The 57671-nt window shown below is 69.2% G+C and carries 52 protein-coding genes and 3 pseudogenes; 30 read left to right on the forward strand and 25 right to left on the reverse strand.

Annotation, left to right across the window (positions count from 1 at the left end; translation table 11 throughout):
• Window positions 1-90: 90 nt before the first annotated feature.
• From AB0O82_RS24200 to AB0O82_RS24215, 4 genes are read right to left on the reverse strand one after another with little or no spacing between them, the layout of a single operon-like run.
• The gene (locus tag AB0O82_RS24200; protein ID WP_363586030.1) at window positions 91-717 is read right to left on the reverse strand and encodes a carboxymuconolactone decarboxylase family protein; all 627 of its coding nucleotides are present in this window, start codon (window positions 715-717) and stop codon (window positions 91-93) included.
• Window positions 714-1490 carry an alpha/beta hydrolase gene (locus AB0O82_RS24205; protein ID WP_363586031.1) on the reverse strand — a complete coding sequence of 259 codons (777 nt, stop codon included), beginning with the start codon at window positions 1488-1490 and terminating at the stop codon, window positions 714-716. Before AB0O82_RS24205 ends, AB0O82_RS24200 begins: the two co-directional genes overlap by 4 nt.
• 4 nt (window positions 1491-1494) lie before the next feature.
• Window positions 1495-2127, reverse strand: a complete 633-nt coding sequence (locus AB0O82_RS24210; RefSeq protein ID WP_363586032.1) for a TetR/AcrR family transcriptional regulator — start codon at window positions 2125-2127, stop codon at window positions 1495-1497.
• A complete protein-coding gene (locus AB0O82_RS24215) occupies window positions 2124-3110 on the reverse strand; it encodes an aldo/keto reductase (protein WP_363586033.1) in 987 nt (328 codons plus the stop codon). The genes AB0O82_RS24210 and AB0O82_RS24215 overlap by 4 nt, the downstream gene beginning before the upstream one ends.
• 722 nt (window positions 3111-3832) lie before the next feature.
• Between AB0O82_RS24215 and AB0O82_RS24220 the strand changes: the two genes are divergently transcribed.
• Window positions 3833-4687, forward strand: coding sequence for a recombinase family protein (locus AB0O82_RS24220; protein WP_363586034.1), 855 nt, complete (start codon window positions 3833-3835; stop codon window positions 4685-4687).
• A gap of 116 nt (window positions 4688-4803) precedes the next feature.
• A pseudogene (locus AB0O82_RS24225) lies at window positions 4804-5547 on the forward strand (IS256 family transposase); the annotation flags it as partial.
• Here AB0O82_RS24225 and AB0O82_RS24230 read toward each other — a convergent pair.
• Window positions 5531-7159, reverse strand: a complete 1629-nt coding sequence (locus AB0O82_RS24230; RefSeq protein ID WP_363586035.1) for an IS4 family transposase — start codon at window positions 7157-7159, stop codon at window positions 5531-5533. The pseudogene AB0O82_RS24225 and the gene AB0O82_RS24230 sit on opposite strands and share 17 nt — an antisense overlap.
• A gap of 203 nt (window positions 7160-7362) precedes the next feature.
• On the opposite strand from AB0O82_RS24230, the pseudogene AB0O82_RS24235 reads away from it, so the two are divergent.
• From AB0O82_RS24235 to AB0O82_RS24280, 10 genes and pseudogenes are all read left to right on the forward strand, one after another.
• A pseudogene (locus AB0O82_RS24235) lies at window positions 7363-7920 on the forward strand (transposase); the annotation flags it as partial.
• A 400-nt stretch (window positions 7921-8320) separates the two neighbouring features.
• Complete coding sequence (locus tag AB0O82_RS24240) at window positions 8321-9517, forward strand: terpene synthase (RefSeq protein ID WP_363586036.1); 1197 nt, start codon at window positions 8321-8323, stop codon at window positions 9515-9517.
• 141 nt (window positions 9518-9658) lie between these two features.
• The gene (locus AB0O82_RS24245; protein ID WP_363586037.1) at window positions 9659-11035 is read left to right on the forward strand and encodes a cytochrome P450; all 1377 of its coding nucleotides are present in this window, start codon (window positions 9659-9661) and stop codon (window positions 11033-11035) included.
• A gap of 5 nt (window positions 11036-11040) precedes the next feature.
• Window positions 11041-11841, forward strand: a complete 801-nt coding sequence (locus AB0O82_RS24250) for a class I SAM-dependent methyltransferase (protein ID WP_363586111.1) — start codon at window positions 11041-11043, stop codon at window positions 11839-11841.
• Window positions 11842-13000: 1159 nt separating this feature from the next.
• Complete coding sequence (locus AB0O82_RS24255) at window positions 13001-13690, forward strand: tRNA-dependent cyclodipeptide synthase (protein WP_363586038.1); 690 nt, start codon at window positions 13001-13003, stop codon at window positions 13688-13690.
• A 65-nt stretch (window positions 13691-13755) separates the two neighbouring features.
• A complete protein-coding gene (locus tag AB0O82_RS24260) occupies window positions 13756-14856 on the forward strand; it encodes a cytochrome P450 (RefSeq protein WP_363586039.1) in 1101 nt (366 codons plus the stop codon).
• A gap of 27 nt (window positions 14857-14883) precedes the next feature.
• Window positions 14884-16125 carry a cytochrome P450 gene (locus tag AB0O82_RS24265; RefSeq protein WP_363586040.1) on the forward strand — a complete coding sequence of 414 codons (1242 nt, stop codon included), beginning with the start codon at window positions 14884-14886 and terminating at the stop codon, window positions 16123-16125.
• A gap of 83 nt (window positions 16126-16208) precedes the next feature.
• A complete protein-coding gene (locus AB0O82_RS24270) occupies window positions 16209-17711 on the forward strand; it encodes an FAD-dependent monooxygenase (RefSeq protein WP_363586041.1) in 1503 nt (500 codons plus the stop codon).
• A gap of 87 nt (window positions 17712-17798) precedes the next feature.
• Window positions 17799-18647 (forward strand): methyltransferase domain-containing protein, encoded by an 849-nt coding sequence (locus tag AB0O82_RS24275; RefSeq protein WP_363586042.1) that lies wholly within the window; start codon window positions 17799-17801, stop codon window positions 18645-18647.
• 82 nt (window positions 18648-18729) lie between these two features.
• The gene (locus AB0O82_RS24280; RefSeq protein WP_363586043.1) at window positions 18730-19023 is read left to right on the forward strand and encodes a putative quinol monooxygenase; all 294 of its coding nucleotides are present in this window, start codon (window positions 18730-18732) and stop codon (window positions 19021-19023) included.
• Window positions 19024-19469: 446 nt separating this feature from the next.
• Here AB0O82_RS24280 and AB0O82_RS24285 read toward each other — a convergent pair whose 3' ends face one another.
• The gene (locus AB0O82_RS24285; protein ID WP_363586044.1) at window positions 19470-20360 is read right to left on the reverse strand and encodes a DUF5655 domain-containing protein; all 891 of its coding nucleotides are present in this window, start codon (window positions 20358-20360) and stop codon (window positions 19470-19472) included.
• A gap of 135 nt (window positions 20361-20495) precedes the next feature.
• The gene (locus AB0O82_RS24290; RefSeq protein ID WP_363586045.1) at window positions 20496-20825 is read right to left on the reverse strand and encodes a hypothetical protein; all 330 of its coding nucleotides are present in this window, start codon (window positions 20823-20825) and stop codon (window positions 20496-20498) included.
• Window positions 20826-21071: 246 nt separating this feature from the next.
• Here AB0O82_RS24290 and AB0O82_RS24295 point away from each other — a divergent pair, with 246 nt between their 5' ends.
• Window positions 21072-22580: a HEAT repeat domain-containing protein gene (locus tag AB0O82_RS24295; protein ID WP_363586046.1), complete on the forward strand. Its 1509-nt coding sequence runs from the start codon at window positions 21072-21074 to the stop codon at window positions 22578-22580.
• Window positions 22581-22856: 276 nt separating this feature from the next.
• Here AB0O82_RS24295 and AB0O82_RS24300 read toward each other — a convergent pair whose 3' ends face one another.
• Together AB0O82_RS24300 and AB0O82_RS24305 are read right to left on the reverse strand one after the other, a co-directional pair.
• Window positions 22857-25112: a trypsin-like serine protease gene (locus tag AB0O82_RS24300; RefSeq protein WP_363586047.1), complete on the reverse strand. Its 2256-nt coding sequence runs from the start codon at window positions 25110-25112 to the stop codon at window positions 22857-22859.
• Between the two features lie 3 nt (window positions 25113-25115).
• Entirely contained in the window at window positions 25116-25319 is a 204-nt protein-coding gene (locus AB0O82_RS24305) for a hypothetical protein (RefSeq protein ID WP_363586048.1), read from the reverse strand.
• Between the two features lie 25 nt (window positions 25320-25344).
• Between AB0O82_RS24305 and AB0O82_RS24310 the strand changes: the two genes are divergently transcribed.
• Complete coding sequence (locus tag AB0O82_RS24310) at window positions 25345-25713, forward strand: hypothetical protein (protein WP_363586049.1); 369 nt, start codon at window positions 25345-25347, stop codon at window positions 25711-25713.
• An 11-nt stretch (window positions 25714-25724) separates the two neighbouring features.
• Here AB0O82_RS24310 and AB0O82_RS24315 read toward each other — a convergent pair whose 3' ends face one another.
• Window positions 25725-27482 carry a trypsin-like serine protease gene (locus AB0O82_RS24315; RefSeq protein ID WP_363586050.1) on the reverse strand — a complete coding sequence of 586 codons (1758 nt, stop codon included), beginning with the start codon at window positions 27480-27482 and terminating at the stop codon, window positions 25725-25727.
• A 58-nt stretch (window positions 27483-27540) separates the two neighbouring features.
• Window positions 27541-27990, reverse strand: a complete 450-nt coding sequence (locus tag AB0O82_RS24320; protein WP_363586051.1) for a hypothetical protein — start codon at window positions 27988-27990, stop codon at window positions 27541-27543.
• A 376-nt stretch (window positions 27991-28366) separates the two neighbouring features.
• Between AB0O82_RS24320 and AB0O82_RS24325 the strand changes: the two genes are divergently transcribed.
• The gene (locus AB0O82_RS24325; RefSeq protein ID WP_363586052.1) at window positions 28367-31927 is read left to right on the forward strand and encodes a chemotaxis protein; all 3561 of its coding nucleotides are present in this window, start codon (window positions 28367-28369) and stop codon (window positions 31925-31927) included.
• A 41-nt stretch (window positions 31928-31968) separates the two neighbouring features.
• Window positions 31969-32352, forward strand: a complete 384-nt coding sequence (locus AB0O82_RS24330; protein ID WP_363586053.1) for a hypothetical protein — start codon at window positions 31969-31971, stop codon at window positions 32350-32352.
• A gap of 186 nt (window positions 32353-32538) precedes the next feature.
• On the opposite strand, the gene AB0O82_RS24335 is transcribed toward AB0O82_RS24330, so the two are convergent.
• Both AB0O82_RS24335 and AB0O82_RS24340 read right to left on the reverse strand, forming a co-directional pair.
• A complete protein-coding gene (locus AB0O82_RS24335) occupies window positions 32539-32676 on the reverse strand; it encodes a hypothetical protein (RefSeq protein WP_363586054.1) in 138 nt (45 codons plus the stop codon).
• A gap of 232 nt (window positions 32677-32908) precedes the next feature.
• A pseudogene (locus AB0O82_RS24340) lies at window positions 32909-34350 on the reverse strand (NF041680 family putative transposase).
• Window positions 34351-34640: 290 nt separating this feature from the next.
• On the opposite strand from AB0O82_RS24340, the gene AB0O82_RS24345 reads away from it, so the two are divergent.
• Window positions 34641-34982 carry a hypothetical protein gene (locus AB0O82_RS24345; protein ID WP_363586055.1) on the forward strand — a complete coding sequence of 114 codons (342 nt, stop codon included), beginning with the start codon at window positions 34641-34643 and terminating at the stop codon, window positions 34980-34982.
• A gap of 183 nt (window positions 34983-35165) precedes the next feature.
• Here the strand turns inward: AB0O82_RS24345 and AB0O82_RS24350 are convergent, their stop codons facing one another.
• From AB0O82_RS24350 to AB0O82_RS24365, 4 genes are all read right to left on the reverse strand, one after another.
• Window positions 35166-35984: a glycoside hydrolase family protein gene (locus AB0O82_RS24350; protein WP_363586056.1), complete on the reverse strand. Its 819-nt coding sequence runs from the start codon at window positions 35982-35984 to the stop codon at window positions 35166-35168.
• An 83-nt stretch (window positions 35985-36067) separates the two neighbouring features.
• Window positions 36068-36889 carry a thaumatin family protein gene (locus AB0O82_RS24355; RefSeq protein WP_363586057.1) on the reverse strand — a complete coding sequence of 274 codons (822 nt, stop codon included), beginning with the start codon at window positions 36887-36889 and terminating at the stop codon, window positions 36068-36070.
• A 16-nt stretch (window positions 36890-36905) separates the two neighbouring features.
• Window positions 36906-37160 (reverse strand): hypothetical protein, encoded by a 255-nt coding sequence (locus tag AB0O82_RS24360; protein WP_363586058.1) that lies wholly within the window; start codon window positions 37158-37160, stop codon window positions 36906-36908.
• Between the two features lie 323 nt (window positions 37161-37483).
• Window positions 37484-38260 carry a hypothetical protein gene (locus AB0O82_RS24365; protein ID WP_363586059.1) on the reverse strand — a complete coding sequence of 259 codons (777 nt, stop codon included), beginning with the start codon at window positions 38258-38260 and terminating at the stop codon, window positions 37484-37486.
• A 381-nt stretch (window positions 38261-38641) separates the two neighbouring features.
• Between AB0O82_RS24365 and AB0O82_RS24370 the strand changes: the two genes are divergently transcribed.
• Window positions 38642-39244 (forward strand): TetR/AcrR family transcriptional regulator, encoded by a 603-nt coding sequence (locus AB0O82_RS24370; RefSeq protein WP_363586060.1) that lies wholly within the window; start codon window positions 38642-38644, stop codon window positions 39242-39244.
• A gap of 380 nt (window positions 39245-39624) precedes the next feature.
• Here AB0O82_RS24370 and AB0O82_RS24375 read toward each other — a convergent pair whose 3' ends face one another.
• Window positions 39625-40083, reverse strand: a complete 459-nt coding sequence (locus AB0O82_RS24375) for a winged helix DNA-binding protein (protein ID WP_363586061.1) — start codon at window positions 40081-40083, stop codon at window positions 39625-39627.
• The gene (locus AB0O82_RS24380; protein ID WP_363586062.1) at window positions 40076-40831 is read right to left on the reverse strand and encodes an alpha/beta hydrolase; all 756 of its coding nucleotides are present in this window, start codon (window positions 40829-40831) and stop codon (window positions 40076-40078) included. Before AB0O82_RS24380 ends, AB0O82_RS24375 begins: the two co-directional genes overlap by 8 nt.
• 362 nt (window positions 40832-41193) lie before the next feature.
• Here AB0O82_RS24380 and AB0O82_RS24385 point away from each other — a divergent pair, with 362 nt between their 5' ends.
• Window positions 41194-41823: a DUF4389 domain-containing protein gene (locus AB0O82_RS24385; RefSeq protein ID WP_363586063.1), complete on the forward strand. Its 630-nt coding sequence runs from the start codon at window positions 41194-41196 to the stop codon at window positions 41821-41823.
• On the opposite strand, the gene AB0O82_RS24390 is transcribed toward AB0O82_RS24385, so the two are convergent.
• Window positions 41790-42140 (reverse strand): beta/gamma crystallin domain-containing protein, encoded by a 351-nt coding sequence (locus AB0O82_RS24390; protein ID WP_363586064.1) that lies wholly within the window; start codon window positions 42138-42140, stop codon window positions 41790-41792. The two genes, AB0O82_RS24385 and AB0O82_RS24390, sit on opposite strands and share 34 nt — an antisense overlap.
• Window positions 42141-43072: 932 nt before the next feature.
• Between AB0O82_RS24390 and AB0O82_RS24395 the strand changes: the two genes are divergently transcribed.
• The 5 genes from AB0O82_RS24395 to AB0O82_RS24415 all read left to right on the forward strand — a co-directional run bounded on the left by AB0O82_RS24395 (window position 43073) and on the right by AB0O82_RS24415 (window position 46575).
• Window positions 43073-43561 (forward strand): Imm21 family immunity protein, encoded by a 489-nt coding sequence (locus AB0O82_RS24395; RefSeq protein ID WP_363586065.1) that lies wholly within the window; start codon window positions 43073-43075, stop codon window positions 43559-43561.
• Window positions 43562-43706: 145 nt separating this feature from the next.
• Entirely contained in the window at window positions 43707-43952 is a 246-nt protein-coding gene (locus tag AB0O82_RS24400) for a hypothetical protein (protein ID WP_363586066.1), read from the forward strand.
• A 309-nt stretch (window positions 43953-44261) separates the two neighbouring features.
• The gene (locus tag AB0O82_RS24405) at window positions 44262-44420 is read left to right on the forward strand and encodes a hypothetical protein (RefSeq protein ID WP_363586067.1); all 159 of its coding nucleotides are present in this window, start codon (window positions 44262-44264) and stop codon (window positions 44418-44420) included.
• Window positions 44421-44661: 241 nt separating this feature from the next.
• A complete protein-coding gene (locus tag AB0O82_RS24410; RefSeq protein WP_363586068.1) occupies window positions 44662-44877 on the forward strand; it encodes a hypothetical protein in 216 nt (71 codons plus the stop codon).
• Between the two features lie 1245 nt (window positions 44878-46122).
• Window positions 46123-46575 (forward strand): hypothetical protein, encoded by a 453-nt coding sequence (locus tag AB0O82_RS24415; protein ID WP_363586069.1) that lies wholly within the window; start codon window positions 46123-46125, stop codon window positions 46573-46575.
• 909 nt (window positions 46576-47484) lie between these two features.
• Here AB0O82_RS24415 and AB0O82_RS24420 read toward each other — a convergent pair.
• On the reverse strand, window positions 47485-47913 hold the full coding sequence (locus AB0O82_RS24420) for a hypothetical protein (RefSeq protein WP_363586070.1): 429 nt from the start codon (window positions 47911-47913) through the stop codon (window positions 47485-47487).
• A 512-nt stretch (window positions 47914-48425) separates the two neighbouring features.
• Between AB0O82_RS24420 and AB0O82_RS24425 the strand changes: the two genes are divergently transcribed.
• Together AB0O82_RS24425 and AB0O82_RS24430 are read left to right on the forward strand one after the other, a co-directional pair.
• A complete protein-coding gene (locus AB0O82_RS24425; protein ID WP_363586071.1) occupies window positions 48426-49337 on the forward strand; it encodes an aminoglycoside phosphotransferase family protein in 912 nt (303 codons plus the stop codon).
• Between the two features lie 295 nt (window positions 49338-49632).
• Entirely contained in the window at window positions 49633-49848 is a 216-nt protein-coding gene (locus tag AB0O82_RS24430) for a hypothetical protein (protein WP_363586072.1), read from the forward strand.
• 184 nt (window positions 49849-50032) lie between these two features.
• On the opposite strand, the gene AB0O82_RS24435 is transcribed toward AB0O82_RS24430, so the two are convergent.
• Window positions 50033-50650: a TetR/AcrR family transcriptional regulator C-terminal domain-containing protein gene (locus tag AB0O82_RS24435; RefSeq protein WP_363586073.1), complete on the reverse strand. Its 618-nt coding sequence runs from the start codon at window positions 50648-50650 to the stop codon at window positions 50033-50035.
• Window positions 50651-50716: 66 nt separating this feature from the next.
• On the opposite strand from AB0O82_RS24435, the gene AB0O82_RS24440 reads away from it, so the two are divergent.
• Both AB0O82_RS24440 and AB0O82_RS24445 read left to right on the forward strand, forming a co-directional pair.
• Entirely contained in the window at window positions 50717-51979 is a 1263-nt protein-coding gene (locus AB0O82_RS24440; protein ID WP_363586074.1) for a beta-ketoacyl-[acyl-carrier-protein] synthase family protein, read from the forward strand.
• A 210-nt stretch (window positions 51980-52189) separates the two neighbouring features.
• Window positions 52190-52915: a hypothetical protein gene (locus AB0O82_RS24445; RefSeq protein ID WP_363586075.1), complete on the forward strand. Its 726-nt coding sequence runs from the start codon at window positions 52190-52192 to the stop codon at window positions 52913-52915.
• A 729-nt stretch (window positions 52916-53644) separates the two neighbouring features.
• Here AB0O82_RS24445 and AB0O82_RS24450 read toward each other — a convergent pair.
• Both AB0O82_RS24450 and AB0O82_RS24455 read right to left on the reverse strand, forming a co-directional pair.
• The gene (locus AB0O82_RS24450) at window positions 53645-54157 is read right to left on the reverse strand and encodes a hypothetical protein (protein WP_363586076.1); all 513 of its coding nucleotides are present in this window, start codon (window positions 54155-54157) and stop codon (window positions 53645-53647) included.
• Between the two features lie 664 nt (window positions 54158-54821).
• Complete coding sequence (locus AB0O82_RS24455; protein WP_363586077.1) at window positions 54822-55025, reverse strand: cold-shock protein; 204 nt, start codon at window positions 55023-55025, stop codon at window positions 54822-54824.
• 285 nt (window positions 55026-55310) lie between these two features.
• Here AB0O82_RS24455 and AB0O82_RS24460 point away from each other — a divergent pair, with 285 nt between their 5' ends.
• Window positions 55311-55586, forward strand: a complete 276-nt coding sequence (locus tag AB0O82_RS24460; protein WP_363586078.1) for a hypothetical protein — start codon at window positions 55311-55313, stop codon at window positions 55584-55586.
• A gap of 233 nt (window positions 55587-55819) precedes the next feature.
• Here AB0O82_RS24460 and AB0O82_RS24465 read toward each other — a convergent pair whose 3' ends face one another.
• Complete coding sequence (locus AB0O82_RS24465) at window positions 55820-56044, reverse strand: hypothetical protein (protein ID WP_363586079.1); 225 nt, start codon at window positions 56042-56044, stop codon at window positions 55820-55822.
• Window positions 56045-56154: 110 nt separating this feature from the next.
• Here AB0O82_RS24465 and AB0O82_RS24470 point away from each other — a divergent pair, with 110 nt between their 5' ends.
• A complete protein-coding gene (locus AB0O82_RS24470; RefSeq protein ID WP_363586080.1) occupies window positions 56155-56490 on the forward strand; it encodes a hypothetical protein in 336 nt (111 codons plus the stop codon).
• Window positions 56491-57671 lie beyond the last annotated feature (1181 nt).

Consider the following 57671-nt stretch of genomic DNA (forward strand, 5'->3'; position numbering starts at 1 on the left):
CTCCACCAAGCCCCACTCGGCATCGGAGAGTTCATGGCGACGTATCACCACACCATGATCCACTAGCCAAGATCACTTTGACGACACTGCCTAGGCGGGCTCGGCTGGAGGTGGTGCGGGCACTCGGAAGGCGTTGAGCAGGGCCGAAGTCGCGAGGTAGGCGCCGATCAGGTTGACCATGTCCAGGACGCCGGTCTGCCCCACCGCCTCGATCGCGAGGCGGTACGTGTCGTCGCAGACGGACCGCGTGCGTGCCAGTTCATCAGTGAAGCGGTGGACGGCTGCCTCGGTGGACGAGAAGTCGACACTCGGGCGTCCGGCGAGGACGGCCTCGATCACCGGCTCCGCGACGCCGGTGTGCCGGGCCATCGCGGTGTGGACGTAGATCTCGTACTCGCAGTTCCACGCCGCCCCGACGGTGAGGATGATGATCTCGCGCAGGGGCGCGGCCAGGGACGAGTGGGCCTGGTCGGCGAGGACCCAGGCCAGGAAGGGCATGCCGGCGGCGGGACGGTGCGCGAACGCGTTGAACGGGCCGATCAGATCTCCTTCGGCCGTGGCCGCGGCGGCGCCCGCCTTTCGGGCCCACGGCACCACCTGGGCCCGTATGCGTCGCTGCGCGGCGAGCTGGTCCTCGGTGAGGGGACCGCGGGAGGCCAGGGGCAGTCGCCCGCCCCAATCCCGGTCTGCGGTCGATGGCTGAGCGGCGCCGGTCATGACGCGGCGAAGGCGATGATGAGGTCGGAGAGGGCCTGGGGTGCCTCCAGCGGCACTTGGTGGCCGGAGTCGATCGATGCGATCGTGACGTTGGACAGGTGAGGCACCGTCAGCTTCTTCTGCATCTCCAGGCCCCAGATCGGGTCGCTGTCGGCGACGATCAGCAGGGTCTCGACGTCGATCGGCGCGGCGCGCTCGGTCCAGTCCTCGTAGATCCCCTTGTTCAGCCAGGCGTCCCAGGCCGTGCGGTTCATCCGCGCGTAGTCCTCGCAGGTGCGGTCGAACACCTCCGACGTCAGCGGCACCGCGGTGCGGTCCAGCACGAACTTCTCCGCGTCAGCGTGGTCCCTGCGGCTCTCGAACAGTTCGCGCGGCAGGTCCTCGCCGCCGACCTCCTGCCCGAGCGGGGTGGGGGTGATCAGCACGAGCTTCGCCGGCGGATGCTCCAGCCCCAGCCCCGCGCCCGCGCGGCTGGCGAGGATCTGCATGACCTTGCCGGTCATCGAGTGGCCGACCAGCACGTAGTCGGTCAGGCCGAGCTCGTTGATCGTGGCGGCGAACGCGGCGGCCATCTCGGCCATCGTGTAGCCGGGGATCTCGCGCGCCTCGCCGTGGCCGGGCGCGTCCACGGCGACGACCCGGAACTGCTCCGACAGCGGAGCACTGGCCTCGATCCATTCGCGGCGGGCGAAACTGAACGAGTGCGAGGCCACGAGGGTGCGCCCGGGGCGCTTCGCATGGGGCTGCTGAGGAGTGTCGGTGATGGGAAGCATGGTTCTAACCTCCGGTTGCCTTCGGTGCGAGGGACGGAGTGGTCGGCCGGGTGAGCATCAAGCCCTGCAGGGCGGTGCGGGCCAGGTGAACGCAGGAGTCCACGTCGACGGGCTGGTGGCCGAGCAGCAGGCGGAACGCTGTCGGGCCGAACAGCAGATCGATCGCCGCATCGGGCTCGACGTGCGGATCGAGCTCGCCGCGCGCGACCCCGCGGTCCCACAACTCGCGCAGCGCCGCGCGGCGCGGCGCGAAGAACCGGGAGTTGAGCAGGTCGGCGGTACCGGGTTCCAGCACGGCGGCGGCGACCAGCTGGGCGAAGACGATGCCGTCGCGACCTTGGTAGTACTCGGCCAAGCGGGCGACGGCCTGGACCAGGTCGTGCGCGCTGTCCCCGGTCTCGGCCAGCGGCACCAGGCGGCCGATGTGCGCGGCGAAGGCCTCGATCGCCAGCGCGGTGCGGTGCGGCCAGCGCCGGTAGATCGTGGGCTTGCTCACACCGCTGCGGCGGCTTACCGCCTCGACCGTGCACGCGGCGACGCCGCCTCCCAGGAGCAGTTGAGTGGCGGCGGTGAGCACGAGCTCCGCGTGCTCGGGCTCGCGAGGCCGTCCCCGGCCGCGGGTCTGCGGGCCGGTCACGGCTGAGCCGGGGGTCGGACGGCCTCCAGCGGGCCCTGCCGCTCGCCGGACACTTCCCGGGCGAGCCGATCGAGCCGTGCCAGCGCCGCGTCGTCCAGCGAGATCGTGAGCGCGGCCACGTTCTCGGCCACGTGCCGCGGGCTGCTGGTGCCGGGGATGGGCGCCACGGAGATCCCGAGCTGACGACCGCGGGCGTACACCCAGGCCAGTGCGAGCTGCGCGCCGGTCACACCCAGCTGCGCCGCCAGCGCGCCCACCGTCTCGGCCAGCCGCCGGTTGGCGGCGGCGTGATCGCCCTGGAACCGGGGATGGGCGCGTCGGGAGTCGTTCTCTCCCAGCGAGCCCGGATCCACCTTTCCGGTCAGGAAACCGCGCCCCAGTGGCGCGTACGGCACCAGGCCGACACCGAGCTCGGCCATGGCCGGTACGACGGCTTCGACCTCCCGGCTCCACAGGGAGTACTCGCTCTGCACTGCGGCGATCGGGTGCACGGCGTGCGCCTGCCGCAACTGGTCCGCGTCGACCTCGCACAGCCCGAGGTGGCGCGCCTTGCCCGCGGCCACCAGCTCCGACATCGCCTGAACGGTCGCGGCGAGCTCGACATCCTGCGGTGGCCGGTGCAGGTAGTACAGGTCGATGTGCTCGACGCCCAGGCGCAGCAGGGAGGCGTCGCAGCAGCGGCGCACGTAGTCCGGCTCCCCGCGCACACGGCGACGGTGATCGCCCGCCGAGCGGTCAATGCCGAACTTGGTGGCCACCACGACGCCCTCGCGCCGGTCCGCGATCGCGCGGCCGAGCAGGACCTCGTTGTGCCCGGCACCGTAGATGTCGGCGGTATCCAGCAAGGTGACACCCAGATCCAGTGCGCGGTGGACGGCCGACAGGGCCCGATCCCAGTCGGGCCGACCGTAGTACTCGCTCATGCTCATACAGCCCAGTCCCTGTGCCGAGACGTGAAGTGATCCGAGCGTGGTGTGGCGCATCGCCATCTCCTTTACGTTCCGATACGTAATCTAATGCGGGTTCCGCCGACCCGCAACACCCGGGCTCCGGGACGCAGGCGGCATGGCGCCGAACCGCCCTGGAGGGGTCCAGGTCCGAGGTGTGGTCCGGGCGAAGACGATGCGTGCGGCCGCGGATCCCGGCGAGCAGGGCCCGCCTGAGGTCGCCGCCGGGTCGGCTGCGACGCGGCTGACTTCGACACCCGGCGAGGTAGATGCGGGAGTCTTGCCGGCAAGGCAGACAGGATTCCGGCGAGGTGGGAACACGGAGTGTCGCGAGAACAACCTGGGCGAGCGAGACTACGGCGTTGGCCGGATCGAGGCTGGCGCGCACCACCCGTGCAAGGGCAGCGGTCCTCGGCTTCGCCGCCCGGGGGTTCCTGGCCGGGACTCAACCTCGGCAACGACGCTGCGAGCTGCGGCTTCCAGTCGGCGGTTCTGGTTGCAGCCGCGAGCATTCAGACGGCGGTCGCACTGTTCGGCCTCGGCGGGAACGAGACGGGCAATGCCCGGGGTCGTGGGAGCACCCGGGACGGCCGGAATCCTGTCTGTAACACCCTGGTGTCGGGGTTCTCGTGGCGGTGTTTCATAGGTGGTCGCTTGTGGAGCCCCCGGCGCCAGGCGCTCCACCTGCGGCGACCATGTTTCATGAGTTGTTGCAAACGCCTGGACGCCTGAAACACCCTCATGAAACAGTCGGGGCCGTGAGCGACAACGACTTCAAACTGGTGGAATCGCAACCCTGCCCGATGTCCACCTGCGCCGCCCCTGCCGGCTCCCCGTGCCGGACCGGCAAGGGCAAGGTGGCCATCCAGTACCACACCGCCCGATTCCGCCTCGTGCCCCAGCTCGCCAAGGTCTTGAGTGTCCCGACCCCGGCCGTACGCAAGCCCGGCTCGGTGTGGACCGAGCTGCCCCGGCCCGCGAGCGCCGACACCCGGCCGGTCGGGCACGTGCGCCTCGGGTACGCCCGCGCCTCAACTGCCCGGCAGTCCCTCGACGCCCAGCTCGACTCCCTCGCCGAGGCCGGGGTGAGCCGGGTCTTCTCGGAGAAGATCTCCACCCGCGCCACCCGGCGCCCCGAGCTGGAGGCCACGGTGAAGCTCGCCGGGGAGATCCGCTCCTCCGGCGTCGCCGTCACCCTCGTCGTCCACGAGCACAAGCGGCTCGGCCGCGGCATCGAACTGGCCATGCTCGCCGAGGAGCTGAAGGCCGGCGACGTCGGCCTGGAGTTCCTCACCGGAGAGCTGAAGGGCTCGCACGACCCCTCCGGCATCGTGTTCACCGTGCTGGCCGCCATGTCCGGCATGGAGCGCGAGTACATCCGCGACCGTACCCTCGAAGGCCACGGGTCCGCCCGCAAGCGCGGCAAGACCATCGGCGGCGCCGGCGTCACCGACGAATCCATGCTCTCCGTGGCCCTCCACCTCCGCGGCCAGGAGATGAGTCTTCGCGACATCGCCAAGCGCCTCGTCATCACCACCGGCGCGAAGAAGGGACAGCACCCCTCACCCGCCACCGTCATGCGGATGCTGCGCGAACACGACGAGAGCCGCTGACGTCAGCTTTGAGTCCTCGGCGTCCCGTGTACCGGCGGGCCCCGACGCCGACCCGCATCGCCAATCCAGGGTCTGTACGGTGACCGGTGTATCTCCCGATCAAGGAAGAGCACCTGATGAGCGACGTGATCGTCTCGGTTGAGGCGGTTGAAGAGGTCCGGCCTGTCGAGCTGGCGGCGGACGTGCTGGACGAGCAGTTGATCGGGCAGCTGGTCGACCGGGCCCGGGCGAGCGGGCTCCAGTTGACCGGCGAGGGCGGACTGCTGCAGCAGCTGACCAAGCGGGTGCTGGAGTCCGCCCTGGAGGGCGAGATCACCGACCACCTCGGCTATGAGAAGCACGACCGGGCCGGTGCGGGCAGCGGCAACAGTCGCAACGGCGTCTGGGCCAAGACCGTGCTGACCGGCGTCGGCCCGGTCGAGATCGAGGTCCCCCGCGACCGCGAGGGCAGCTTCGAGCCCCAGATCGTCAAGAAGCGCCAGCGGCGGCTGACCGGCGTCGATGAGATGGTGCTGTCACTGTCCGCCCGAGGACTGACGCACGGTGACATCTCCGCGCATCTGGCCGAGGTCTACGGGGCGAGCGTATCCAAGTCGACGATCTCCACCATTACCGACAAGGTCATGGACGGGATGGCCGAGTGGCAGAACCGCCCGCTCGACGCGATCTACCCGGTGATCTTCATCGACTGCATCCACGTCAAGGTCCGTGACGGGCAGGTCGCCAACAGGCCGATCTACGTCGCGCTCGCGGTGACCGTGGACGGCACGCGCGACATCCTCGGACTGTGGGCCGGCGACGGCGGCGAGGGAGCCAAGTACTGGCTGCAGGTCCTAACCGAGATCAAGAACCGCGGCGTCGAGGCAAGGCCACGGAGTTAAGCCCGCTCGCGTCCGTCAACGTGGTCCGTTTCCATGCATCGGCGAGGGTGTAGGTCCCGTAGGCGATCTTCTTGAGAAGGCCTTCGGTGGCCCACTGGGTCATCTGGGTCGCGAAACTCGCGTAGTTGTGGATACCCAGCGCGATGGCGACTTCGCGGGGCCGCCAGGACCGTTCGGGCTCGGCGGCCATGAGGTGGAAGGTCCGGTTTCGGTTGCCGGCGCCCATGGGCCGGATCCCGGTGACGGCCTTGCGCTGGTCCTCGCGGTCGTCCGGCGGTTGGGATGGAGACTCGGGAGTCGTGCGGGGTGTGACGGTCAGGCTGGTGATCGTCTTGCTCTGCCGTGGGCGGGGTTCAGCGGGGTTGGTGGGGTATCGCGTGCGTCCGGCCTTGACCGAGCGGGCGCTGGTGCGGGGCCGTCTCGCTGGCAGCAGGCCCGCCAGTACGGCCAGGCCGATGGCGCCGACCAGACCGTCGAGCGCGGTTCCTGCGGCGGCCGCATCGGCGAGGATGATCCGGTCGCGCGCCGTTTCCAGGGCAATGGTGAAGCTGGCGCGGTCCGGGTCGGTGCCCGGACAGGACTCCACCGCGTCGACCATCGCCGTCCGCAGGAGCTGATAGACAATCAGCTGTGCCCACAGTTCCTGCTCCAGGCCGGCGCGGTCCTGCGACCTGAGCACCAGACCATCCTGCAGGGTGTGCCGCAGCGCGTAGTAGGCGGATTCGATCTCCCAGCGCTCGTGGTAGAGCCGGACCAGCGCTTCGGCGGGGTCACTGCGATGGTCGAGCAGAGTGGTGGCGATGCGGTAGTGCTCGCAGAGCGTCTGGCCGCTCGTGGTCATGGTGATCGTCGCGTCGATGACGCGCACCTTGAGCCTGCCCAACCGGGTGAGATACGAGCCGTCGGGGAGCACGGCGAGGATGGCAGGACGTCGGCGAGCGGTGATGCGGATGACGAACTGGGCTCCGGTGGCCGCGGTGTCCGCCAGGAAGTCGTCCGCGTCGAAGCCCCGGTCGGCGAGGACGAGCATGCTGGCGTTCACCAGCGGCAGGAGACGCCGCGCATAGGTGGTCTCGTACTCGCTCGTCGGCCCGAACACCGCGCCGAGCAGACCGCGGGAGCCGGTTTCGCAGAGCGTCATCAGCCGCAGGAGGGGGTAGCCGGCCCATCCCAGCCGAGCTTGGATCCTGCCGAGCCAGGCCCGGTTTCGCTCGCAGTCGGGCACCTTCACCGCGCTGCATCCGTCGAAGGCCACGATCCGCCAGCGTCGGTAGCGGACGCCGACCGTGGTGGATTGCGCGAGCGGCCCGGCCAGCACCTCGAACAGGGCTTTGAGCGGGGCGGGTCCCACGCGTCGACGCAGGCATCGAAGGGCCTTCTCGCTCGGGCGGGCGATCCCAGGCGTGGTGAGTCCGGCGGTCAGCTTGTCCCAGACGCGCAGGTAGCCCAGGGCGGGGAACAGTGACAGGGCCAGGACGAAGTACACCCCGACGCGAGAGGGCAGGAGTCGTCGACGACGCTCCACGGCACGGTTCTCCTCGAGCACCGCGTCCACGAGTTCGACGGGAAGGTAACGGGTGAGCTCGCCCAAATGGCCTGGGGCGAGAGCGGAATCTCCGCCTCCTCCAAGGCGATTGGGCCGATCGGTGGCAGATTGGTCAGTCAACGGGACCTCTTCAGCACGCAGATCTTGGTCGATCCCTTGCTCTATAGGAGGTCCCGTCCTCATGCCTGCAAACCAGGCCGAGATCACTCTCTTGACGGACGCGAGCGGGGCTTAACTCCGTGGCCTTGGGCGTCGAGGACGTGTGCATGGTCGTCTGCGACGGCCTCAAGGGACTGCCGGACGCCATCGGCACGGTCTGGCCGCAGGCCATCACGCAGACCTGCGTGGTCCACCTCATGCGGGCATCGTTTCGATACGCGGCTCGCCAGGACTGGGACAAGATCTCCCGTGCGCTCAAGACGATCTACACCGCGCCGACCGCCGACGCCGCCGAGGAACGCTTCTTGGAGTTCCAGGAGGAATGGGGCGCCAAGTATCCGGCGATCGTTCGGCTTTGGTCGAACGCCTGGGCCGAGTTCGTGCCATTCCTGCAGTTCGACGCGGAGATCCGCCGGGTCGTCTGCACGACCAACGCGATCGAGAGCGTGAACGCCCGCATACGCAAGGCCGTCCGCGCCCGGGGGCATTTCCCGAACGAGGCCGCCGCGCTCAAGTGCGCCTACATGGCCGTCATGAGCCTGGACCCCACCGGCCAGGGACGCAAACGCTGGACCATGCGCTGGAAGCCCGCACTCCAGGCCTTCGACATCGCCTTCGACGGCCGACTTTCCGTCGGCCGCCGGTAACTCACACAACACGAGATACACCAGTCGCTGGGCAGGCCCGCACCCGGCTGCTTGCCTGGACCTTGTGTGCGCCACCCTGAGTGACTGACCAGCGGCCTGTTGCTGAGACAGTGAATCCCTGCGTCTCCGGAGAAGAAGACGAAGGACGTCACGCCCCCGCGCTACCGCGACGCCATCGACATCCCGGTGCTCTTCCGTAACGGCCCGGGCGGGCGAACCAGACGCGCGTGGTGCAGAGCCGACCAGGTTTCCCCGAAGCAGCGCTATTCGCCTTGGAGTAGTACGCCACTGCTCCGGCTGTAGGTCTTGAGCGTGAGGCTCCAAGGGCCTCGATGACTAAAAATCATGATAAAGCACATCAAGTGTCCAGGTTTAGTTCCTCTCCCACGGGACATCAACCTTGCACCCCGCGAACAGGGTTGCACCGTTTTCCGTCGTCGGATTCCTCAATCAAAGATCACTTTTCGAGGTTGAAATGCCTGAACACTTCAGTCGGCTGACTCTCTACTGCCCCATCGAAAGAGCTGAGAACCCGGCCAGATTGGCAATCAATGAAAGCACGATGGCCTGGGCTGCCAAGCAGGGAATCCCTTCCGACCGGGAACGTCGGGAACGGTTTTCGACGATGCGGCCAGGAGCGCTCGCGGCGGGCGTTGTGCCGCACGGCAAGGAGGAAGGGCTCGCCGCTTTCGCTGATTACCACACCTGGCTCTTCGCCTTTGACGACGATTACTGCGACGAGGCCGAGAACGCGGACATGGATGTCACCGAGTGGGCGGCTTTCCTGGCGCGGCTCCACAGGGTGGCCGAAACCGGGGACATCGGGCTCCTGCCGGACAACGCCTATGCCTGGGCGCTCCGTGATGTAGCGTCACGCATCTCTGCATGCGCGACACCCACGCAGTTCTGCGACTGGGCTGACGCCGTCCGGTCCTACTTCGCCGCTCTGGTCTGGGAGCGGTCGCGGCGGCGAAACGGTGAGAAGCCCCAGAGGCTGGACGACTACTTGTTACTGCGCCTGCGCAACGGTGCGATGCAGAGCAGTATCGCGCTGTTGGACGTGGCCAACGGATACGTTTTGCCGCAGGAGTTGCGTGATACGCCCGAGGTCCGGGCTCTGGTGGAGATGTGCGCGGTCCTCGTCTCCCTCGACAACGATATCTTCTCTCATCACAAGGAGTCCCAGCGCGGCTCTTTGGAGGTGAACCTCCTGGATGTGCTGGCAGCGGAGCGGCAGACAACGACCGCGGAGTCGCTCCATGAGGCCGTCGTGTTGCGCAACACGGTGATGCGCCGCTTCGTCGAACTGAGCGAGCGTACGGTGACGCCGGAGGTCGGTGCCGAACTCCGGCGGTTCGTCGAGAGTCTTGGCCGATGGGTGCGCGCCAACCTGGATTTCAGCCTTGTCACCACGCGCTATGCCGGTCCGGTACGGGAGCGTCTCGTTCTCAGCCCGCACGCACCGGATCCGCGGCCGACGGAGGAGGCATCAGCCCTTGATTCCGCCGTGATCGGCTGGTGGTGGCGCACTCCGGACGCCGCACCGGCGGGTGAACGCCGGCGGCCGTCCCGGCGGGCAGACCCGCCCACTTGGTGAACGCGCTCCGGACGGCTGCCCCGCCTGTCCCGGCCGTCCGGACCGGGGTCTGCGGACCCGGCCAGGTCAACCCGTCCGACGGTGAACCCCGCGCCCGGGACTGACGAAGACGAGGCGCAATCCACCACAGCACAGGAGGCCATGCCTACCGTGACAACCACCTACACGATGGCGACCGCTCCGGGAGCCCTGCCCGTGCTGGGCCACGCGCTCGCGCTCGCCCGCAGACCACTGGACTTCGTGAGGCAACTGCCCGCACACGGCGATCTCGTACGGATCAAACTGGGACCGCAGACCATGCACATGGTCTGCCATCCCGACCTGCTCCACCAGGTCCTCGCCGAGGACCGCGTCTACGACAAGGGCGGGCCCATTTTCGACAAGTTCCGAGAGCTGGCGGGCAACGGCCTGCTGGGCTGCCCGGCCCACGACCACCGCCGACAACGCAGGCTCGTCCAGCCGGCCTTCCAGCGCGGACGGCTGCCCGGGTACGCGACGATGACGAGCCAGGAGATCACGGCACTTACCAGCACCTGGCACAACGGCCAGGTCCTCGACGTCACCAAGGCGATGTACCAGCTCACCACGGCCGTCACGGCGCGGTGCATGTTCGCCGCCGACATGGACGCCTCCGATTCCGCCGCCCTCTACGGCAGCGTCGAGGCCATCACCCGCGGCATCGCCCGACGGGCCATGATGCCCGTGCCGATGGCCGACAAGCTCCCCACCCGCGGCAACCGCCGCTTCGACCAGGCCCGGGTCCACGTCCGGCGGCTCACCGACACTCTGATCGCCAACCACCGCGCCGACGGCGTCGACCGGGGCGACCTACTGTCCACCCTGCTGGCCCCCCAGGAGGAGGGCGGGCTGGGCCTGACCGACGACGAGATCCACGAACAGGTTCTCACCTTCCTCCTCGCCGGGATCGACACCACCGCCATCCTGCTCTCCTGGGCCTGGCACCTGATCGGCGCCCACCCCGACATCCAGGACAGGCTCCAGGCCGAGGTCGACACCGTCCTCGACGGCCGCCCCGCGCAGCACGCCGACCTGCCCGCGCTGGAAGTGACCGACAGGATCGTCAGCGAGACGCTCCGCCTGTATCCGTCGGCATGGCTCTTCACCCGGAACACCACCAGCGACACCGTACTGGGCGGACACCGTCTCCCCGCGGGCACCACCATGATGTTCAGCGCCTACCAGGTCCACCGCCGCGCCGACCTCTACCCTGCTCCTGACAGCTTCGACCCCGATCGCTGGCAGGGCGCGGGCAAGCCCCCGCCGGGCACGCTGCTGCCCTTCGGGAGCGGGCCGCGCAAGTGCATCGGCGAGGTCTTCGCCCGCAACGAGGCGACACTCGCCCTCGCCTCCATCGCCGCACGCTGGCAGCTCGACCCGGTTCCCGGCCGGCCCGTCCACCCCGCCCGCCGAATCACGCTCACACCCAACGCCCTCTCCATGCGCCTGCGGCAACGGTGGCCGGGACAGCCACCGAACACCCCGGAGGCTTCGTCGTGACCGAGATGGCCAACGGGCTCGCAGCACAGAAGTACGGGGCGGGGCTCCTCGACCACCACATCCCCCAGGAAGAGGCGCGGCTGCGTGCCCTCGAGGCGTACCTCGACCCCACCACACGCTCCGTCATCACTCGTCTCGGCATCCAGCCGGGCTGGCGGTGCCTTGAGCTCGGAGGCGGTGCCGGCTCCGTCGCGCGCTGGCTGGCCGAGCAGTGTGCCCCAGGGGAGGTCGTGGGCACCGACATCAGCACCGCCCTGCTGCCCCGGGACGTGCCCAACCTGTCCGTCCGACGCCACGATGTCGTCCGGGAGGACTTTCCGGCGGCCTCCTTCGACCTCGTCCATGCCCGAGCACTGCTGGAACACCTGCCGGAGCGAGCAGAAGTCCTCGGCAAGATGGCGCGCTGGACCGCACCGGGAGGCTGGGTGTGCGTGGAGACGGTCATGGCGGTCCATCCCCCGGCCGGCACCCGGAACGCCTACCAGCGCTGTCTCAACGCCGTGTTCACCCTGTCCGAGAACGTGATGCGCACCGAGCAGCGATGGGGCACCGCACTGCCGGGACTCCTCTCACAGGCAGGTCTGACCGATATCGGCGTCCACTGCACCCCGGGCCTGGTGGGCAGGAACGGCAACGCCGACGCCTTCCTGCGGCTCTCCCTGGAGCAAATCGGCCCAGCCCTGATCCGCGAACGTCTCACCACACCCGAAGAACTGACGGACTGTACGAAGCTTTTGGAAGGCGGAGAGTACACCGACCTCGCCCTCCTGACCCTGTCCACCTGGGGCCGACGCACCCGCCACTGACTCCCCATGAGCTGATTCCATCCTGAAATCCACAGGTCACGGGCGCCGGCGTGGTGCGCCGGCGTGGTGCGGGGGCAGGGTGCTCGGGCAGGTCACGGGCTTGATCGTGCTCTGGTGATCGTCCGCCGGCGGGAGATCGCGGTGTCGATCGCCACGATCAGGGCACGCACGAGCCGCATGCGTCTTCTCCGGTGCTCAGCCGGAGCAGTCGGTAAGGCGATCCCGCGTTCGGGGTGGGAGACCCCGAACGCGTGGACGTCTGTGATCAGCGGCAGATCGTCACGGGTTGCGGAGCGACAGTGGCCACAAGCGCTCCTTCGTGGGGACGACGCTGTCGCTGCCGCCGCCGAAAGGGTATCCAGTGGGCGGCTGGATGCGGTTGAACCGCCGGTGATTGGTCATGGTGTAAGCGCCGGAGGCGGTGAGTACCAGCCGGCCCAAGGGCCGGCATTCGGGGAAGCGCGGCACGGTGTGCCTGCCGTCGCCACGAATAGCGAAGATGTCGTCGCCGAGGGTGTGTTCCGCGAACAACCCGGGGAGATCGGGGCCGAAGTGGCCTGGCCATCGGAGGCGCGGTGGGCAGTACGCACGGCCGGCGCCAAGGCGCGAGGCCCCAGGCGCAGGCGTCGACATCACCACACGGTTGCCGACGTGCGGGTGGTGCCGCCGAGCCGAGCGGACCTCGGTGAGGAAGATCCGTGGATGGCGAGGATCGTGCCGACGGGCTCGAAATGCAGCCGAGGGAAAGTATATTCGAACTAAATTTCCATTAACGAACACAATGGCGATTTCCACTGCCCACCACCGAGGGCGGCCTCCCGGGCCTAAACTAATACAGCAATAAGGTCTATCGAATGTTCATAACATCCCGTAGTGTGTAGCAGCACGGCGAGGAGGCGTCGGCGCACTGCGGAGTGATCACGGGTGATGCGCACGGCTCGACCGTCGAGTTGTATTGGCGCCGCCCGCAGGGCTGCCGTGACGAGAAGACAGGTTTCGTCTCCAAATGACCTGAGCCGTTCGGGCAGAGAATTCGGTGTGAATTCTGGCGTGACGGCCTTCTCTCTTCGGGCCGCCCACTTCATGGCGGACTTTCAGACCTGGCGACCGGGAAAGGTATTGGCATGAGAACGTGGCATACAGATGCAGGTAAGCGGTGGTGACCGTGGATTTCCTGATTCGACCACAGAGCGAGAATTGCCGTCGGATCGCCGATGCCTCCGACCACTGCGTCGTGGGTCTGAGCCCGTTCAACGGCTACTACACACCATGCCGGGTGGAGGCGTTGGTCCAGTGGGCAGCCGGACATTTCACGAGGGTCGACGTTCTCGTTCCCGGATTCGAGGCGGCACATACCCTCACCGCTGCGGGCGTCAGGCCGCTGGAGGCAGTGGGGCGTGTGCGGCGAGCTGTGAACCAGCTCAGGAATCCCGCGGTGCTTGCGCTGTCGCGTGCCGGTGTGTCCACGCCGGAAAGGCGCGTCCATACCTGGACTCAGCTGATGAGCCGACCCGAGTACGCGGCGTTGCGTGAGCGGGCCAGAGCGGCATACCGAGTCGATCCCGCCCTCAGGGCGGCCTGCCGGGCGGTTGCCCGGGGAGCGGTCCGGTCCATCGCGGATACGGAGCCCGGTGAGGAGCAGATCGACGCCTGCGTCAGTTATCCGATCGCAGAGTTGCCGCTGATCGTGGACAGCCCGTCGATCTTTGACGTGGCTTCTTCGGTGTTCGTCTACCACCGGCGGATCGAGCTCGCCGCGGCCCTGCTCGCCGGTCCGGCGACCGGGCTGCGGTCAGCTGCACAACAGGGGTTCGTGGTGGCCGAGCCCGTACTGCCGGGTGGTTCGTGATGAGGCAGCTCAGGCAGCTCCCGATGCCGGCGAGGACACCGGAAGTACCGTTGAGGTTTCCCTTCGTGCTGGGCCCCCTGGGCACGCCTCCGCCCGTGATCCACTGGGCACGCCGACGGCAGCCGGTCTGCCCGGTCGAGCTTCCGGGCGGATCCTGGCTGTGGATGATCTCCCGCCGGGACGACATCCTGCGAGTCTTCACCGACCCGGACCTCGTGCGCCTGAGCGATGCCGCTGAAGCACTTCCCCCTCCGGCCGGGATCAGCGGGGCAGCGCGCTCGCGGGCCGGGCAGCCGGGCGCCGAGTATTGCGCGACGTGGGCGGTGGAATCCCACCGGGCCTCGATCGTGAAACAGACGGGTCTCGTCCTGGACGCCATGGAAACCGGGAACAACCCTGCCGATCTGCTGGAACAACTGGCAGCGCCGCTAACAGCCGCCGTGTGCCGCGATGTCTTCGGGCTGTCATTCGATCCCCAGGAATTGCGGAACCTTCTGATCCAGGAAGAGCCGACAGGAAATTCGGCTGTCAGGCACCCGGTCCTGCACTCGCTCACAGAGCACCTCCGGGATGGCCCCGTCCGCGGTAATGCCGCCGGTACGCCCTTTAAAGCCCGCGAACAGCGGGAGGCCGACACTGAACCGTCGCACACCGTGGTGACAGGCTTGCTCGTCCGGTGCGCGAGGTCACTCTTCTCGGCATTGCTGACCGGACCGTTCACTCTCCTGCTCCACCCCAAACCGCTACGGGAGTGCCTGCGCGATCCAGTGCTGTGGCGGGCGGCAGCCGGGGAACTCCGCCGCTACCACCCGGGCACGGTGCTCGGCCCCACCCATATCGCGCTCAGAGACCTGGAACTACACGGCACCCTGATCAAGGCCCGAGACGCGGTATGCGCCTCGCCCCTCGGCGCGGCCTGGGACGAGGAGCACTACCCCACCCCGGCGAAATTCGACATCCATCGTCCGGACGCCGGGTCCACAGACCTTCGCACGGATCCTGGGCCCCTGGCAGACGACGCCCTCAGCAGGCTGGTTCTCACCATCGTCTGCCCCGCCCTGTTCGAGCGCTTCCCACAACTGCGCCTGGCCGTGTATGAACACGAGATTCCCTGGAGAAATGATCTGACGTTCATCCGCCCCGCCTGTCTGCCCGTGGCCTGGTGACGGCCAACCCGATGAGAGGAGAACACCATGCATCCGACTGCCCGCATCATCAGCGTCCTGTCCGACAAGTTCGCCCGGGACCCGTACGCCTGGTATCCCCAGCTGCGGGAGAACGACCCCGTCCACTACGAACCCGGCATCGGCGCCTACTTCCTGAGCCGGCACGAAGACGTTCGCCGGGTTCTGACCGAGGACCAGATCTTCACCACCCAAGCCTTACGGGAACGGGCCGAGCCGGTCATGCGCGGTCGCGTCCTGGCACAGATGACCGGCGCCGAACACACCGCCAAACACCGGACAATGATCCGCGGATACACCGGGCCGATGCTGGAAGACCAGATCCCGCTCATCCGCCGCAACGTGGAGCAGCTCATCCGCCCCCATCTGCGGCGCGGCCGGTTCGACCTGGTGAAGGACTTCGGACAGCAGCTGGCGATCTGGGTCGCGCTGGACAGTCTTGGACTGCCCAAGGACAACTGGCGGAATGTGCACTCCTGGTTCCAGGGCGTGGCCGAATTCGTGACGAGCGTCACTCTGACCGAGGAGCGATACCGGCATTGCGTCCAGTGCGCCCGCCGGCTGGAGGACTATCTGCGGCCCTTCATCGAGGAACGGCGCGAGAACCCCGGCCAGGATGTGATCTCGCTGATGTGCCACACGGAGTACGAGAGCGGGAGGATGAGCCTGCACGAGGTCACCGCTCTGTGCCACAACGTGCTCCTCGCCGCGACCGAACCGGCGGACAAGACACTGGCCCTGCTGTTCCGGCATCTGATCACCCACCCCGATCAGATGGCCCTGGTCCGCGGCGATCCCGGACTGGTGACCAACGCCATCGCGGAGACGCTCCGCTACACACCGCCCGTGCAACTGATCCCCCGCAGGACAGCGGAGAACGTCGAGATCTCCGGCGTCGCCATACCCGCCGAGACCATGGTCTGGTGCATGCTCGCCGCCGCCAACCGCGACCCGCGTGTCTTCGAACGGCCCGACACCTTCGACCTCCAGCGCACCGACCTCGGTCCCGAACGGTCCTTCACCGCCGCCGCTACCCACTTCGGGTTCGGCGCGGGCATGCACTCGTGCGTCGGGGCCGCATTCGCGCGCAGGGAACTGGAGACGGTCGTGACGATGCTGCTGGCCCTCATGGAGAACATCGGCTTCCCCGAGGACGCCTCCTACGAAGAGACCGGCTTCTACTCCCGCGGCCCCGAATCACTCACCCTCACATTCGATCCCACCGCGGAAGGACGGCTCCTGGCTGCCTGAACCACCAGAAAGGGGAAACCGCATACAGCCGGCTGCGACCTCCTCCGCATCACGATGACGGAGGACCGGAAAGGGGACATGCCGTGGACAGTAATCGCCACCACACATCTGTTCTGATTGCCGGAGGAGGACCTGCCGGACTGGTCCTGGCGGTGGAACTGGCCCGTCGGCACGTCGACTTCCGGATCATCGACGCCGGCGCGGGTCCCTTTCCGGGATCACGGGGCAAGGGTCTCCAGCCGCGCACCCTGGAGATCTTCGACGACCTCGGAATCATCGACTCAGTACAGGCGGAGGGAGCGCCGCTGCCGCCGATGGTGGCCTGGGAGGAGGGAAGGATCGTCAGGGAGTGGGACGTCATCGCCCGTGGCGAGCCCACTGGGGCCACGCCCTATGCCGAGCCCCTGATGCTTCCTCAGTCGCGCACCCAGGAACTGCTTCGCGAGCGACTGCTGAATCTGGGCCACCGTGTCGAGTTCGGAGCGCGGCTCGACGGATTCTCCCAGGACGAGGCCGGCGTGCTGGCCCAGGTTGTCCGGACCGACGGAGGTACGCGGGAGATCGCGGCCGACTACCTGGTCGGGGCAGACGGGGGCGGCAGCACCGTACGGAAAATCCTGGGTGTGAGGTTCGACCGCGAAGACGTGGACACCCGGCCGCTGCTCGTGGCCGATGCCGATATTCCCGGACTGGACCGCGAGCACTGGCACACCTGGGGTGACGCGGTCGGCATCATGACCGCGATCTGTCCCGTCGCCAGAACGGACTACTTCCAGGTCATCGCACGGTTCGCGACGGGAACCCCCGACCCCGCTCCCGAGCGGGTCCGCGAACTGGTGGCCGCCCGCACGGGAGTGCGGGTGCGGAAGGTGCTGTGGTCATCGGTCTTCCGGGCACGAGCAGCGCTGGCGGAGCACTTCCGGGTCGGCCGGGTGTTCCTGGCCGGTGACTCCGCGCATGTTCATTCCCCGGCGGGCGGCCAGGGCATCAACGCGAGCATCCAGGACGCCTACAACCTGGGATGGAAACTGGCGCTCGCGGCAACCGGCCAGGCAGCACCCTCGCTCCTGGACTCCTACGAGGCGGAGCGCCGGCCCGCTGCGGCGGAGGTGCTTGGAGTGAGCACCCGCATCCACCAAGGGGCGGGTCGGGTCAGGGAGCTGGCCGCGCGCCGTGACCGCACCACGCACCATCTGGCACTCGGATACCGGGGTATTCCACCCAACGCGGAGATGCGCCCCGCTCTCGTCGAGGAAGCCCTCCACGCGGGGGACCGCGCTCCGGATGCCCCTTGTACCGACCGTGGCGGAGCCCCGGTACGTCTCTTCGACCTCTTCCGCGGACCCCACTTCACCCTTCTTTCCTTCGGAAGTCCGCCCATCCAGCCTGTCAGCGCCCGGGGTCCCGCGGTGATCCGCGTGGTGCGCGTCGGCCACGACGTCTCGGACCCCGCGGGGTTCGCCTCCCGCGCGTACGCACCGCACGGCCTGTTCCTCGTACGACCGGACGGATACATCTCGCTGGCCACCGAGACTCCAAGTGAGGTGACCAGTCATCTTCGCTCACTCGGCATACATGTCGGATGACCGGCGGGACCCTGATCTGGGCTGCTCGTGCTCGCGTCGGCGGCCCTGCACCGCTCGTCGGGCCCGGAGGAACCAGAGAGGCAGACCATGACCGACCCGGACCGTCCGCAACCCGCCCCCTACGTTCTGGATTCAGCCGCCCGAGCGGATCTCGAATTCGACCGCCTGCGCACGATCGAGCAGGTCTACGACCCCGGAACCGAGGAGATCCTCACCCGGGTGAACCCGGCACCCGGGTGGTCATGCCTCGAAGTCGGCGCGGGAGCGGGCAGTATCGCCCGTCTCCTGGCATCTCTCGCCGGAGAGACCGGAAGAGTGGTGGCAACCGACAGCGATCCGCGATTTCTGAGGAACATCGCACATCCCGGGGTCGAAGTGATCGAACACGACATCACCGCAGGCCCTCTGCCACCAGGTTCCTGGGATCTGATCCACGCCAGATCCGTACTGGAGCATCTGCCGGACCCCGAATCCGTCCTGGCCCGGCTGATCCCCTCGCTGGCACCACACGGGCAGCTCTTCGCCGAAGCGATCGACGTCAGTCGCGAGACACTCGCCATCGCCGCCAAACACGCCCCGGACAGAAGAGCGGCCACAGCCTTCCTGGAGTTCGCAACCGCGGTGCACCGGCTGATGACACTCGCCGGAGCACACCCCGAACTCGGCAGCACCCTCCCGGTGCTCCTCGCCGCCCAGGGTCTGGAGGGCATCACCCACCAGCGGCGACACCCCCTCGTCTCCGGTGGAAAACGCGGCTTCTACGCGCTCACGCTCGCCCGCCTCGCACCGTCGTTCCAGGACCACGGTCTGCTCGACACCGCCGATCGACGGCTCTCCTCCCTGTTCGACGACCCGTCCATGGTCTTCCCCGCACTCCCCATCGGCGCTGCCCATGGACACACCCCCGCGGTCGGACGGCGACAGCGGAGAACCTGAAGAGCCGGTCCGCCAGGAAGGGCGGAGAGCGCCCATCCGAACGGAACAACACGCAAACGGAACACCGAGAGAGGCGAAGCCGATGAGTGAAGTAACGGTTGTGGGCCGGGTCGTCGCCAGGGCGGGCAAGGAGGCAGAACTCGCACAACTGCTCCAGGCGGTCATCGAACCCACCCGGAACGAGGAGGGAAGCCTGCACTACTCCATCCAGCAGAGCATCGAAACCCCGGAGGAATTCATCGCCATCGAGCGGTGGCGACACACCGAAGACCTCCAGCGCCACTTCCGAAGCGCGCACTCCCAGCACCTCGCCGCCGCGGTGGAATCACTCCTGGCGGAACCGATCAAGATCACAACTTACCGGGAGCTGACATGAGATGAGAGTCCCCACGAGGGCGACCGCTGACCCCACGGAGACTGCACGGACAAGACCTGAGGCCAGGCCCCATGTCCAGCGCAGACTCCGAGCTGCCGTCTCCAGCACCCGGGACCAGCCTGGGAAGCCCTCCTGGGGAACACCCCGGGCTTCACCCTCGCCCCGCCGCGCTGGAAGCCACCACACCCGAGACCTACCTGGCCATCAATCCGGACGACCTGCTCCGCCGCTGAGCCGGCCAACCAGGACCACCACCCTCTCGGGCGATGACGGCGGAACATAGCCGTGGTTCCCCGGTTCGCGAAACCGGAGAACCACTGGACCATTGATTACTCCACTGCCACGCCCTGCCCACACCGTCGAGAGGCACCAGAACGACCACCCCACCCACAACTTCACACCAGACCCCAGCGGAGCCCGTCACACGCACACGGGATCGAGCCCTCCTACGCCGCGGCGCAGCTGAGGCGGAACAGATCCTGAGCCCGCTCCAAGTCCCGCTCCGTGCGAAGCTGGACTTCCAGGTCACCGGTTCCGTGGTGGCCGAGTCCTGTCACGTCCCGGGTGAAGCCGGGGACGAGATCAACCGTGTCCGGGTCGGCCTTCAGGTAGACGAGGAGCTTGGCCTGCTGGGGCGGGCAGAGGCAGGCGAAGTTCCGCAGCCGCTGATAGGCCCGGTACTGCTTGCGCTGCACGGGAACGATGTCGTCTCCGAGCCCGAGCAGCGCCTCGTCGACCGCGGCGGCCAGCTCCGTCATCGCCCCGCCCGCCGTACGCTCGCTCCGGCCCCCGGCCGCGCGCAGGCGGGAGGCCATCCGGGAAGCAGCGGCGTGTCCGGTGACGGAGGCTACCGTTTCCAGCCCGATGTGGTGATCGCCGTAGAAGCGGTAGCGTACGAGATCGATGCTGCGGCGGTGCTCGCGTACGGCGTGGACGTCATAGCGGGTGAAGTCACCGGCCACACAGATCAGCCTTGGCGCGCTCCACAAGACCCCGGCCGCAGCCTCGGCGCCGAGCCGGTCACGCACCAGTCGCTGGAACTCGTCCCGGTGGTCCATCAGCCAGGACAGATAGAACAGCCCCTGGTGGATCACCCCGGCGTCAGTCGCCCGCTTGTACTCGACGATCACCGGCGCACCGTTCTCGTCAAGACCCAGCGAGTCGATCCGCCCGCCGTGCACAGGGCCGGTGCTGTACTCGCTCGCCAGGAACCGCACCCCCAGCATCGTCTCCATGTGCGCCTCGACGAGATCCTGCACATCCGCCTCGACCTCAGCAAGACGCGGTGCGACCTCCGCCACCCCGCTTGTCGTATGGAACAGCCTCAGCCCCGACACCTTCCCGGGGCTTCACCCTGGTCGGTCCGACCCACGCGTTGAAGCTGCTTTCGGGGATGGGGGGCTTGACGGCGCGGACGGGATTTTGGCCGTCACCGGACCGGACTCCGGACCAGCCTGCCGCCGAGGGGGTGGTCACTTGGGACGGTGGCCGGTCAGTTCCTGCCAGCGGTGGTAGGCGGTGTCCAGTTCGCGTCGGGCCTGGGGGATGCGAAGGTCGTTCTTCAGCTGGGCGGTGACCTGGTGCAGGTTCTGTTCGGCCTGGCGGCGGTTGCCGGTGTCGGCGACGGCGCTGTGGATGTGGACGACGAAGGCCCGTACGTCCGCCTCGGGGGTGTCCTCCAACGCGAGGGTGAGCAGCTCGCGCTGGCCGTCGGGCGGCGTCAGGTAGATGTAGGCCTCTGTAGGGGAGTGCTGGTCGTCGATCGTGAGCCCGAGGAGCGGGTGGGTAGCGCCGGTGCGCACCCGCAGGGTGTGCTCGTACAGATCCAGGCGGTGGCGAAGCGTCGCGCTGAGGTGCGGTGAAGAACGGACGCCGATCGCTACCAGGGATGCTGGGGTCCAGCCGTCGGCGGGTGGAAGTTCTGGGGCGGGGTTCTTGATGCTGTCGTATATGGGGAGCGTCAGGTTGGCGGGCTGCGGCAGGATGGCGTGGTGAACTTCTTCCTCCGTCGTCAGCAGCCTGTCCCGCCCTCGCCGTCGTCTGCTGGTGTGGATGTTCTGGAGCGTGTGCGGCTGGCGGTTGCCGCGGCACGGGCTCGGGACGGAGGTGCGCTCGAGGAGCTGATCGCCGCGCTGCTGGCGGCTGGTGCGGCCGGGGACCATGGAGACGCGATCGAGGCTCTGCGCGTACTGACGGAGCGTCCGGCGCTGCTGCTGCGCCTGGATTCCTTCATACGACGGGAGTCGTGGTATTCAACGCGCCCTGTCCCCTCGCTCACCGAGGTCGACCCGGTCGCGCTCGCCCTGGCGGCCTCGCACGCCGATGGCCGCATCCGCGAGCGTGCGGTGCGGCGGATGCTGAACCAGCCGTATCCGGAGATGATGCCGTTTCTGGTACTGCGGACCAGCGACTGGGTCCGGCAGGTCCGGGAGCCGGCGTGCGCGGGTCTGGCCGTGCTGCTCCACGAGAACCCCCTGCTGACCACCGTGGCGAGCGTGCGTACGGCCTTGCTGGTCAACCGGCGCCAGCGTGGCTCCTTCGCCCACGGCCAACTGCGCGCGTCGCTGTCCGCCGAGTCGGGCACGGCCCTGTCCGAAACGCTTCTCATGGCCCCCGAAGCGGTAGTGCGGCGCTTCGCCCTCGACACCACCACGCGACGCCTGCGGCTTCGTGACCTCGCCGCCCTCGCCGAGAGCGATCCCGACCGACAGGTCAGGGCCCGAGCTGCCGAGGCCGCCGCCCGGCAGGCGGTGTGGACCGACCAGGTCGAGCTGCTCCATCGCCTGGCCCGCAACCGCCACGCCGAGGTCCGGACCACCGCCCTCACAGGGCTGATGCGCACCGGCTCTCCCCAGGACGTGGTGCCGTTCCTCGACGACCCGTCCGCTCTGGTCCGGGCCCTGGCGCGGGAGGCGGCCCGCCGCACCGGTGCGGATTCACTGGCGTACTACCGTGCGGCAGTACAGGCCGCCGAACCTCAGGTCGGGGCGATCGGCGGGCTCGCCGAGACCGGCACCCAGGCCGACGGCCCACTGCTCACCGCCCTGCTGGACAACCCAGCCCCTCAGGTCCGCGTCCACGCGCTGCGCGCCCTGCGGAACCTCGACGCGGTGCCCGTGCCCCAGGCCATGGTGCTGCTGCGGGACGGCTCCACCGCTGTGGTCAAGGAGGCCGCCGCCGCCCTCGCCCCCAGTGCCGCCCAGTTGCCCGCCGACCTGCTGTGGGACATGCTCACCGACCCGCAGCGGCCGGCGGTCCGACGGGCCGGCTACCGGCTGCTGAACCGGCACGACCGCCCCACCGCACTGCGCGCCGCCCTCGTCCTGAGCGGCGATCCCCACCCCCGACTCGCCGCCCAGGCCACGACCGACGCCACCACACAGATCCGCACCCTGGCCATGCGCCCCTGGCACACCCGCCCGGTCCCTTCCCTTGACACCAGCCCCGCACAAGCCGCCGAACTGCTCGCCCTGGCGGAGCAGCGCCGTACCGAGATCACCGACGGCGTGGTCCAACTGCTGCGTAACGTACTTCGCCGGGCGCCTGGCAGCCAGTAGCCGAGGGCGGGCGGGCGCACACCAGCAGGCTGACTCGCTGCGCTGTGCCATGAACCGATTGGACGCCTGTTCGTGTTCGGCGGGTCTTTCTTCCTCTCATGTCTGGCTGCTGCCGGTGGCGTGCAGGGGGAGACGGGCGCGGGCGGGACCGGATGGTCGTCAGGTCCCGCCCGCGCCATGCCTGGCCGTTGTCAGATGTGGTGCGCCCGTAGTGGGGCTGCCTGTGCGGGCGCACTGTGCTGTCGCGGCCTGGTCGGCTGGTGTGGTGGGTTGGGGTCAGCCGGTGGTGGCGAAGGTCCAGCCGGGCATGGTTTCCCAGGCGAGCCAGTTGTTGTTCTGGTAGGTGGCGCGGGACATGGTGCCGTTGGTGCCGGTGGCGAAGAGTTCGAGGGTGTTGGTGTAGGCGTTGTAGGTGGCGGAGGGAGTGCCGGAGAACTTCCAGTCGCTGACGGTGCTCCAGTCGGCCCAGGTCTTGGTCTTGTTGTCCCAGTAGTTGTGGCCGAGTTCGCCGGTGTTGCGGACGGCGAAGAGTTCGACGGAGTTGGAGGCGGGGTTGTAGACGGCGGTGGGGGTGCCGTTGAACTGCCAGCCGCCCATGGTGGTGATGTCGGACCAGCGGGCGCCGTTGAGGCTGTAGCTGTGGGCCATCGTGTTGTTGGTGGTGGTGATGAAGACCTCGGCGCTGTTGTTGGCCGGGTTCACGACGGCGGTGGGGCTGCCGGTCACGGCCTGGCCGCCGATGGTGCCCCAGTCGCTCCAGGTCCTGGCCTTGCTGTCCCAGTAGAGGTGGCCGAGTTCGTTGCGGCTGCTGGTGGCGAAGAGTTCGACGGCGTCGGTGGCGGGGTTGTAGAGGGTGGTGGGGGTGCCGTTGAACTGCCAGTTGCCCAGGCCCCGGACGTCGTCCCAGCGGGCGCCGTTGGTGCTGTAGGTGTGGGTCATGTAGCCGTTCGTGTCCAGGGTGAACACCTCGGCGGTCTGGTTCGAGGGGTTGAACACGGCGACCGGGTTGGCCTTGAGCTTGAGGGCGCTGGGAATGACGCTCCATCCGGCCCACTTCTTGGTGGCCGGGTCCCAGTAGTTGTGGCCGAGTTCGCCGGTCTTGCGGATGGCGAACAGTTCGGTGGCCTTGGTGGCGGGGTTGTAGATCGTGGCGGGGATGCCCGTGAACTGCCAGTCCCCCAGTGCCTCCCAGCCGCTGGTCCAGCCCTTGCCCTCGGAGTTGGAAGCGTGGGCGAGGACGCCGTCGGTGCCCAGGGCGAAGATCTCTGCGGTCTTGGTGTCCGGGTTGTACACGGAGTTGACGACCGCGGAGGAGTAGTCGACCTTGGTACCCCACGTGGAGACGGTCTGCTGGACCCAGCCGGCGAGGTCGTCGACCCGGCTGGAGGAGGCGCCGGTGCGGGTCTCGGTCTCGCCGAGGCAGCCGCCCTGCCAGGAACGGGAGGCCACCGCGGCGAGCTCGGCCTTGCCGTTCTTCTCCCGGATCGCGGGAGCGCCCGTGTCGCCCTTGCAGATCGCGGCGCCGCCGGTACCGGTGGTGCCGATGGCGGTCGCGGCAACGGTGTCGAGGGTGAAGGCCCCCGAGTGGAGCTTGTTCGGTATCCACTCGTCCTTGGTGCGCCCGTAGCCGGGAACGCGCAGGTTCTCGCCGGCGGTCGGTGCGGTGGTCGCGACGGGGAGCGTCGCGATGCCGGTGACGGGGGTGGCGAGGCGGGCCATGACGAGGTCGCGGTCCTGACGGGTTACGAGTTCTGCCAGGTCGACCGTCTTGTCGCCGACGGTCGCGGTGGTCTTCCACTTGGGGGCACCCGCGGGCAGGGCCTGCGGTTGGGCGGGGTCGTCGGCGAAGCAGGAGGCGGCGGTGATCACCCAGTACCGGTCGACCAGTGCGCCTGTGCAGGCGCGCACGTTGTCGCCGATCGCCAGGCGGGCGGTGTAGGCGTAGGAGCCGCCTGCGGCCGGATCGCCAGGAACGGCGCCGGCGGGGGCAAAGGTGCTGAGCGTACCGGCGGTCGCGGCTGCGACCAGCACACCGAGCTTCCGGGAACGGGACGGAGTCTTACGGGACATGGGGTTGATCCTTCGGGTGAGTGCGTGGGAGACCGCAGGGCGGCCGACCTCCTGCCGATGACCCCGTGGGGGAACCCTGCGCGGGGTCGATTCAGCCGGTGGTGGCGGCGATGCTCCGGATGGCGCTGCTGGTAACGGGGTAGAAGGTGGTCCAGCTGCCGTCGCCTTCCTGTCGGAGGTCCAGATGTTGTCGGCGCTGCCGATGGCGAACAGGCGCGTGGTGTCGCCGATCGTCGCCGCGACCTGCTGCGGGGTGATGCCGTCGACAGGGGTGGCGAGGCGGGCCATGACGAGGTCGCGGCCCGGGCGCGGCACCGGCTCGGCGATGTCGACGGTCTTGCTGGCGTCCGTGGTGAGGTCGGCGCGGCCGATGGTGGCGGTGGTGTTCCACTTCGGGGCGCCCGCGGGGAGGGCCTGCGGTTGGGCGGGGTCGTCGGCGAAGCAGGAGGCGGCGGTGATCACCCACTACCGGTCGACCAGCGCGCCGGTGCAGGCGCGGCTGTCACCGATCGCCAGGCGGGTGGTGTAGGCGTAGGAGCCGTCTGCGGCGGGATCGCCGACCACGGCGCCGGCCGGAGGAGCGGAGAAGATGGTCAGCGTGCCGACGGCCACTGTCGCTATCAATACGCCCGCCCGCCAGGCGCGGGACACGGCGGTGGCACGAGACATGAACGAGATTCCCAACACGTGAGAGGTGGATGAGGGGCCGTCGACCTCACCGCGGACCGGAGAAGACCTGGGCCTGCGCGTCACCGACGGGCAGCAGGTCACCATGACCGCGTCCTCCCACAACAGCATCTTCACCAGGACCTGGCTCGAGGACCACCCCCGCAAGCACGTCTTCATCCGGGTCGGCGCCTGTTGGCTCAACCTCCAGGAAGGCTGGTGGCGCATCTTTCGCAAGGCCACACTCGCCGACCAGTCGTTCGCCGACCCCGACGAGATCGACAAGGCCACCCGCCTCGCAACCGCCCAGCTCAACGCACGCGCCAAGCCCTGGATCTGGGGCAGAGACCCCCCACCAACCCGCCTACTCCGACGCCAATTTGTATACCTCCTTTAAGGAATCCAGCACTAGGGGAGCTTGGTCCACGGGCTCCAGCCGGTGGTTCCGGTGGTGTACCAGGCGTGGTAGACCTGCTGGTCGTCACCGACGGCGACGGTCTCGATGGTGTTCTTGTCGGCGTGGTAGAGGGTGCTGGGAGCGGTGGCGAACTTGCCGGGGGCCACGAGGGTCCATGTGCTCCAGGAGGTTGCGCCGGTCGTGTACCAGGCGTGCTGGATCTGTCGGCTGTCGTCGAGTGCGACGATCTCGATGGTGTTCTTGTCGGCCTGATACGCGGTGCTCAGCGCCGTGAAGGTGCCGGGGGCGACGAGCTGGAAGTTGCTCCAGGTCCAGGTGGCGTCGCTGTACCAGGAGTGATAGATCTTGCGGTCCTCGCCGAGTGCGGCGACCTCGATGGTCTCTTTGTCGGCGTGGTAGACGCTGCTGAGCGCGGTGTACCGGCCGGGGGCGAGGAGCTGCCACGGGGTCCAGCCGGTGGTTCCGGTGGTGTAGTAGGACTGGTAGATCTGCCCGTCGTCGCCGATGGCGTAGATCTGGTTGGTGCGGCGGTCGCCGATGTAGTTGGCGTTCACCGTGGTGAACTTGCCGGGGGCCACGAGGGTCCACGTGCTCCAGGAGGTCGCGCCGGTGGTGTACCAGGAGTGGTAGACCTGCTGGTCGTCTCCGAGGGCGATGACCTCGATGGTGTTCTTGTCGGCGTGGTAGACGGCCTGGAGCGGTCCGGTGACCTTGCCAGGCGCGAGGAGCTGCCAGTCGGCCCAGGTGCTCGAACCGGGGTTGTGCCAGGAGTGGTAGACCTGCCGGTCGGTGCCGATCGCGAAGACCTCGGTGGTGTTCTTGTCGGCGTGGTAGACGGCGGTGGGGCCGCTGACGAACTCGCGGGGGGCCAGCAACTGCCACGCACTCCAGCCCGCGCTGCCGGTCTTAAAGGACGATCCATAGATCTGCCGGTCGGTCCCGAGCCGGAAGACCTCGGACGTCTGCGCGGCCGGCTCGTAGACCGTGGTCGTACGGTTGTCCGGTGTCAGCGAGCGAGTCTGCTGGACCCAGGCGCCTAGGTCGTCGACGCGGCTGGAGGAGGCGCCGGTGCGGGTCTCGGTCTCGCCGAGGCAGCCGCCCTGCCAGGAGCGGGAGGCCACCGCGACGAGTTCGGCCTTGCCGTTCTTCTCCCGGATCGCGGGGGCGCCGGTGTCGCCCTTGCAGATCGCGGCGCCGCCGGTACCGGTGGTGGCGATGGCGGTCGCGGCGACGGTGTCGAGGGTGAAGGCCCCCGAGTGGAGCTTGTTCGGTATCCACTCGTCCTTGGTGCGGCCGTAGCCGGGAACGCGCAGGTTTTCACCGGTCGTGGGCGCGGTGGTCGCGACGGGGAGCGTCGCGACGCCGGTGACGGGGGTGGCGAGGCGGGCCATGACGAGGTCGCGGTCCTGACGGGTTACGAGTTCTGCCAGGTCGACCGTCTTGTCGCCGACGGTCGCGGTGGTCTTCCACTTGGGGGCGCCCGCGGGCAGGGCCTGCGGTTGGGCGGGGTCGTCGGCGAAGCAGGAGGCGGCGGTGATCACCCAGTACCGGTCGACCAACGCGCCGGTGCAGGCGCGCACGTTGTCGCCGATCGCCAGGCGGGCGGTGTAGGCGTAGGAGCCGCCTGCGGCCGGATCGCCAGGAACGGCGCCGGCCGGGCTGGCGGAGAGCGTGGTGAGCACGCCGGCGGTGACGGCGGTGGTGAGGAGCGTGGCCTTCCATGAGGCGCGCGCAGTGATGCCAGACAAGAGTTCAGTCCTTGGATGGTACGGAGAAGAAGGCGGTGCGCGGGCTGGCTGCGGTTGCTCAGCCGGTGACGCGCAGCTCGACGAGGGTTGCCTTCTTGCCTCCGGAGGGGATGTCGGCTTCGCCGACGGTCGTCACGTCGTCCTTGGCCACATCGATGGTCTTGGTCTTCCCGTCACTGGTGAGAGTGGCGCGCAGGTTGTGGTCGTCGTTCCAGAGGCCGAAGGTGCCGGGCACCTCCAGTGCCAGGTAGCCGGTTCCACCGGAGACGTTGAAGCAGTACTCGGTGAAGCTGTTGTTCTTGCTTGCCTGGACCTTGATGCTCCATTGGCTGCTGCACTCGGCCAGCATGATGTGCCCGTCGCCGGAGATCAGCTTGAGGCCCTTGTCCTTGAGGACCCGGCCCGCCCCCGGGTAGGAGAAGTCCTCCACCGCTGGCGGGGGAGTGGTGCTCGGGGCCGGGGAAGTGGTTCCAGCGGCCGTGGCGAGGGCGGTGGCTCCGAGAGCCACCGCGGCAGTGCTGAAGCCGGCGACCAGTGCAGCGCGTGTACGAGATATCACGGTTCCCTCTCTGATTGGTGCACGGAGGATCAGACGCCGTGCGTAAAGAGATATTAAATCATGTGTATAGAATCTGTCGCCATGAGAAAACACCCCATCAAGCCCTGTTGACGCCCCGGGATGAGGGGAGGTGCCGCCTGAAAATGATCATGGCATGAGGGTGTTTTTGATTGGATGGCACCTGCTTGATTAATCATGCAAAGCCGGATGGCGTCCCGTGGCGCCTTCGTGTTCGGCCTGCGCCGCCGCCTGCCTTCTCCCGGCATGCTCGGCGTGGTGACCTGATCGGGTGGGGGAGTTTCAATTCCTGAGAGAGAGTCAGTTTATGAAGAATGAAGGCCGCTCTAAAAGTGTGAGGGAGATCTGGCCGCGTGGAATGCGTTCTGCGTGTGCGCGGCTGGTGCCGCTGACGTTGGCAGCGGGGATCATGGGGACGAGTCCCGCAGCGGCGGCGACGCAGGACGGCGGGGAGGCCGAGAGCGCCGCTACGGTGACCGACCGGGGGCGTGCGGTCGAGTTCTGGAAGGAGGGGGGAACCTCCGTGAAGGCAGCGGCGGAGGCCGCCCTCACCGGAAGTGACGCGGATGTCAGGCGCTTCCTGGACAGCGGGAGGGAGTCGGCCGGAGCGCTGGACGACCGGCTTGAGGTGATGCGGATCCTCTCCATAGGCGGTGGCAACGTCCGGGAGACGGCGAAGAAGGCATTGGGAGGCTCCCCGCAGGAGCTGCGCAGCTTCGTGAAGGACGGTTGGGAGAAGCCGCTGGAGCTGGACCAGCGGATCAGGGCGGGCCAGATCGTCAGCACCGGCGGTCCAGCGGTCCGTGACGCGGGCAAGACCGCCCTCGCCGGGTCGATCGACGACGTGCGTGAGTTCCTGCGTGCCGGCCAGTATGCATCACGGGAGCTGGACGAGCGGGTTCGGGCCATGCAGATCCTCAGTACGGCGGGTCCGGCGACCAGGCAGGCGGCCAAGCTTGCCGTCAGCGGCTCTCCCGATGACATCCGTGAGTTCCTTGAGGTGGGCCAGCATGTGGCTCGCGCCAGAGATCAGGAACGTTCGACGGTCGAGCAGTTGGCACAACAGGCGAAAGAAGCGGGAGACCAGGCCAAGCGGGAGAATGACGCAGCCAAGGAGGCCTCCGACCGCGCGGTGGACGCTTCTCAGCTGGCCAAGGAGGTGGCGCAGACGGCCGCGCAGGAAACAGAGGCGGCCCGTACGGACGCCGGGCGTGCGGCAGATGCGGCTGGGCTCGCGGCGGAGGCCGCCGGCGGTGCCACGCGGGCCGCGCAGCAAGCTATAGGTGCCGCCCGCGCGGCGAGTGCTTCGGCCCGGGTCGCGGCGAACGCTGCTTCGCAGGCGGCGGCGGCGGCGGCCTCTGGAGCGGCGCAGGCTGCAACACGGGCCCGTGGCGCTGCGGCGGGCGCGGCCAGGGACGCCTCCAACGCCTCCGCCGCGCGTAAGGCGGCGGAAGACGCCCGCAATGCCGCTGCAGGGGCAGACGAGGCTGCGAAGGCGGCTGAATCGGCTGGAGCGGCTGCCGAGCAAGCCGGGCGCGCGGCGCAGGCCGCGGCCAGTGCTGGTGCCAACGCCAACGCCGCGGCCGATTCCGCCTCTCGGGCCGGCAGCCTTGCGCAGTCCGCCGGGGCGAGTTCGGCGAAGGCCAACGCGGCAGCGGAGCAGGCCAGGCGCCAAGCCGGTGAGGCGACCCGCGCGGCTAACGCGGCATCCGCTCTCGCAGGCGAGTCGGCGCGCGCCGCGAACGAGGCCCGTGCGCAGGCTGTATCCGCCGCAGAACACGCCAGGAAGGCCGCCGATGCGGCAGAGAGCGCCGCGAAGAACGCGGGCGACGCCTCGACGGCGGCGGCCCAGTCCAAGGTGCACGCCGCCGCCGCGAAGGAGGCAGCCGACACCGCCAGCGCCGCAGTGGACAAGGCGGGGGCAACTCGGGATCTGGCGCGCAGGACGGAGGAGGAGGAACGCAAGACCCGTGCGACGATGGCGATAGAACAGGCCAGGGAGTTCAAGAGCGCGGAGGACGAGAGCAGGGCCGAGCAGGAGCGTGTAACGCGGGAGGCGAAGGACGAAGAGGCCCAGGTGGCCAAACTGGCCGCAGACGCCTCAGCCCCCGGTGCAGATCCGCAGCAGACCGTGTTGACGGGGCGCAAGGTGGCCCTGTCCGCGTTGAAGACACAGGGGCCGTGGAGCCAGACGGCCGCCGAGGCCGCCCTGGGCGGCTCCGACCAGGCGGTGCGCGAGTACGTGGTGAACGGACGTCAGAAGGCCGTTGAGCAGGACCAGTACGCCCGAGTCGACTACGTCGCATCCGACGGTCTTTCCGACGCGGTCCGCGAGGCCGCGCAGAAGGCCCTCAGCGGTGACGTCAACACCATCTCGGACTTCCTGCGCACAGGGCAGTACCAGGCGGCACTGGGCGAGTACACGCTCAGGACGCTCCAGGTGAAGAGCGTGGGTGGCCCGGCTGTGCAGGAGGCCTCCAAGGCGGCGTTGCAGGACGGTTCCCCCGACAAGCTCCGCGAGTTCCTGAGCACAGGCCAGTACAGCGCACGCGAGCTCGACGAGCGCGTGCGAGCCGCCCAGCTGACCAGCAGTGGGGGGCCCGAGGTGAAGCAGGGGGCCAAGGCCGCTCTTGAGGGGCCGGCCGTACTGCTGCACGAGTTCATCGGCTCTGGCCAGTACATGGCGGAACGTAAGGACAAGCTTGCCGCGACTCACGCGGCCCAGGTGGACCGCTTGATCGCAGGGGCGGCCGGCATCGCGGCCACCGCGCAGCAGGACGCCGCCACCGCTCTCGAAGCCGCAGCCCGGGCCGACGACGCCTCGGCGAAGGCCGACCTGTACGCCGCTCAGGCCAAGGCCTCCGCGCAGAAGGCGGGCGAGTACACGAAGCAGGCCCAGGGGGCGGCCAAGAGCGCCGAAGACTCTGCGGGCCAGGCTGCTCGCGCCGCTAAGACCGCTGCTACGGCGGTGACTGCCGCTCGACGGGATGCCGACAAGGCGTCCTACTCCGCGTCGCAGGCTCGGGTCTCGACCGCGTACGCCAAGGCCTCGGCGTCCTCCGCCTATGCTGCGGCGGGCAGGGCGCGGGGCTCGGCCGAGGCCGCAGGTAAGGACTCGGCAGCTGCGGCTGTGGCTCAGAGGGAGGCTTTCGCCATCCACATCGCCAAGCAGCGCGCCGAGGACCTCCTGCGTCTCGCGGAGGACGAGAAGCGCAGGGGTCAGGAGGCGCAGGTCGACGAGGAGACCCGGATGCAGTTCCAGTGGATGCGGGAGGTGCTGGCACGGGCGCAGGTGGAGTCGGCGGGAAAGGGTTCCAAGCCGGGCGCGCTTAAGCTGGGCTTCCAGTGGCTTTTCGGGGCGGGCGACAAGACGGTCAACTACACGGCTGGAGACGAGTTCACCGAGCAGCTCCGTAAGGACCACTCCATGGATGTCGTCCGCCAGGAAATCCTTAAATCGATCAAGGAAGGAAACCAGAGCGGTAAGGGCGGCTACTCGGTTCTGGGCAAGGAGGGCGTCGGCCGACTCCTGAGCGATGCGGCCTCATTGCAGACGTTTGGGCTCACCGCCTGGATCGACAAGACCATGGCCGACGGGAAGTACGGCAGCTCGACGTCCATTTTCGTGGGATCATATAATTATGATTTCAAGATCCTTTCCAGGGATGATCAAGGAGGAAGGGTGGAGGTGGAGATCCACGTGAAGAACGACACGACGTTCAACTCGCTCGTACACCCGCCGTTCCTACGTGATGCGTGGGACTCGTGGGTCGGTGGGCCGATCAACTCGTTTGCGGACTGGGTTGGCGGTCCCATGTCGACGAAGACGCAGAACGCGACCTGGTCCGAGACGCTGAGTGCTCGATGAAAAGAAAATCAATCGCCCTGATTTCTGTGCCGTGCGCCATCGTGGCCCTGGTCGTCTGGATCCTCACGACCGCCGCCCCATCCGGCGGTTCGGCGAAGGAGAGCGATCTCGTCGGCACCTGGCACGGCCGCCAGGGGGCGGAACTGACGTTGCGTGCGGATGGCACGCTGGCAACGGCGAACTTCCCCACCTCCTTCGCGTCCGACGACGAGACCCCCGTCGAATTCTTCACCGGGAACGGGACGTGGACGCTGGAGAAGAAGGACGGCGGAGAGGACCAGGACATCAAGCTCAGTCTGGGTGAGACGGCTGGTTCCAAGCAGGGTGCCTGGCTGCGTGTCGCGGGTAAGGACGCCGGAGGCGGGATGTACGTCCCGATCTCCGTCGATCGCCCCAAGAAGTTCGTCTTCAGCAAGCCCTCGTAGGGTTGGTCCTCAAACGACCCGGCGAGCCGACGATAGTGTCGGCGAAAGTGACTGATCGACTGCGGTAGGTGACGTCGGTCTCCGAGACTGGTTTCGGAGACCGACGTTTGCTGTTGCGGGAGCGCGCGGTTCACCGCGTGTGGCTCTCTTGAGAATTCCTGTGCTCGGCTGTGGCGGGGTGGCAGCTCAGGTGGTCGTCGCCGTGCGCGGTTCGATGGAGACCTCGTATCCGAGGGCAGCGAGTTGGGAGACCAGGCGCCGGGTCTGGCGGATCTTGCCGAGGGGGTTGGTGAAGTGGTCGGGGCCGAGGTCACGGTAGGGCATGTCGGCGAGGACGTGTCAGGTGGCGATGAGGATCGAGTGGCCGACGGCGACGAGGACCCCGTTCTTGCCTCGGTGGGCGACCAGATGTCGATACCAGGCGGCGAGGTAGGTGCCTGTGCCTCGGACGGCTGTGGCGACGGCGATGCCGAGCGCGCCCTTCAGCCAGGCGTCGCCGTGCCGAGGGACGGGGCACGTGGGCAGGGGGCCGGTGGGCCCTGAGCTTGTTCTTTATCTACCAAGATCGTCCGGGTTTGCCGATGGCCTTGAGGGTCTCCGGGCGTTTGACGGTCTTGCCAACGTCGTAGCGGGGTGCGCGGTGTTTGTTCTTGGCGCCTGGTGACCGTCCGGGACGCGTGCCTCTGGGTTTGGGAATACGGGTCGGGCAGATGAGGTGGGGGCGGATGTTCCTGAATCCCCGGCGGACCCGGGCCGGGGTGAGCCGTTCGGAGGCGGCCGGCTTCTCCCAGGGTCGGCGCAGGTCCGCGGCGAGGGGGCGGGCGAGGCGGAGCTGGGTGTGAGTGACGATCAGGATCCAGGTCCAGCGGTCCGCGGCCTCGGGAGTACGGAGTTTCGGGGTGGTCCAGCCGAGGGTCTGCTTCGCGAAGCGGAAGGTGTGCTCCAGGTCAAAGCGGCGGAGAAATGCCTGCCAGAAGCGGTCCACGTCATCCGGTGTGGCGCCGGTCTCGGAGGACCACAGCCACACCGGCGGGGCCTCTCGTTCCTTCGACAGGTGTTCGACCTTTACCCGGATCAACGCTCCCTCTACCAGAGGTAGTTCACCGTCGTGGTCGAGCCAGGAGGAGCGGTGGGTGAGCCGGGGGCGGACCCGGTCCCACACCTGGGTCTCGGCCTTGCCGTAGTTGATGGTGTCGGTGACTGTGGTGATCGCGGGCTCGGGCCAGGTCTCCGGTTTGGCGAAGCGGAATTCCGGGCCGTGCTTGGGCGGTCGGCCGTTGACGCCGTGCATCCTCGGTGGTTTCGGCAGGCGCATCACGCGGTCGGAGCGGACCCGGCCCACCGACTCGACCGGCAGATCACGCAGGACCCAGGCCAGGCGGGTGACGTCGTAGCGGGCGTCGCTGACGATCACGATGTGCGGGTCTCCGGCCTGCCACTGGCCCGCGGTGATGAGTCGCTCCACGACACCCCGCAACTGGGCGGCGGTGACCGCGGTCGCGTCGTCCGCCAGACCGAGCCGAACCGCGTCCAGAATCGCGGTCCAGGACGTGGCCCCCGGCTCCAGCGCGGCCACGAAGGAGTAGGGCCAGCCCGGAATGAACTGCGAAGCCGTCTTCGCCCGGCCGTAGACGTGGCAGAACAGCCGCTCCGCCGAGCACGGCGCGTCCGAACGAAGCCACGGCGACACATCGACCGCCAGGACCAGGCGCCCGCCGTCGAAGCGCGGCAGCGACAGCCTGGCCAGCACCGTCCGCAGCCGGACGACGTCGATCCGGCCTTGGTTCAGGCCGCCGTACATCGCTCCGTGCCCACGCCGGTGCTCGGGCAGCAGTGTCAGGTCCACCGGGACTTCACCGCACCGTCCGCACACAGCACCGCGTCGGCGAGTTCGAACAACTCGTCACGCCGGGCGGTCAGACACTCGTAGAACGCTCCCCGGAAACGTGACGCTTCCGCGAACGCTTCCCGCCGCACAGCATCAGGCAGCAGACTCACCCTCGCGGCCTTCGTCGTGGTCACGTGCACCTTGGTCGGAGCACAGGATCAGACGAAGGCCGCCTTCATGTCCGGCGAATCCCCAAGCGAGCGACCCCGTTCGAGACGCCGTTCGAGGGTGGAAGAAAAAGAACAAGCTCATTGTCCGCCGAGATCTCCGAGCAGGCCCCGGGCGGTGCCTGGGGCCCCTGGCGCGACTGCCGCAACGGCGGCTGCGCCGGGGGCTGACCGCCGGCGCAGCCGCGTGACGGAGTCGGGGAACGAGGCCCGGGGGCTGGACGCCGCCACCGTTGCCGCCGTCCGGCCGCCTGGCCACCGCCTCCGACCTGTCGGGGCACCGCTGGAAGGACACCGGGGAGTACGCCCAGCCGCGCTGCCTCGGTGTGGTCGACGACTGCGCGGGCCGTCAGGTCGGGCGGGCCCGAGGCCGGGCGATCGGCATGCTGGAGGACCGCACCGGTCCGTTTGCCGGCGGCCAGCCGGCCTGGGCACCGGATCCGTCCTGGCCGCTGCGGTCGCTGCGGTCGCTGCGGCCGCTGCGGCCGCTGCCGCCGCTGCCGCCCGGCGCCGACGGGGCGGTCCTGGCGGTGCCCCGTACCGGCCGTGACGAGCAGCGCGCTCGCGGGCGGTGACCACCTGAGGAATCCCTTGGACCGGCGCGGGGGCGGCCGACGAGCCGAGCCGATCGGCCACGAGCCGTCGCCCGGCGGGTGGACACGTCGGTCCACCCGCCGGGCTCGCCGACCCCCGGTTCTGCGCCGGTCCGGGCGTCGTGGTCGATCGGTCCCGTGCGTGGACGGGGGCGGGGTGTGTGCTCAGCCGGCCGCGCGGTAGGCCGTACCCACCCGGTTGGGGGTCGCCCGGTTGTAGAGACCGGTGCCGCCACGGTCCGCGGAGAGGGTGAACCACGCGTAGCGCTCGGCGAAGGGAAGTCCCTGGAGCATGGCGGTCGACTTCGTCACGAACGCGGCCTGCTGTTCCGGTGTCGGATACTTCGGGGTGCCGCTGGAGAAGTCGATCAGGGCGTACTCGGTGAGCCAGATCGGCTTCTTGTAGCGGTTGTACACGGCCTGGAGGTAGTTGCGCAGTTGACCGGTCGCGGCGTCGGCGCGGAAGTCCGAGCCGTACCAGTGCAGGGGGATGAAGTCGACCTTGTCGTGACGGGCGGCGGCGCCCTTCATGAACTGGTCGAGCCAGCCGCCCGCGACGTCGCCGCCGCCCGCCACCGCGGGTGCCCCCAGACGCATCCCGGTCGACTGGAGCCGGGGCCACAGGTCGAGGGCCCTGGCCACGCTCATGTTGGCCTGCGCCGACAGGTCGGGTTCGTTGAAGCCGAGCAGGGTCGTGCCCTCCTGCCTGGCCGTTCGCAGTTGTGCGTCGGTCACCGAGCCCGCACCCCAGATCATGGGGACGAACTCGACGCCGGCCGGCGGCTTGATCTGCTGGCGGTCCGAGGCCCAGGTGTAGAACCAGCCGGCCCTGGAGTCGGCCAGCGCCTTGGTGACGTCGGTGAAGTTCCAGGCGCTCACGCCCTTCTTCTTCGCCGGGGCGGCGGTCGCGTCGGCCGCACTGCCGACGGTGAGGCAGGTGAGCACCGCGAGCAGGGCGGTGAACAGGCGCATTCGACGTGGCAAGGCGTTCCTCTCTTCGGTCACGCGGTCGTGACGGGGGCCGCGGCGGTCCTGGAGTCCGGGGGCCGGGGTCCGGGGCGGGTGGCTCACGCGGTGGGGCCGAAGGTGACGGTGAAGCCGCTGCAGCGGCTGCACTGCTGCATCACCTTGTTGCCCGGCACCTGGTCCTGCTTGGACCACGTGTAGGCCTTGGGACACTTCGCGCTGAGCGCGCGGCTGTAGCTGCTGGGGGTGTCCCGGCTGGGGTTGGTGCACAGCATCGGCTTGCCGTCCGGCCCGCGCGTCAGGTCGGCGGGCGGGCAGTAGGGCAGCAGGTTCGCCGCGCAGCCCCGCGTGTCGCAGCCCCCGCTGGCCGGGATCGTGGCGTTCACCGGAGTGATCGTGATCGGCAGCGAGAACGCGTTCACGTAGCTCACGTCGTACCAGGGGGCGGCGCCGTCCTTGGCGTCGAAGTTGAACTCCGCGAGGCTGGCGGGTTGTTCGCCCGTCGTGCAGTGGTCGGCGGCCGGGCCGCAGTCGGCCACCCGGCAGTGGAAGGTGCTGCCAAGGGCCCCGCCGCATCCCTGGCGTGCGAAGAACTTCCCACGCCAGTGGAACGGGGCGGCCGTCTCGGGGATCGTCACCGTCGCCGACTGGCCGGGAGCCAGGACCGGCAGCCGGGTGAACTGCTTCGACCCGTCGGCGTTGACGCCGCTTCCGATCCACAGCTTCTGCGACGAGTGGTTCACGAACGTCACCGTGTGGTTGACCGCGGCGGCCGCAACCGGCGCGGTGCGGGTCGGCGCCGCCGCACCCGTGACGGTCGCACCCGTGACGGTCGCGCCCATCGCCGCGCCCGCGTTCGGCAGTACCACGGTCAGTGCGGCGGCGGCCGCCGCGACGAACAGCCTGGTCAGGAATCCGCGCATGACTTCTCCGTTCCGCTCAGCAGGTCAGGTTGGTGCCGGGGTAGGCGCTCATCGCGCCGACCAGTGCGTCGTAGGTGTAGAACCGGTCCCTGTTCGGGAACATCCGGTCGAACTGGGCCTTGCCCATGACGAAGCCGGCCCGGTCCGCCGCCGTCGCGTGTGCCGGTCCGGCCGTCGACAGGCCGGTGGCGTGGGCGGAGGCGGGCAGGGCGATCGCCGATACGGCCGCCGCCGCGGCGGCGATCCTCAAGGCCGTGCGTCGAAGGGACACGCGGGGCCTTCCTCCCGTTGCGGAATGCGGGACATCGGGTCCGCCGGTCTCCTGGTGCCACCGGCGGGTGTGGTCGGGCCGTTCGGGCCGGCCTGGCCGGCGCCGCGGTGGTGTGTCAGGAGCAGGTCTTGTCCGGGTGGTCATGGGTGATGGCGCAGATCATCGCCTTTGCCCGGCCGTTGTTCGGATACCTGAGCTGAAGCTCGTCCTCGAAGTCCTTCCACTGGCGTGCGATGTCCTTGACGGCGAGGTCGTAGGCGTGGTCGAAGTTGTGGGCGACGACCGAGCGCGGACTGTCCTTCGTGTCCTTGTTCAGGACCCCGTCATGAGTGACGCGACCCGTGCAGTTGGAAACCGTCCCGCTGTGGTCGCGGTCCGGATAGCAGCCCGTCGCCAGGTCGTGAGGGATGTGGCCAGTGGCGTCCTTGACCCAGTCCGCCCTGCTCATGGAGCTGTAACGACCGATGGAGAAGAACACAGGCAGGTCGGTGCGCCCCAGGCCGGGGGGGGTTCTTGACGCCGATGGCTCCCGGGCCGGCCTGGTCGACCCAGTTGCTGTGGGCGTAGAAGTCCTCGATCTGATGCCAGCCGCGGCCCAGGTCCTCCAGCACCTCGCACTTCGCCCGTCCCGGTCGGTCGTTCCACGAGCAAGCCGGGGAGATGGAGGTCTGGGTGGCGATGACGCGCCCGTTCGCGTCGACCAGCCGGTCCGCGGCGGCGACGGCCCTCCTGACGTGGTCGATGGAGCCCTCGACGCAGTCGATGATCTCGGCGTTGGCCTGCTCGCGGGTGCGGGGGTAGCGGCTGTCGTACCTGGGGTCGAGGTAGTCGGCGTTGTCGCAGTGGAGCTTGCCGATGCCGAAGTACTCGCCGTGGTCGTTGGCGACGATCGCGCCCGAGTTCCCGTCCGCCATCGCCGTCAGCGAGTTCTGGTGCCAGCCCCCCGGCCCCAGGGCGGCCCGGGTGATCTTCTCGTGGTTCCCCCCGCTGAAGGCGTGCGCCGGTGTCGCGGCACCGAGGACGACGGCACACGCCATCGCGGCGCACGCGGCGCCGGAAGCGCGCAGGCGCTGCCGACGGGAAACGGAGAGGGGATTCATGAGGTCTCCAGTCGCACGATGGACGTCTTCGGCAGGTGTGCGTCCGGGCATGGAGTCCCGTCCGTACTGCGCAGGCCATGGCGGACCCATGGCGGCGCTTGGTGACGAAGCGTCACCGAGCCTGCACCCGTACGTTAGTCGCCGTGCCCGCAGCCCGACAGACCGCCAGTGCCCCACGGGCCTGCGGCCGCGCATCGCGGTGTCCCCGTGCCACGAGGCCCAGGCGCCCGGTCCCGTTCACGGGAACGGGCAGCACAGCCTCCCGGCCTCCTTCCGGCCCGGGCTTGTCCACCCGTGGCCCGCCCCCGCACCAAACAGAGCAGGGATTCTGCAGAGTCCCCTCTGCAAGCAGAACGTCAATTCTTCTTGACGGAGGGCGCGGTGCCACGGCTCACCGACGCACGCAAGGAACTCCGGCGCACCCAGATCACCGAGGCCGCCGTAGGCTGCTTCAGCCGCGACGGCCTGGAGCGGACCTCGATCGCCGACATCACGGCCGAGTCCGGCCTCTCGACCGGCTCGATCTACGCCCACTACCGCAGCAAGGACGACCTGGTCCGGGCCTCCGCCCACGCGCTGCTCGCCAAACGCGCTGAAGCCCTCGGCCAGTACGCCGCGAGCGACAGCCCGCCCGACCCCGACGAACTGCTCGCCCGCCTGATCGCCACGATCGACCCCGCCGAGGCCCGGGTCGGCGTGCAGACCTGGGGCGAGGCGACCACCAACCCGGCCATCCGCGCCATCGTCGCCGACACGGTCGACCGGATGCGCGCCATGGTGCTCGACTGCGTCACAGCCCACCCTGGCCAAGGCCGAAGACCCCGCCCCGGCCCGCGCGACGACCGGCTGACCACCGCGGAGAAGGAGGAACTGCGGTCCGCCGCAGCGGTGACCGTGGTGACGGCGTTGAGGACTTCGGGGGCGGTGAGGTGGACGGTGTTGACCGGTCGGGTGGCGTGCTGGTCGAGCGGGGTGAGCCGGTAGGTGGTGGTGCCGGTGAACGGGCCGAAGTCGCCGTCCGCGGTCAGAAGGTTCGGGGGGGGCGTACGCGGTGATGCGGAAGTGCTCCTCGGCCGGGCGCGGGAGCGTGCGGGTCCGGCGGTAGGTCGTGTCGGCCCCGATCGGTCCCGGGGAGGCCTGCTCGGTGGTGTCGAGTGCGTAGTTCCAGCGCGGGAGGTTTTCGGGCCTTGCGGGGTGGGCGTGCGAGGTGGGCGTGCGGGGTGGGCGAAGACCTCGCTGACGGGCGCGTCGACGGTCGGGGTGTTCTCGAACCGCATGGTCGTTCCTTCCCCGGCGCGCGGTCGGCCGGTCCTGTGCGGCCGTGCGGTCCCGTGCGGGCCGTGGCGTCGGTCGGGGGCGGGGTGTCAGTCGAGGGCGAGGCGTTTGTTGAGGGCCTCGCCCGAGGGCAGGGGGTCGATGAAGTTGTGCAGGAACGTGAGCATCGCGTCGATGTCCAGGCCCTGACAGGCGGTGTCCATCGCGGCGTAGAGGGACTCCTCGATCCCGGCGACGGCGGTGGCCAGGCGTTCGCCCTCGGGGGTGAGGCTGAGCTGGAGGTAGCGGCGGTCCGCGGCGTCGGTGCGGCGCTCGACCAGCCCGGCCGCGACGACGCGTTCGACCAGCCGGCTGGGGTTGGTGCCGCTCTCGCACACCAGGAGTTGCCCGAGCCCGTTGAGGCTCAAGGTGCCGTGCTGCTGGAGCAGGCGCAGCACCTCGGCCTGTGACGGGGTGATGCCGTGCGGTTTGAGGGCCTGGATCAGCAGCCGGTTGCCTTCGCGCTGGGCCGCCAGGATCGCGAACCGCAGGTGTTCGGCCTTACGCATCGGCGTCTCGCCGGGTGGTCGGCACGGTGGCGAGGAAGTCGTTGACCGCGGCGGCATAGGTGGCCGGGTGGGAGAAGCGGAACATGTGGCCGGTGCGCGGCAGCACGACCTCCCGGGCGTCGGGGATGCCCGCGAGCATGACCTTGGAGGCGTTCTCGCCGATCAGTACGTCGTGGGAGGGGGTCAGGATCAGGGCCGGGACCTGGACCCGGCCCAGCGCGTCGACGTAGTCGGCGGTGAGGACGGCCCGCAGGCGGGCGCCGAAGGAGACGGCGGGGGTGTTGGCGAGGAACAGTTCGCGGCTGCGCGCCTGGCTCCAGGGCACCTGGCCCTCGCCGTCGAACGGGGAGGTGAGGCGGTGGGCGTGGGCGCGCAGTGTCAGCTGCCGGTAGAGCGGCCCGCGGGCCCTGCCGATCGCCTGCATCAGGGCCTTCCACGGCTTCGAGTCGACCGGGTTGGCCGCGAAGCCGCCGGACGCGACCAGGGCGCGCAGGCCCCGCGGGCGGCGGGTCGCCAGTGCGAGGGCGATGTTCGCGCCGAAGGAGTCGCCGACCAGCACGTAGTCGTCCAGGTCCGCGATCGCGCTCTCGACGTGGTCGGCGTAGCGCTCGATGTCGTCGACGCCCTCGGGCAGGCGCAGCGTCCGTTTGGGTGCCTCGCCGTAGGGGGCCAGTTGCTCGGCGCTCCACGGGGCGCCGGAGAAGCAGGGGATGAAGACGAGGGTCGGATTCTTCTCTGAAGTGCTCATATCAGACACATTACACGACACATGTGTCGTGGCATATGTGGTCCAGGTCATCTTCCTGGTCTGTTTTCCCTGGACTCGCCCGGCCTCGGGAGCGGTGCGAGCCTCCCTGGCACGCGGAAGGCGGTCACCAGACCGCGGGGCGCCTCGAAGGCATCGATCCAGCGTCCTTCGGCGCCGTCGCCGCGATCATCGCCACGGCCCCGGTCGGCTGCCCGCGCGGCACCACCCGCTCCCTGGTCTCTCGGGGGGTCCGACACCGGGACCATCGCGCCCGACCCGCCGGCCGCATCGTCCGGTCGGCCACCGGGGGTGCCGGGACACGGTCGCGGCGCGGACGGCGGCGGGACGGCGGTCTTCTTCCGATGGAGCCACTGGAGTTGCATGTCGGTCAGTTCTGCAGGGAGCACCACCGAGGGACAGGGGGGTGTCCGGGAACGCTGTCGGAGGCCTCGATCGCGCAGGGCCTGGCGTACGGGGGCTGGCGGACGGCGTCGTTCGTGGTCTGGCTCGTGGTCCTGGCCCTCGGCCGGATGTCACAGCCGCTGTACGAGGCGACGGCCGCGGTCCTGCGCTACCGGATGCGCCACACCATCTACCTGACGATGCTTTCGTCGGCCTACCCCGAGCGCCTGTTCGGCGAGGAGCCGGGCAGCGAACCGGAGGGCCCGGCGTCGGGCACCCGTCCGCTGGTCCTGGTCGGTGCCGGGCGCGGCCTGCTCGTCCTCTTCCTCCTGCTCGGCCTGGCCTCCTGGGCGACGGGGTCGGTCGCCGCCTCGGTGAACTCGGACGACGACGGCAACGACGAGTTCGTCAACCCCACCCAGCGCGTCCTCGCGCCCCTCGTCCCGGGCCCCGCCGACCGCGTGCCACGGGGCCCGCCCGCGACGGCTCCGCCGAGGGACGGCCCCCCGTGGGGGGCCGGTCACAGGGGCACGGCCTCCTGTGACCGGCCGGTGGTTCAGTTGATGTGGAGCGTCGTGATGGTGCCGTAGTTCTTGGTGATGGCCTGGTTCTTGCCGAAGGTGTGGCGGTAGAGGGAGCCGTCGCCGGGCTCGTACTCGAAGTACCCGGCGTTGTTGCCGCTGCTGAAACTCGTGACCGACCTCTGGTCGATCCAGATGTCGCCGGCGTTCGCGAAGCACCTCCTGAAACCGGTGCCGTTGTCGTTGGTGATGCCGATGGTGAAGTAGTCGCTGGCGAACAGGCATTCGGCGAAGTTGACTTCGTTGGTCGCGTGGGCGGGCACGGTGCCGACGGCCAGAGCCATCATGGCGACCCCGGCGGCCACGGCGATTCGTCGCTTCAGCATGACGCAAACTCCCTGGTGTGTGAGGTGGGGCATGCGAGTCGAACTGAAGGGACACTAACAAGAGGTGTTCAGGTCACAACCTGGTGTAACGATTTTCGGACATCATTCCATTTCCCGGGACTTTTGCCGGACTTTGCTGAGCTGAATTCCGCACCTGTCGCACCTGCCACACCTGCCACACCTGTCACCTGTCACACGGACCCGCATGGCCGTCCGGGCCGCGCCGATCCCTCGGCGCGGGGTGCGGGTCGCGTGTCGGGGGCCTGGTCCTTTGTCTGGCCACCGGAGCTGATCCTGCCGACACCGGATGAAGGGGAGGACCCGCCCGCACGACCACCCGGTCGGACTCTCGCACCCTGCGGTGTCCCACCGTCGCCGGACGCCGCGCCGCCGCCACGCTTCCGGCCCGGACCGAACCCGCCGCGCTGCGCCCGGACCACCCGAGGACACCGGCGGCGTACTGCGAGCACGTGCTCGACGTCGCCGTCAGCGCTGGCCTCGTCCTGGCGGAGAACACGGGCGAGAAGGTCCCGGCCGAGGAGCAGACGGCCCGATGACCGTCGCGCTCGACAAAGCCGCTGCCCAGACCGGGCGTCTTCGTTCGGGCCGGCCGGGTAGGTGTCCCGCGTCGATGTGATCAGCTAGGTGGATGGGGGTGGCCTGCGGGGCCGTGCCGCTTTCGGCCGCTGGTTTTGCTCTGCTGTCGGAAGTTTCGGGCGCTGACCGGGGCGGCGCTGGTGCGGCTGTGCGGGCGGGAGCGCCTGCACGACCTGCTCCTCCAGGAAGGCGGCGGCGGGCCGTTGCGTATACGGACCTGCTCGCCGTGCTGCGCCCGGGCGCGTGGATCGTGAGCGATCGCCTGGTACACGCGGGTCGTGTGGCCCACCTGCCCGCGCACCGTCAGTCCCCTCTGACGTGCGGGGATCCCCCGTATGTTGACCGTGGAGCAGGGCTGGCTGGACGGGACCGACTCGGGGCTGTTCGTGCTGTGTCCCGAGACGGTCGCCGAGGGGTGGACGGGCTGCGACGAGGCCTTGTTGGAGGCCGCTGCGGACTACGCGGCCGCCTACCCGGTGCCCGGGCACGGGGACGTGCTGGTGTTGGGCGGGGAGCCGCTGCTGGTCGGGTGGCCGGCCGAGGAACGGATGTTCGTCAGGCCGCTCCACTTCGACTGCGCGGACGACGTCCGGCCGCTGGTGCGCGAGGCGCTGCGGTCGGGGGTGTGGGAGGACGGGCCGTTCCTCGACCTGACCGCCGGGCGGTACCTGCTCACGGACGTCTTCTACGACGGTGAGGCCGTCCTCGAGCGCGGCGAGTACCTGACCGTCGAGCTCCCGCCCGGGCGCTACCTGGTCCAGTCGCTGAAGGCCGAGCCCGACAGGCGGGCGCAGTTCCATCTGGAGCGCCTGCTGCCACGGTGAGCGGACGCCCGGGGCTCTGTGCGGAGACGGGCGGCCCTGAAGTCCGGGGCCGGTGCGGGCACTGGGGCGGTGCCGCTCCCGGCCCACCGGGCGGTCGTCACCGGCCTGGAGGCGAAACTCGGTCCACCGCACGCCGGACGAGCTGATGGCCCGCGCCCTGGCCCATGCCGGCCCCGAACACGACGACTGGTTCGCGTCGTTGTTCCGGGTCGCCGAGCCGCAGAGCCAGGACAGGTTCGGCTGGGCCCGCGCGGTCGCGGAGGAGGCCGAGGACGGCGGCGAGCTCGATCGCCGGCGCTTCGCGTTCGACGTGATCAACTTCCTCGGCTTCGGCTTCGGCTTCGATGCCGACAACGACGACGAGTCGCCGTTCACCCGGGAGGCCGCATAGTTCCTCCGGCCCCAGCTGGACACCGAGTAGGACCCGTACGCCCTGCACACCGTCATCGCGGCCTTCACCGGCTACTGCTCCCGCGAGGAGCTCGCGGCCGTCCTGGCCCACGCCGACCACCCGGACCCGGGTGTTCGCCACTGCGTCGCTCTGGCGTTCCCCGCCCTCCTGGGCGACCGGCCCGACACGCTCGCCGTCCTTTTCTGCGCCTGGTCGACGACCCTGCTTCCGTCACCCGGTCCGCTTCACAGCTTCACTCACTTCCCCCTCGGCACCCGCGTCCTGCTGGACATCCCTGCTCTGCGCGCCGTGCTGGCGGCCCACCTCACCGACCCCCACTTCGACGCCCGCCTCGAAGCCGCCGCAGCCCTGGCCCTGCGCGGCGACGAACGCGGCACGCCGATCCTCGACGAGATCCGCCGCGGCAGCGGTACCGCTGCTCCCGCCCGCGCGGGCCGCCTCGCCTGAAACCGACCATCACCGGCGCCCCGCTGGCTTTTCCTGGGGGAAACCTACCAACCGCAGGTCATCGGGCGGCGGTTTCCGCCCCCAGGGACCCACCGTGGGTCGGGGCACGGCACCTCCAGATCGGGCTTTAGGAGACTGGGGCCCGGGTAAAGGCTTTCCTGATGAGCGAGTTTCTCGGCGGACCGAGGTACACAGCACCTGCTCAGGGGGATGGCCATGGGATTTGATCCATGCATGGCGTATGCAAAAGCTTGTTTCGGACGCCAGGATGCCCTTTGACCGGGGCGATACCGACTTCGCCGCTGTTTTTGATATCGACGGCCCCGGCGTGACGATGAAGAAGATCCGCAAAGAGATCGACTTGAGCGTCAGAGCAGTGGAGGCAGCCGGCTGGCCGTGCATCGGGGTTCGGTCGTTCCTCGCGGAGATCCAGATCGGCTTCATCCGGGGAGACTGAGCGGCGAGCAGACGCCGACACGGTGCGGCCCGCTCGCCGGCCATCGCGGCCGATCAGGCCGACGCTCTCGCCCACGCCGCCCACGCGCCGGCATGCCGCTGAAGTCAACGCCCGTACGGCCGAATTGAGGCTCGTGTCCCCGAAGTCGAGGGCACCGCGAAGCTGACGTCCCGGGAACCGGCCGCCCGTCAGGTCGCCCGGATGATCCTCGACGCCACCTCCTTGGGCCGGCCGGGAAGTCGCCGACTGTATCGGGGACCGACGCGCACGGCGGGTCTGTTCGTGATGCCCAGTCACCATTTCGCGGTGACGGAACCCGGGACCACCTGCCTGCCTGGCCGGTCGGGTCCGGGGTGTGGCGATCTCGCGGCCGGCGGTTACCGTCCGGGTTCCAAGGCCGCAGGGCCGGCCCGGTGCGGACGCAGGACGGTTGTGCGCGGGTGGATCGCTTCATGATCACCCGCCCCCGGGACGCCGGTACCAGCGGGCACCAGGTCCCGCCGGCGCCACCGGGCCGGAAATTCTTCGGCACGATCCCGTACTGTTAACCCTCCAGAGCCATCCATGACAGGAAGATTTCCCGTTCCGCGCGTCGATGCCGCCACCGCAAGGGGTTCCTGTGCGGCGAGACCTGCCCGACCGCGCCCGCGTCGCGTGCGGGGCGGCGACCGCTTCTCCCACAGCGTCGCCCAGCCCTCCTCCTACTCCACCGGTTCCTCGGAGCGTCGCTTCCTCGTCCGACCAGCGGCAGTAGCTCATGAAGCAGGCGGTCCGTGAGGGACCAGAGGATGTGACCTGCGGATTTTCGGCGGGACCAGCCAGGGTGACCGGCGGCCCGGTACCCGTCCGCGTTCTCCCCTCGTCATATCTCGATCCGTCGTTTCCACCAGGGAAGGTCACCCGGTGCGAACGGGTCGTTGACTGTCCGGGCGAGGATGCGTTCGTCGAGAGGTCCGAGTTCTCTGCGCAGTTCTCGGCGGGCCCGGGTCCGCAGGGCCCGAACGGCCCGTTCCAGCAGGGTCCTGACGTGGTAGTACCCGCTTCGCAGGTCCGTATCGTCGTATCCGTACCACGCCGCCAGGTCGCGGCGCGGGCGCGTGCCGGCGGGAAAGGCCGGACACCGTCCGGTCGGCCTCGGCTGGCCGGTAATCCATCACCGCGCAGCCGCGGAAGGAAGTCTGTCCGGTGGACGGGGGCTGGGTACTCCTCGACTCACCGTTGTGACGGCGCGTAGCGTGACAGACCATGAGATCGTTGATCCGCCGCGCGTGGTTCCTCCCGTTGACCGGCGCCCTGGCCGCACTGCTGGCGCTGGTTCTCAGCACGGTCGCGGCACTGTCGCAGTGGCGGACGGCGAGCCGCATCGACGCCGCACCGTTACGGGTGGACGCGACCATCACCGCTGCTGTGGCCATGAAGGGCGGAACGAGGTACACGCTCACCTACCGGGTTGCCGACCGCGACTACAGCACCGACTCCCTCACGCCGCACGGCGTCAGGTCACCGGGCATCGGTGCGACGGTCCCGCTGGAGGTCGCAGCCGACGACCCCGAGGCCTCACGCGTCACCGGCAGCCATTACCCCGACGACGCCCTCCAGCCCACGATGATCCTCGTGGCCACCGCCGCCGTTGCCGGCCTCGCCATCTCCCTGCGCTTCCTCCACACGGCCACCAGACGCAACCGCCCGAGCCCCTGAACCAACCCCGTCCTGGCTGTTCCGCGGCGGCTGCGTGGCCTGTCCCGGCTCGCTTTGTCCCCTGGGGCGGGGGCGCTTGTTCGCTGGTCTGGTCTGCCATCGGTGACCGCCCTGGCTGCCGTGGGCCGGCCCGGTAGGGACGCAGGACAGTCGTGCGCGGGTGGATCGCCTCATGACTGCCCATCCCCGGGTCGCCGATACCAGCGGCCATCAGCCCCGTCAGCGCTGCTGGACCGGAAATTCTTCGGCGTGCTCCCGCCCGGATGACCCCTTGAAGCCATCCACGACAGGAGGATTTCCCGTTTCGCGCGTCGCGCCATCGGGGCCGCCCGGTGCCGCGTGGCCTGCCCGGCTGCGCCCCGACCGACCGGGCCTTGTTCCCGCAGTCCTCCCGCCGTCCCCGGCCGTGCCCCCGTCGTTGTGGCAGGCGTCGGCCGTCCCATCCTGCTGCGCCCCGGGGATGACGTCGTCCCGATCGCTGCTCTCTTCGGCGCCGCCGCCCGCAGCCTGTTGTCGGGGTTCTCTTGTCGGTCGTCGTCACCGCCCCGCCTCGGGGGTGGTGAGAGCCTGTTCGCCGCCCCGGTCTGTCGTCGGTGACCGCCTGCCCCGGTCTGCCCCGCTCGGGCCCGCTCCCGGCCTGGCTGCCGCACTGTCGTCCCCCGGCCGGATGAGGCAAAAAGGGGGGGACTGCCCGGGGCCGAGCTGTTCGGGCCTGCTGTGCCCGCGTGGTCGTCGTGCCCGTCATGGCCAGGATGGTGGCGAGCCCGGTGTCCCCGCCTGCCCGCCTGCCCGCCCCGCTGCCCTGCCGCCCCGCATCGCCGACTGTCGTCGCGGTCGCCTCCTCCCCGCCTCGTGCCCTCGCGGGCCGGGTTGACGGCCCGTCGGCGGGTGGTCGGATTGTTGGTGCGGTCAGGGGCTCGGGGGAGTGTGTTCCGGGCCCCGCCGGGGTGGAAGGCTGGGGCGGCCTCGGGGCGCGGTGTCGGTGAGGTGGCGGTGGGCGGCGTGGAGGTGTTCAGCGGCTTGGCGCAGATGGTGGCAGGCCATGGAGGGAGAGACCGCGCTGTAGGGGCGGAGCCATCGTTCGGCGGCGTGGACGCGGGCGAGGGCGGCGGTGAGGGCCTGGTGGGCCGGCCGCATCGAGGGGATCTCGGCGACTTCGTCCGCGGTTCGGGCGAGCAGGACGGCGAGGTCCTCGGTGTCGGGCCACGCGCCGTCGGTGAAGTCGTGGCCCCACAGGGCCAGTCGGGCCGCGCATATCCCGACCCAGGCCTCCAGCCGGTCTTCCCAGGACGGCGGCCTGGCGGGCGGGGGCGGGGGCGGGTTCGCAATGATCGGCACCCGAACATGATCCGCCCACGGGCCACGGTTGCGTGGCCGTTTCACCGGAACCTGTTGACGACCTGTTGCACAACCCCACCCGGTACCGCCCAGGGCCGGGAGACGGTCAGGGAACTGTTCCCGGGTGCAGAGGGGGCGGGAGACGGGCCAGGAGTGCTTCCGGCGGCCGCCCGCCCGGGCCGCACACGGGCCAGGACGAGGTGGTCCCTCCCGTGGGCCGGGGATACGGCCGACGGGCGGCACAAGCACCTCCGCACAGGTACACCCGTCCTGGATCCGTACGGGAGTTCTCCGGCCCTCGGCGTGAACTGACCTGACAGGCAAGGGCATCCGGTGCGTAGGATCTCCTGTCGACCCGACCGCCCCTGCGGACGCACCGCACCGCACCGCACCTCGCCGATAGGCGCGCCGCACCCGCAGTGCACCGCAACCGCACCACATCGATCAGCGAGGAACGGGCCCGACGACAAGGCCTGGACCAGACCGTAACGGAGACGCCGGATGGAGACGCCGTGACTTCCGGAAGCTCGCAGCAACACCGCCTGACACAGGTACCCGAATCCCTTCGGGCCTTCGGCCGCTGGCAGCACGAGGGCGAAGCGGGCCGCCGGTGGCTGGCGGCCCTGCCGGACACCGTCGCCCAATGGTGCGACCGCTGGAACCTGAAGGTCGACGGGCCACCCATGCACGGCTACAACAGCCTCGTCGTGCCGGTCCGCCGGGGCGGCGAGCCACTGGCACTGAAAGTCACGTGGCCCGACCAGCAGATGCAGGAACAGGTACTCGCCCTGCGCCTGTGGAACGGCCACGGCGCGGTCCGCCTGCTCGACACCGACACCACGGCGGGCGTCATGCTGCTGCAACGCCTCGACCACACCCGTCCACTGCGCGACGCGCCACTGACACAGGCCGTCCCCGTGATCGGGACACTGCTACGGCGGCTGGCCATCGAGCCACCCGACGGCCTGCGCACGACGGCAGACATCGCTGCGGGCCACCGACGAGAACTCCCCGCCCAGTGGGAGGAACTCGGCCGCCCGATACCCCGACACACACTCGACCACGCACTGGACCTGGCCGAGGAACTGTCCCACGACGACTACACCGTCCTGGTCAACAACGACCTCCACTACGACCAGGTCCTGCGCACCCCCGACGGACACTGGTCGGTCGTCGACCCGCTGATCGTGCGCGGCGTCCTCGAATACCAGGTCGCACCCCTGCTGTGGAGCCGGTTCGACGAACTCGGCCCCTCGCGCGTCCAGTGGTGCATCGACGCCCTGACCGACGCCGCGGACCTCGACCCCGACCGCGCCCGCAAATGGGCACTACTGCGAGCCGTCGAGTACTGGATATGGGGCCTGCGCGCCGGCTTCACCGAGGACCCGGTGCGCTGCGCCCGGATCGTGGAAGCACTCACCTGACCCCCGCCCCGTCGCGCAGAACGGTAACGGTCAGCGTCAGTCGAGACCGGGCGCCGTGAACCGGCAAGCCTGCCGGACGGGCCCGGGGGAGTCCGGGTGCGGTGGTTTGCGCAGGCGGATCGGGGTGAGAAGAGGGCCGCCCGTGCCCCGCCCCGCCCGCGCCCCGGTTCGCCACCGCCCCAACTGCTGTGAGGCGGTGGCGAGCCGGGTGAACTGGCCTGGTGACCGGCACGGCGGCCCCTTCGGCTGCCCGGACGCACTGATTCGGTTCAGTGCCGGACTCCAGGAACGCGGGTTGATCATCCATGACGGTGGCGCATCGGGCATCGCGGTCGGCTTCTGCCCTTGGCGTGGACAGGGCCTTCCCGAGTCGCAGCGGGATCGCCGGTCCGGCGAACTGGAGCGTCGCGGGGTCGATCCGTGGGAGGAGGAGGTTCCTGCCGAGTTCCAGCACGGGGGCTGGCTCGCTTCGCTACGTCAGGAGGGACGACAGCCGTTGATCCACTTCTGAAACAGGCCGGGCTGTTGCCGGCGAGCAGGTTCTTGACGCCTTGCCCCAGCCGCAACGGGGTTCGTCGGCGACGGCGAACATGCCGGCCGCGAACGTGCCGGCCGCGACAGGGCCGCGTTCGCACGACAGGGCCGCCTTCGGACGGGAACCGCGTTCGTCGTCGCCACAGGCCCGTTCGACCGGGCTAGCCGTGTTCGGTTTCGTCGTGGATGGTCAGTGCTCCGGCAAGGTCGAGGTCGGCGACAGTGCCGTGTGCCCCGGCGCGGACGAGCAGCACTGCGCCGAGCGCGGTGCTCCAGAACGTCCTGGCCTCCACGTCGAGCGGTCGACGGACCCTCCAGCCGCGACCGTCGACGAGCTGGCTCACGAAGCGCTGGGATTGCCGGAACAGCAACTGGAGGTGCCGGTCGACCACAGGGGCGAGTTCGGGCTTGGAGATCCCGGCGGCGAGTGCTCGCGCGACCGATGGGAGCGAGGGCATGGCCAGTACGGCGCGGGCGATGTTGCGCCGAAACGTCGCCGCATCGGGGGCTTGGCGACCGATGCGCTCGATCCGTCGGGCGTCGTGCAGCAAGCCGAGAAAGGCGGCGTGCACGAGCAGCGAGTCCTTGGAGCCGAAGTGGTAGGTGACCTGGTTGGGGAAGGCGCCTGCCGCGTTCGCGATCTCCGCGACGCTCACCTCGGCGCCGGGCCGCTCCTTGCAGAGCCGTGCGGTTGCCTCGATCAGCTGGCGTCTGGTCGCGCGACCGCGGTCACGCGACCGGGCCGGCGTTGGTCGGGCTTCGGTTCGCTTCTTCTCCACACCCGAATTGTATGTGATACAACTAGGCCCGTTCGCTTGTATCACATACAAGAAAGGTTGAAGGGCATGCACAGGACTGAAGTCGTCGTCACCGGACTCGGCGCGATCACACCACTCGGCGCAGACGTGGAGTCCACCTGGAAAGCCCTGCTCGCCGGCGGGTCGGGCATCCGCGGCGGCGCCCTGCGCGGCCACAAGGACGCCGGCCTTCCCGACACCGCCGCAGGGACGATGGCGATCGACCCCGCCCAGTCGCTGCCGCCGGCGCAGGCCAGGCGGCTCGACCGCTCACAGCAGGCAGCCTTCACCGCAGCGGCCGAAGCCTGGGCCGACGCCGGCGCCCCGCAGGTCGACCCGGACCGGCTCGCATCAGCGATCGGCACGGGCATCGGGGGCGTCCGAACGCTACTGAAGGAAGACGACGTACTGGAGACGGCCGGGACACGGCGCGTCTCACCACGCACGGTACCGATGCTCATGCCCAACGCGGCAGCGGCGCTGATCAGCATCGAATACGGCGCACGGGCCGGGGCCTACACACCTGTCTCGGCATGCTCCTCCGGCGCCGAGGCGATCGCCCTGGGGGCCAGACTCATCCGTGCCGGCGAGGCGGACGTGGTCATCGCGGGCGGGACCGAGGCCGCGATCACCCCGATCACCGTCGCCGGCTTCGCCCAGGCGCAAGCACTGTCGCGGTACACCGCCGAACCCGCCTCGGCGTCCCGGCCGTTCGCCGCGGACCGCAGCGGATTCGTCCTCAGCGAAGGCGCCGCCGTCGTGGTACTCGAAAGCGCCGAGCATGCCAGCCGCCGACGCGCACACGTCCACGCCGTGCTCGCGGGAGCCGGCATCGCCGCCGACGCCCACCACATCACGGCACCCGCTCCCGACGGCTCCGGCCAGGTCTCCGCCATGCGCAAGGCCCTCGTCCAAGCCGGTTTGACTCCCGAGCAGATCAGCCACATCAACGCCCACGCCACCGGAACCCCGGCCGGCGACACCGCCGAGGCACACGCGATCAGAAAGGTCTTCGGCCGCGCCACCGTCACAGCCCCCAAGGCGGCACTCGGCCACCTCTTCGGCGCGGCCGGTGCGATAGAGGCGCTCATCGCCGTCCTCAGCGTGGAACACGGCGTCATCCCGCCGACCCGCAACCTCACCGCAGCCGGCATCGGACCCGACATCGACCTCGATGTCGCCACAGCACGACGAGACATCCCCCAGGAGGCCGTACTCAGCAACTCATTCGGCTTCGGCGGACAGAACGTCTCACTCATCGTCACCCGCGCACAACACCACACATCCCGCACCGCCTCGACGACACCATGACCCACGCGAACCCACCACTGCCCCCACAGGGCCGCTACCGCGTGATCGAACATTGCAAGACCCGTCCGATCACACATATCACCCGCAGGGACGGGGACTTCCTGAGCAACGGCGCCGAAACGGGTGAACCGGCACCCGCGACACGTCGAACACGGGTTGACTGACCGAAGCTCGACGCCACACCATCAGCCGAACACGACACCGGCCGACGTGGTCACACACATTGAGGAGATGCGGCACGCCCACAAGCGGCCGGCCCCTCGCAACGCCCACGAGCGACGAGATTGTGACCTCGCGCCGCAAAGGCAAGAGCAAGCGCCGCGCAGCCCGGGCCCGTGGTGGGCGCGCTACACGATCCACCTGACGATCCTCGGCGGTGTCTTCCTCGCGGTGTTCCTGACCTGGATCACCGGGACCAGGGAGCGGCCGGTGGGTGCGGCGGGATACGTCCGGTGGGCGGTCGCGGTGGCCATCGGGTTCGGCCTGGCAGGGACCAGCGCCGACTCGATGTGGAAGACAACCGAACCCGTCCACGTGTCGGCGACGGAGATCGCGCCGCACTACTACACCGTGAACGAGACGATCGACCTGATGCGCCACCGCCGCAAGCAGCAGGACCAGGTCTGGCCGTGGAACACGTTCGGCCACGTGCGGAGCCTGCCCCACGGATCGGTCATCGCGATCACGGACCAGGGACCGGACATCCGGCTGCCGCTCATCGGCCTCAAGATGGAACGCAAACTTGTCCAGGTCACGGCCACCGACGACCTCGACGCCCTCCACGCCGACCTGCGCCGCAGCGGTGCGCAGTACCTCGCGCTCGATCCGTCCAACTGGCGGGACGGCGAGATCGCCAAGGCGGTCAACACGGACCCCGCCCGGTTCCACCTGACCAGCGGGAAAGACCCGGTCCGCGTCTACGCCGTCAACGGCTAAATGTGCACCCGCCGAAGCCTCGTCGGGATCTTCTGCTTGAGCCGTTCATAGGGCGCCTGGCCGCCGAGAGCTCCGCGCGGGCGGTGGTAGTCGCCGGAGTCCTCCCGCTCTCGGAGATTGTTACGCCATTCCCCTCGTAGCTGGAGTCGCGACCAGCGGCGCCGTCGAAGGCGTTGTTGGCGCCTCCTGGAATCGGCTCTGCCCGCGCCTCCGTGAAAGCGGTCTGTGGGCGCTACTGCTGCCGCACCTCAGCGTGGGCTCCTGCCTCGAGGAGTTCACGTACGGCGCACCTGTAGCGCCACGATGCCCCGCCAGCCCGCGAGCCAGGTCTCCGTCCCTTCCCCTTCGGTCTTCCCCACCCCCGGCCGGGCGCGCCTGCTGCCCTCCCGCTCCGCCGGGTACGGTTGGCTACCGGGCCGCCGTCGCGGCCTGCCGCATCGCCCGGGTGGGCCGCGGAGTGCTCCGCCCCCGCAGGTCGCAGCCCTATTCCCGGGCGGGAGACAGGTCTAGCATTCCCGCCACGGTGGTCCCGCCACAGCACCACCAGGGCGCCGAGCAGAGCAGCAGCGCCGTGACCCCGGCGCTGCTGGCCTCCCACCGGCCGGGCCCGCACGGAACGCACCCCCGAGGTTCCCGGGCGCGGCCGTGCTGCGCCTCGCCGCGACCCGGGGGCCGCCAGGTGGCAGGCGTGCGCTGGAGAGACCGGGTGGTTCAGCCGCCCAGCGCTAGCTAGTCCTGCTGGGCCCCCTCGGAACCACCCTCGCTCGCACCACCGACCTTGCCGCCGACGAAGACCACGCTCAGTGCGAGAGCGGCCGCACCGGCGGCTGCCACCACCTTCATCCCTGTCCCCAGGAACTGCTTGCTCTCGCTGTCCTTCTCAGACACTTGCCGCACGTTCCGGTCGAGACGGTCGTGGAGGGCCTCCCGCTGCTCCCAGCTGAGGTCGTCCCGACCGAGGTCGGCCCGCAGGGCGTCCCGCTGGTCCTGCGAAGCCCGGTAGAAGTGCTCCTGGCTGTTCTCGTTGGCCGCGAGCGTGGACTTGTGGGCCTCCTTGACCGCATCGATGTCGGCCTTGCCCAGGTCCTTGAAGGCGGGGAACTGCTCGATGAGCTTGAGCCGTACCCCGGTGGCCATCTCAGGCATCGCGGCCGCGAACTTGAGCACCTTGTTCTTGGACATGCTCCGCCAGGTCTCGATCCCCAACTTCCGTTTGACCGCTGCCTCGTCCGCGCTGCCCATGCCCTGACTCCGTCCGCCGTCCCCTGACGTCTCCCGGATCCTAGCGGTGCCCATCGCCAGGCAGCGGCGCGGTGCCGGGGGAGCCGGAGTACTGCCGGGCGACCCCGGGCGAGGCCTTGCCGTCCTTGGGGAACCCGGTTGTCGTCCACGGCCGACAACTCGGCCCGCACCGCCCGCCGCGCCAGGCGGGTCCGCATGTCCTCGACCGGCCAGGTCGAGGACAGAAAAGCAGCGTGCAGCGCTGCGCATCCGCTCGGCCAGCACCAGGACGGCGGTGCGCACCTGCTCCACCGACTCGCGCAGCGCACCGGTCAGCTGCCGCGCCCTACAGGTGCGGGCCGCCGACCCCCGCCACCCCGGCCTGCCACGGCGGGTGCCGGGCGTGGACGTCGTACGTCGACCTGGGTGCCAGCGCCTGGCGCCTGTTCTGGACCTACGACCACCTCGACGCCGACGGTCACCAGGGCGACGCCGAGAGGGATGGCACGGTCACCGTGTTGATGGTCGGTCCGCACCTGTAGCGCCAGGACGCCCCGCCGACCCGGGCCCGGCGTGGCGCCTCGCCGCCCAGCTGCTGCGCCGCGTGCCGGCTGACCGGCACGACCAGGTCCGAGCATGACGAACGCCCCGCACCAGACCGGTACGGGGCGTCGTGCTGCGAACGTCAGGCGGGGCGGATGTGCTCGGCCTGGGGGCCCTTCTGGCCCTGGGTGACGTCGAAGGTCACCTTCTGGCCCTCCTGGAGCTCACGGAAGCCCTGCGAGTCGATGTTGGAGTAGTGGGCGAAGACGTCCGGGCCGCCGCCGTCCTGCTCGATGAAACCGAAGCCCTTCTCGGCGTTGAACCACTTCACGGTGCCGGTGGCCATGCTGCTGCTCCCTGGTCGGGGACGAGATACGCGCTGGTGCGTACCCCTGGGGTTGAGGTGATCGCCCTGGTCCTCCGACTGCCGGTGCTGCGGTACTTCGGATCCACGACTGCTAACTCAGACGGTACCCACGACAGCAGAGATCATGCAGCTGCTCCCCTGGGCCGGCGCAGGGACGTGTTCTGGCTGCCGTCGTCGCCGACGAAGCCCGTCAGCGCGACGAGCTGCGTGCGTTCCTGGAACAGTGGTGAACCCGGCGCCGACGGGCTGGGACGGCTGGGGCTCATGCCTTCGGCGTGCAAGGCCACCCGGACCTGCGCAACGAGTTCTACGAGCACGCGCGGTGCCGTCCTGGACACCGAAGCCCGCTCGCGGGCCACGATCGCCAAGCTGAAGAAGACCGTCGCCGCGAAGAACAAGGAGCTCAGCCAGCTCCGGGTCGACGTTCCCGCCATGGTCTGCGTGGTCAACCAGCTCACTCTGGAGAACCAGAGCCTGCGCGACGAACTCACGACCGATGGCCCCAACGTCGTGCCGTTCAAACGGCGCCCGCCCCGGTAGCGAACACCTGGGTGCAGGGAGGCCGAACGCGGTGGGCGCCTTTCGGACGAGGCGAGGTCACGAGCCGAGCCGGCCGAACCCAGGAGCTATCCGCATCGCCTCATCGTGCGACGGACCCGCGAGCGTTACGCCGCCGTCCAGGACCTCCTGCGGCACCGCATCCTGCACACTCGCTGACGACATCACCATCCGTCCATATTCACGCTTCCGGAGGCAGGGCCCAAGTTCACGTCCTACTTCGGCCAGGGGGCCTTGCCGAGGAAGAGAACATTCGGGGCCATCTTTTGGGAACCCCATACCTGTGCGGGCAAGTAACCGCTGGTATCCATGCCGATGCAGTCGTACGGCTTGAAAATGGAATAATTCTCCCCTTGAGCGCCGTCGAGATATCCGTGGACCAAGCGCCAGCCGAAGTCTCCGACGTCGAGGAGGGTGAACCAGTTGTGGGTGGGTGCCACCTTGGATTGGACCGCTGGCGCGCGATCACCGGCGCCCACCTGGTCGCCGTGGTCCGCGCCGGCGGCAGGTTCGAGAACAGCGCCCTGGTCGAGCGCACCGAGGTGGCGGCGTGACCGAGCTCCTCAGCCCTGGCAGCCACACAGCCGAGGTGGAACTGCAGATCGACCAGGTCACCATCGTGAACTCGGCTGAGGCCATGGCCACGGTGCGCTGCATCCTCGGCCCGGTCCGTCGCGGCGCCCGCTTCGACCACATCCGCGACTCGGCAGAAGCCATCGACCTGGAGCTGACGCAGATCCTCGCCTACTTCGGACGATCCGTCGACGAACTCGACCCCGTCCACACCGGGCTGGCGACTCTCCGGGGCACAGGAGTACAACTCCTGACCTCGGCTGCCCCGCACTCCGGCTGGCAGGCCATCCGGGGAACCAACCCGCGGCCATGACCAAGCCATCCACAGGTATTGACTATTGCTCGGGTTGAGCTCTGCCAACTCAGACGAGAGTTGAGACTCAGGCCCTGGTAGCGGCTGGCGGTGACCCGGCCGCCGTAATCGATGTACATCCCGCTGGGGGAATGGTCCAGGTAGGGTCCGTCAAACTGCCAGGTCAAGGTCGAACCGTCGTTCCAGGTCAGAATCTCGGTGCCCGACCCGAGGGAGTCCGACCCGTGAGGGCCGCCACAGGAGATGCCGGTGAAGCTGCCGGTGAACGAGGTCAGACCCTCGGCGGTGGACCCCGAACAGTTTCCGCCCACCTCGGCGTGGGTGACGACCTCGTCCTTCGGAACGTCATCCAGCCCGGGAAAGAACGTGCCGGTATCGACGCCGTCATCGCATGTCACCCCCGGTTCCGCGGCGTCCGCGCTGGTGGCGGCAGCGGGAAGAGTGAAGGCGACCGTGGCGAGAAGTACCGCAGCGACCGTGGCCCTACGCGCAGCAGGCATGAACGTCCATCCTTCGGGTGAGAGGTGTCGGGCGGCCGGCGCCACCTGCTGCCAGCCACGAAAGCACCGCGCCTACCGGACCACATCCGGCACGAACCATCCGGCCTACCCCCCTCCAAGCCCTCCCTGACGTGGGTCTCACCCGGTGAGCACACGCCCGCTCAAAGGACGTCTGGCCCTGCCGGTCGCGGTCCCGGGCTCGCACTGGGCGTTGGCGGAGTCTCGGCGAGCCTGGCCGGTGGCGAACCACTCTGTCCGGCGTCACTGGACCCTGACCGTTCGCCACTGAGCGTTGACGACCGGTAGTTTCCTGCCACTGGAGTTTGGCAGGGTGGGACTCGGCGGCTTGGAGGAGAGGGGACTCGCTATGAAGGCGGTAGATGATGACGAGGCCGCTGCGGCCCTGACGTACCTCGCTGTGATTCAGATTCGCGCTATGGCCCGGCGGCGACAGCCCTTCTACCAGTGGATGGGCGATGACTACGTCGTCTGCATCGGGTGGCTTGCCGACCTCGTGCACAACCTGGCAGGGCCTCGTGGGCGAACGAGGCTGTGGAGGCTCCGCCGGAAGCGGCGCCGCTGTATGGAATACACCTGGGCAGTGGCAGGGGAGACTGGCCGGAAGTGGATCATCGACAGTTTGGAGGCGGAAGGACTCGTGTGGGAACCGCCGTCGGACAC

It is taken from the genome of Kitasatospora sp. NPDC088264, assembly GCF_040685715.1.
GTDB lineage: Bacteria > Actinomycetota > Actinomycetes > Streptomycetales > Streptomycetaceae > Kitasatospora.

Coding starts and splice junctions, on each gene's coding strand:
- AB0O82_RS24200 (WP_363586030.1), bottom strand. CDS start 717: ATGACCGGCGCCGCTCAGCCATCGACCGCAGACCGGGATTGGGGCGGG.
- AB0O82_RS24205 (WP_363586031.1), bottom strand. CDS start 1,490: ATGCTTCCCATCACCGACACTCCTCAGCAGCCCCATGCGAAGCGCCCC.
- AB0O82_RS24215 (WP_363586033.1), bottom strand. CDS start 3,110: ATGCGCCACACCACGCTCGGATCACTTCACGTCTCGGCACAGGGACTG.
- AB0O82_RS24245 (WP_363586037.1), top strand. CDS start 9,659: ATGCCTACCGTGACAACCACCTACACGATGGCGACCGCTCCGGGAGCC.
- AB0O82_RS24250 (WP_363586111.1), top strand. CDS start 11,041: ATGGCCAACGGGCTCGCAGCACAGAAGTACGGGGCGGGGCTCCTCGAC.
- AB0O82_RS24265 (WP_363586040.1), top strand. CDS start 14,884: ATGCATCCGACTGCCCGCATCATCAGCGTCCTGTCCGACAAGTTCGCC.
- AB0O82_RS24275 (WP_363586042.1), top strand. CDS start 17,799: ATGACCGACCCGGACCGTCCGCAACCCGCCCCCTACGTTCTGGATTCA.
- AB0O82_RS24280 (WP_363586043.1), top strand. CDS start 18,730: ATGAGTGAAGTAACGGTTGTGGGCCGGGTCGTCGCCAGGGCGGGCAAG.
- AB0O82_RS24305 (WP_363586048.1), bottom strand. CDS start 25,319: ATGTCTCGTGCCACCGCCGTGTCCCGCGCCTGGCGGGCGGGCGTATTG.
- AB0O82_RS24325 (WP_363586052.1), top strand. CDS start 28,367: ATGAAGAATGAAGGCCGCTCTAAAAGTGTGAGGGAGATCTGGCCGCGT.
- AB0O82_RS24335 (WP_363586054.1), bottom strand. CDS start 32,676: ATGCCCTACCGTGACCTCGGCCCCGACCACTTCACCAACCCCCTCGGC.
- AB0O82_RS24355 (WP_363586057.1), bottom strand. CDS start 36,889: ATGCGCGGATTCCTGACCAGGCTGTTCGTCGCGGCGGCCGCCGCCGCA.
- AB0O82_RS24365 (WP_363586059.1), bottom strand. CDS start 38,260: ATGAATCCCCTCTCCGTTTCCCGTCGGCAGCGCCTGCGCGCTTCCGGC.
- AB0O82_RS24375 (WP_363586061.1), bottom strand. CDS start 40,083: ATGCGTAAGGCCGAACACCTGCGGTTCGCGATCCTGGCGGCCCAGCGC.
- AB0O82_RS24380 (WP_363586062.1), bottom strand. CDS start 40,831: ATGAGCACTTCAGAGAAGAATCCGACCCTCGTCTTCATCCCCTGCTTC.
- AB0O82_RS24385 (WP_363586063.1), top strand. CDS start 41,194: ATGGAGCCACTGGAGTTGCATGTCGGTCAGTTCTGCAGGGAGCACCAC.
- AB0O82_RS24390 (WP_363586064.1), bottom strand. CDS start 42,140: ATGCTGAAGCGACGAATCGCCGTGGCCGCCGGGGTCGCCATGATGGCT.
- AB0O82_RS24395 (WP_363586065.1), top strand. CDS start 43,073: ATGTTGACCGTGGAGCAGGGCTGGCTGGACGGGACCGACTCGGGGCTG.
- AB0O82_RS24400 (WP_363586066.1), top strand. CDS start 43,707: ATGGCCCGCGCCCTGGCCCATGCCGGCCCCGAACACGACGACTGGTTC.
- AB0O82_RS24410 (WP_363586068.1), top strand. CDS start 44,662: ATGCAAAAGCTTGTTTCGGACGCCAGGATGCCCTTTGACCGGGGCGAT.
- AB0O82_RS24415 (WP_363586069.1), top strand. CDS start 46,123: ATGAGATCGTTGATCCGCCGCGCGTGGTTCCTCCCGTTGACCGGCGCC.
- AB0O82_RS24440 (WP_363586074.1), top strand. CDS start 50,717: ATGCACAGGACTGAAGTCGTCGTCACCGGACTCGGCGCGATCACACCA.
- AB0O82_RS24450 (WP_363586076.1), bottom strand. CDS start 54,157: ATGGGCAGCGCGGACGAGGCAGCGGTCAAACGGAAGTTGGGGATCGAG.
- AB0O82_RS24455 (WP_363586077.1), bottom strand. CDS start 55,025: ATGGCCACCGGCACCGTGAAGTGGTTCAACGCCGAGAAGGGCTTCGGT.
- AB0O82_RS24460 (WP_363586078.1), top strand. CDS start 55,311: ATGCCTTCGGCGTGCAAGGCCACCCGGACCTGCGCAACGAGTTCTACG.